This window comes from Bacillus cereus group sp. BfR-BA-01355 (assembly GCF_022663675.1).
Lineage (GTDB): Bacteria > Bacillota > Bacilli > Bacillales > Bacillaceae_G > Bacillus_A > Bacillus_A thuringiensis_S.
In genome coordinates, this window is record NZ_JAKUFY010000020.1 from 1 (window position 1) to 57,671 (window position 57,671).

Genomic DNA, 57,671 nt, shown 5'->3' on the forward strand with positions numbered 1-57,671 from the left:
TTCCTCTTGTTCATTATCCAAGTTTCGCTGACAACTTGCACAATTTAACTGTTCCTCCTCGCAAGATTGCCCACAATTTATACATTTCAAAACAATCCCTCTTCCCATCCATACGTCATTTCAAAATACCTTCGTGTTTTAATAACCACTCTTTCCTCCATAAACCACCAGCATATCCAACAAGCTTTCCACTCTTTCCTATTACACGGTGACATGGAACAATTATTGAAATTGGATTCCGACTATTTGCCCCTCCTATTGCCCGTACAGCTTTTGTATTTCCAACTTTCTCTGCAATATCTAAATATGAAGCACTTACGCCGTATGGAATAGTATAAAGTGCATCCCATACATTTTTTTGAAATGCTGTTCCCTCCGCAGACAGCGGGACCGTAAACTCTTTTCTTTTCCCTTTAAAATATTCATCTAACTCATTTATACATTGTTCTATCATTTCATTTTTATTTTCTTCTTGTCGTTCATCAACAAATATAACAGACGTAATTCCTTCTTGATTCGCTGTAATTTCAAGCAAACCTACTTCGCTTTCATAATAAGCCTGGTACATATGCCATCCTCCAATTCAGTTCATATTAGTCATTGTAACACGAATATACAAAATTTTTCGTATAAGCGTTTTATTAGAGAAACAAAAAAGAGAATGATACAATGTAAGAAAATTCAATCTAGGAGGCTATTGGATGAATTCCGAACTTTTTTCAACTTATACAATTAAGGACGTTACATTAAAAAACCGGATTGTTATGTCACCTATGTGCATGTATTCATCGGAAAACGGGGATGGCCAAGTAACGAATTTCCATCTCATTCATTATGGAACAAGAGCTGCCGGTCAAGTTGGTTTAGTTATGATTGAAGCAACAGCCGTGTTACCTGAAGGTCGAATTTCAAATAAAGACTTAGGCATTTGGGATGACAACCTAATTGAAGGCTTACATAAAACGACTACTTTTATACATGATAACGGTGCAAAAGCTGCCATTCAACTCGCTCACGCCGGAAGAAAAGCTGAATTAGATATGAATGCTTTCGCTCCTTCTGCAATTCCTTTTAATGATACGATGAAAATACCAGTAGAAATGAATATACAGCAAATCAAAGAGACTATATTAGCTTTTCAGAGGGCCGCGTTACGTTCAAAACAAGCCGGATTTGATGTTATCGAACTACATGGCGCTCACGGTTACCTTATCAATGAATTCCTATCACCACTTACTAATAAACGAACGGATGAATACGGCGGCTCACCTGAAAACCGCTATCGCTTCTTACGCGAAATCATCGACTCTGTAAATAAAGTTTGGGACGGACCAATATTCGTTCGTATTTCAGCAAATGATTATCATCCTGACGGGTTAACAGTTCAAGATTATGTTCAGTATACAAAATGGATGAAAGAACAAGGAGTAGATTTAATTGATTGTAGCTCTGGGGCTGTTGTCCCTGCACGCATCGATGTTTATCCTGGGTATCAAGTACAATATGCTAAACATATTAAAGAGCATGCTAACATTGCAACTGGTGCAGTTGGATTGATTACGACTGGATCTCAAGCAGAGCAAATTTTAAATGATAACGAAGCAGATTTAATTTTCATCGGACGTGAGTTACTTCGCAACCCGTACTTCCCGAGAATAGCAGCCAATGAACTTGGCTTTGAATTGCAAGAACCTCACCAATATAAGCGAGCACCAGGAAAAATTCATACGAATAAATAAAACCGAGAAGTCATTCTTCTCGGTTTTATTTATTCTATCGTTGGAATTTCATTTGAATTATAAGTATGGATACCCGATTCTTCGCGCAGCGCGGTTATATACATCCCTTTCGCCACATCTTTAGCTGAAATTGGTTTATACTTTTTGAAAGCCCCTTTAAAAATAAAAGGAATAATACGAGATAACTTTTCAGCCATTCGTTCACCGAAACGAAATTCTTGTCGATTTCCTACTAATAATGATGGTCTAAAAATGTGAATACCACCGATCACTAACTTTTGCAATTCTTCTTCCATTCTTCCTTTCACTTGTGAATAAAAGAAAAATGATTTAGGATTCGCTCCCATAGAAGACACAACAAGGAAATTTTGTACCCCTTGTTTTTCAGCTAAACAAGCAGCTCGTAACGTATATTCATAATCTACTTTTTTAAAATTTGCTTTTGTTTTTGCTTTTTTTATTGTTGTTCCTAAGCAACTAAAAACATCATCCACAGCAAAGAACTCTTTATATTCCTCTAATACCGAAAAATCAACTTGTTTCTGCTGTAACTTTTCATGTTGCCATTGCATTGGATCTCTTACAAAAATAGTAACCGAATCATAGTAATCTGATTCAAGTAATAGACGCGTTATCTCTTGTCCAACTAAACCACTTGCACCAAGTATTAACGCTGTTCGCTTATTCATATATGCATATACCTCTTATTTTACTTTTCTCTCCTTCAGTAAAATACAACCTTTAGGAGTTTCCTGATCTTATTTTACCACAAGTAAAACACTATGCGTACGCATAGTGTTTTACTTACTCTTTTTTCTCATCTCTCTCTTGTAATTTCGTTATTGTTGTAGCGTCCCCTAAATTACTTATTAATCTTCTTAAAAAAATTAATACAAAAGATAATGGCAATACTACCGCTAATATTAATAAAATAGCTTCCATTAAGTAACCCAAACGCTCACCCCCCTCTTTAACCTCCTTTTCAATATATGAAAACAGCGTTGTCACATATGCATGCATTTGCAAAAATAATACACTTATATTTGACAACTTTATAACAAAAACAAATCGGAATGATTATTATTTATTGCAACTTTATTAAAGATGTATTATACTAAGTTCGCAAACTAAAACGTAATTATTCCGTTTTGTATTAAAATGATATTTTTCTTCTATAATCGGGGAAAATATATCCGTAAAAAAGAAAAGAGGAGAACTTCATGCCTAAAAGATTGACTATATTTTCATTCTTACTTATTTTTACCTTAATTTTCGCTGGCTGCTCAAATAAAAAAGAAAGTAATGCCAAGAAAGATGGAAAGCTAACAGTTTATACAACGATTTTCCCACTTGCTGATTTCGCAAAGAAAATCGGTGGCGACTATGTAAATGTTGAAGCAATTTACCCACCTGGTGCAGATTCACATACATTTGAACCAAGTCAAAAACAAACAGTACAAGTTGCAAAAGCTAATTTATTCGTTTATAACGGCGCTGAATTAGAACCATTTGCTGAAAAAATGGAAAAAACATTACAAAAAGAAAATGTTAAAATTGTAAATGCATCTAAAGGTATTGAGCTTCGTGCTTCTACTGAAGAAGAGCATCATGATCATGGAGATGGCCATAAAGAAGATGAACATCATCACGATAAAGACCCGCATGTTTGGTTAGATCCTACTCTAGCAATGAAACAGGCGGAAAAGATTAAAAATGCACTTGTAGAATTACAACCTGAACATAAACAAGAATTCGAAAAAAACTTCGCCGCACTTCAAACTAAATTTACTGATTTAGACGATCAATTTAAGGCAGCTGTAGCGAACGCAAAAACGAAAGAAATTTTAGTTTCTCATGCTGCCTATGGTTACTGGGAACAACGATACGGCCTAAAACAAATTCCTATCGCTGGAATTTCAGCTTCTGATGAACCATCTCAAAAGCAGCTTGCTGACATTACAAAAACAGTAAAAGAACATAGTCTAAAATATATTTTATTCGAAACGTTCTCTACTCCAAAAGTAGCATCCGTAATTCAAAAAGAAACTGGTACAAAAGTTTTACGCTTAAATCACTTAGCTACTATTTCTGAAGATGATGCGAAAAATAATAAAGATTACTTCACTTTAATGGAAGAAAACGTAAACACATTGAAAGAAGCAACAAACTAATCCATTATATTTTCTAGGCAGCTGAATCTGGTATTCAGCTGCCTTTTTATGTATTTATCCTTGACTTGACCAAAATAACAAGTAAAATTATCCATATTAGCTTTAAAGCTATATTAATTTAGAAGGTGAGTTGGAATTATGAATCTTCACATTTGTGAAGTAACAGCAAAAAATTGGCGTTCAGTAGTTGCTTTAAACGTCACAAAAGATCAGCAACAATTTATTGAAAGTAACGCGTTTTCTTTAGCAGAATCATTATATGAAGGAAACGGAACGTCAGTAGGTTTATATGATGGAGAAACACTTGTAGGATACGCAATGTATGGATGGTATTCAGAAAAACATAAAAGCGTATGGCTCGATCGCTTTATGATTGACCAACAATATCAAGGAAAAGGATACGCAAAACGTTTCCTTAGCTTACTCATTCAATTCTTACAAGAAAAATTCGAATGTAAAATAATTTACTTAAGTTTACATCCAGACAACAAACTTGCAATGGGACTATATGAATCATTTGGTTTCCGCTTAAATGGTGATATTGATGATGAAGGTCCAGTTGTAGGTGTTGTAATGGAGTTACTAATAGACGAAAATACAAGCCTGTGAAAACAGGCTTTTTATTATACATTTATCAATTTTTAATTTCTTTCCCTTATTTAATTCTGTTTTGCAATCTAATAGAATGCTCATAAAAATAAGCCTGCAATTTACGCAGACTTATTTCACACACTCTTCAAAATGTTCTTGGAACCACTCTTTATTAATATCTCTTCCGATAAAAACTACTTCACTTACTCGCTCTTCGCCCTCTTGCCACTCTCTATCGTACGAAGCGGCAAATAAAGTATGTACACCTTGGAAAACGATACGTTTATCTACTCCATCTATCGATAAAATTCCTTTGTAACGATATAAATATTCCCCTAGCTCTTGAACGACAGCTGACATCCACTCATTAAGCTTTTGTAAATCTAGCGGACGTTCTTCACGTAATACAAATGATTTCACACCTTCTAAGTGGTTATGTTCTTTATGAGGGTAAATTTGCAACGTATCTTTCGTTTTAAACGTTTGAATTTGTAATAAAGATGGTATATCTACCTCACAGTTAGTCGCCTCGATTAACTTTGCAGTCGGATTAATTCCTTGAATTTCATGCAAGAGATTTTCTTTCTCACTCTCTTCAATTAAGTCTAATTTATTTACTAAAACGACATCAGCAAACGCAATTTGCTCTTTTGCTTCTAATCCTTTTTCAAAATGTTTATGTATATGATAACTATCTACCACCGTTACAACACCATTAATTTGGTATGCAGATTGAATGACTGGATCTAAAAAGAATGTTTGAATAATCGGCCCTGGATTTGCAAGGCCAGTCGTTTCAATTACTAAACCATCAAAATCCATTTTCCCTTCTGCTTTTACGTCCAGTAACTGTTTTAAAGCAACAAGTAAATCTTCACGTACAGTACAACATAGACAACCGTTTGTCATTTCCATAATTTCTTCTTCCACATTCATAATCAACTGATTATCAATGCCAATTTGTCCTATTTCATTTACAATCACCGCTAATTTCTTACCGTGATTTTCTGATAAAATACGATTTAATAAAGTCGTTTTCCCTGATCCAAGAAAACCAGTTAATATTGTTACTGGAATCATTCCTTACATCTCCTTATAGCTATATGTTTCTACATTATAGCATATAGAGAAAATCATTTTTTTAGCAAAACATATTTATTGTATGTACGCCCCCCAAACTATATAATAATACGTAGTAAGAAAGCCTTTTCAAAATAATAATCATTCATCAAGGGGGTACTTATAATGGAACGAGTTCAAATGAATGAAACGCTAGAATTCTCTCGTATTATTCAAGGATTTTGGCGTTTAGCAGAATGGAATATGACGAAACAAGAATTACTTTCTTTCATTGAAGATTGTATGGATATGGGAATTACTACTTTTGATCACGCTGACATTTACGGCGGATATACGTGTGAAGGATTGTTTGGAGAAGCTTTACAATTAAAGCCTTCCTTACGAGAAAACATGCAAATTATTACAAAGTGTGGAATCGCTCCCCCATCACCAAAATTTCCAGAGCGATATGTTGCTCACTACAATACTAGTGCAGAGCACATTATTCAAAGTGCAGAAGCATCACTAAAAAATTCACATACAGATTATATTGACGTATTACTTATTCATCGTCCCGACCCTTTTATGGATCCAAATGAAGTGGCAAAGGCATTTTCACAATTAAAACAAGAAGGAAAAGTTCGTCACTTCGGTGTATCTAACTTCTTACCTTCACAATTTAATATGTTAAGTTCTTACTTAGATTTCCCGCTTATTACGAACCAAATTGAAGTTTCTGCATTGCAGCTTGAGCACTTTGAAAAAGGGACAATTGATTTATGCCAAGAAAAACGAATCAATCCAATGATTTGGTCACCTCTTGCTGGTGGGGAAATCTTTACTGGTCAATCAGAACGCGCCGTACGTGTACGTGAAACTGTGCAAAAAGTTGCTACTGAGCTAGGTGTTACTAGTATCGATACGGTTATGTATGCTTGGTTACTTGCGCATCCAGCTAACATGATGCCAATCGTTGGATCTGGTAAATTAGATCGTGTAAAAACGGCCGCTCTTGCTACAAAAGTTAACTTAGACCGTCAACAATGGTTTACAATTTTCGAAAGCTCTAATGGACATCCTGTACCATAATGCATAAAAAGAAGAGCTGTTTTCTTACAGCTCTTCTTTTTCATATGTATTTCTAGTCATAGCAAATACACACATATCCCTTAATCCGTTTCCATCTACCGCAACGCTCGCACTTTCTAACGTACCTTCTAACTTAAAGCCTAATTTCTCAGGTATCGCTCTACTCTTCTTATTGAAAGAATCACAACGAATTTCTACACGGTTTGCTTTCAATTCAGAAAAAGCGTAATCCGTTATACCTTTCGCAGCCTCTACCATATAGCCTTTTCCACTAAACCTTGTATCAATCCAATATCCGATTTCAAATTGAGGTATATCCCAATTAATACGATGTAATCCGGCTGAAGCAATAAATTCACCTGTTTCTTTCGAAAATACTAGTAATCTTAAATCTTCACGTTGCAAAAATTGAATATGTGATTTTCTAATACTTTCTTCTATTTCTTCCTCTGTTTGCTCTTTTTGTGCAAAAGCCATCCAAGGTTTTAGTTCTTGTATTGAAGCTTGAATTGCATCATATACAACTTTACCATCTCCTGGTTTCGGCATTCGAATAAAAAGCCTGTCAGTATAAAATTCAGAAGGAAAATCGAATAATAACGGATTCACTGTAAACACTCCCTATAATTCTTTTATATATAATAATATCCATCTCAATTTATATAGTAAAGAATTTTCTGAATTAAACACATTTTACTCATTCACTTCCATCGCTACAAAAATTCCAGATTCAATCGCACCTTGAATCCATCCGTGATATAGCGTTGTATGATCTCCAGCGAAGAATATTCTCCCCTCTGGTTTGACAATCGCTGGTTGTAGCTCAGATTCTTGACCTGCTTGAAAAAGCGCAAATCCTCCAAGCGCATACGGATCCAATGTCCAGCTTTTTGATATTCCAGATATGAACTCATCATACACTTGACCTCCTAATATTGTTGCTAAGTTGTGTAAGGCGTAATAAATACGATCGCCTTTTGATAAACCATCCCATAACAATGCATCGTAAGACCATGTATAGCTACCTAACATCATAGCAGGTCCTTTTTCTCCAATTCCATGACTTGGATAATAGGCATAACGAATTGGCAAATCTGTTATAATTCTGCCACCTAATTGCCCTTGTTCTTCCCAAAATCTGCTTTTAAATTGAATTCCTATTTTCGTCGCAGGCATGTAATGCAATTCACGAATTGCTTTCCATTTTTCATGAGATATAGAATCAAACGGATCTACTTCTACAAAACGCATTGTCGAAAACGGGATAGTAACAATAACTAAATCTCCTGTAATACTACAATATTCAAAAGTTTCCTCGTTCCGATAGAAAGCTGTCACACCATTATCGTGTTGATGTAACTTCATTAATTTTTGATTATATATAATATTTTCTTCTAATTGCGGTAAAAATGACTTTGGTAATCTATCATTCCCGCCCATAATTTCACAAAATCCGCTCTCCTCTTGCATAATGTATAGAAATCGTAAAGTCTCTACAAACGACCGCTCTAAAAAACCTTCTAAATCTAATAGAACACCGATCATCTCAATTGTTACTGGCGAAAAGTAAGTATTATACTGATAAGGATGATACTTTAAAAATTGTCCTGTGGAATATCTCCCAAAATCCTTCACTACAACATCCCAATTTTTCTCTGGATTTCTTTTAATAAAATTTATTATCGGCTGTACTGCTAATAACAATAGTTCTTCAGACGTTTTTCCCACTTCGTTCATTTCCACAGGATACCTTAAAATACTCGGATCCTTTTCATATTGTTTCAACGTCGTTTTCCGTCCATTTACATAAATAATATCCGTCTCATTCCTATTAATAAAAGGACTCACCTGTAGCCCAAATTTTCTTATATATGCCATCGTTAACCTATGTGTATACGGAATTCTCATTGCTCCCACATCTAAATATAATCCGGTATCTTCCATTCTAACTGTCTCTATACGGCCACCTACCCGGTTGTTTGCTTCAAAAATTTTCACATCATGTCCTGCAGCCTTTAATAAAGATGCTGAAACTAATCCAGCCATACCAGCTCCCACTACAATAATTTGTTTTGGACTTATCGTCTTCTTCAATCCTTTATCTATAACTTTTAACGCTTCATCCATTTCAGTGTTACACATTATATCTTTCTGCACAATTCCACCCCTTATTTCATCAAATGGACGTTAGTGGTTTAGTGCATTTTATTCATAGATCTCCATAAACATAACACCATTGCAATTTGAATATTCACTAAAAATACATAAGAGACAGATTTCATATTTCTTTATGCTTCGTATAATATAGCAACTGCAAAGAAGGAGTGGTTAAAAATGAAACATACTTATGACTACCATGCTACAAAAAAACATTTAGAATTAAAGAAACAAAACTTATGTAAAAAACTTAGCAATATGACACTATCTGCAAAAGAACGTGAACAGCTAAAACGTGAAATTGACAACTATGAATATATTTTAAATCTAGTCGAAATGAATCATTATGAACGCGGATTTTCTCATTAAAAGCGGAAATAAGATTATCCGCTTTTCATTTTGAGCATTTCACTACGCATTTTTCATAAGTAAATATATAATAGGATGTACATTAAGATTGAGAGGTATATTCTATGATCAAGTTAAGTGTATTAGACCAATCACCTATTTCAGATGGTAGCACAGCAGCCCAAGCTTTTTCACATACAGTTACGCTTGCACAAGAAGTTGAAAAACTCGGATTCACACGTTTTTGGGTATCCGAACATCATAATTCCGTAGGCTTAGCTGGTTCAAGTCCAGAAATACTTATTTCTCATATTGCCGCAAAAACGGACCATATTAGAGTCGGTTCAGGTGGTGTTATGTTACCGCATTATAGCCCATATAAAGTCGCTGAGAATTTCCGTGTTTTAGAAGCACTGTATCCAAATCGTATCGATCTCGGTGTTGGTAGAGCCCCTGGTGGTATGCCAATAGCAACTCGCGCACTTCAAGAAGGGAAAATGGTCTCACTTGATCAATATCCAGAACAAATTGCAGACGTTGCAATGTACATACATGATCAAGTACCAGAAAACCATCACTATGCAAACTTAAAAGCCACTCCAGTTATCCCAACATCTCCTGAAATGTGGATGCTCGGTTCTAGTGGAGAGAGCGCTAAAATTGCTGCAAACAACGGAGCTTCTTTCGCATTTGCACAATTTATTAATGGCTTTGGAGGCCCTGAAGTTATGAGGGCTTACCAAGAACAATATCAGCCCTCATTTTTAGGAGATAAACCAAAGTCAATCGTTGCTATTTTTGTTATTTGCGGAGAAACAAATGAAGAAGCAGAAAAAATTGCTTCTAGTTTAGATTTATCAATCTTATTATTAGAGCAAGGAAAACCAACTACTGGTACACCTTCTATTGAAACTGCTCAAAATTATTCATACAGCGCTTATGATTTATTCCGTATAAAAGAAAATCGTCAACGTATGATTGTTGGTGATCCGTCTTCTGTAAAAGAAAAAATAATAAACTTAAGCAAAGCATACAATACTGACGAATTTATGATTGTCACGATTACTCATCAATTCGAACATAAATTAAAGTCTTATCGCTTACTAGCAAATGCTTTTAATTTATAATTCTAAAAAGAGATGCATTACATATGATGCATCTCTTTTTCTTACTACTTATTGTTTTCATTTCCTATATATTCAATAGCTTCTTTTAATAGCTCATCAAAGTTAATAGGATAATTATGATCTAAGTCAGGCACAACTTTATACTTATGTTCTATATTCTTATCTCTTAATAGTTGTACAAATTGCTGCACGGATTCGAAACAATCTTCATCTTGATCCCCGCATACTATATATCCTTTTATATGTTTATCCTGCAGCACACTCAACAACTCATCCCATTCTTCAATCTTGGGAAGCCAGGGTGCCATAAAAACAAAACCATCTACATCTATATCTTTTTGTAAAATCGTATATAAAGCTACTCTTGCCCCTGCAGAAAAACCACCAATTATTACATTTTCTACTGTATGATTTTCTATAAACTTATTGTAATGCTCTTTTAATTCCCCTTTCCCTCTCTCTAGATCATCCCAAACAAATCCATCTGAAAACTGAATTTGTGAAGACTGTGGTAAAGCTAACGTGTAATCTTGTGTCAAAACTGATTTCCAATATGGCTCTACTATTTGAATATTTTCTTGGTCACCATGTAATGTAAGTAGTAGATTTCCCTCTTTCTTGCTGTATATATATTTCACGTCTGGTCTTTCCGTTTTATGTGCTAATCCTTCTCTTTCTTTACATAATTGAACCATTGTATGAAATTCTTCAAATTTATGTAGTGATTTTAAATCATCGTCCGAAATTAAATACTCATTTCCATACCAGAATCCCTTTTCTATAATGGCCTCTCTCATTAAATGTAATGCTTCTTTTTCAAGTCCCGATGCACTTGCGAGCGCATACTTAAAATTATATATTTGCGCCTCATTCCCTATTACACCTGTAGCATTTTCCATTATATAATTGTACGCTTCAAAACTTCCTTTATTTGCATAACAACGTAACGTTTCATTTAATAATTGAATGTAAGTCATACTATTTTTCATGTACCAATTCCCCCGAAACCTTTTATAATATTTTTTTGCGAATCTTTATACCACTTTGTATAACCTACGCTAACAATATCTTATTCTCAGAATGATGCTTAATAGTTACTCTTCCCTGTCCAATGCATTTAGTATAAATGAAAATAGACTGAAAAATCAATATTTTAACAAACAAAAAAAGACAACAATATATGTATTGTTGTTTTCATTACATCTACCCGCTCTTTTGTTTTTTTCTATCTGGTTTACTTGAAACTAAATAATGTTTTTCTGAAATATATAAGTCTCTTTTTAAGCTACGATTTAAGTAAGGTCCTAGTTTCATTCCGCATATGAGGCGATCTTCGCTACCTTCAACAATTGGGAACATTTCTTTTTCTGTTACGTATTGATCTACTGCTTTTTGTACGACATCAATTTCTTTCACTAGGTTTAAATTTTCTGCTGTATGTTCAAATACCTCAAGCGTTTCCTTCGTTATGAGAAAATCATTTGTTGGAAATGCAGGTAAATACGGTTTTAACAAATCATAATTCACTGTATAATCGTCATTTACTAATACTGTATAAACAATATTAGCATTCGTTTCTAAAAACTGAGCCATCGCTTGTTCTAATTCATCTTTCGTAATTTCCCGCTCTTCTTTTCCAGTTCTGAAAAAGCGAAACATCGCATCGCCTCCTTTTTACTATATTATAGCATAAAAGAAAACTGAAAAATCATAAAAAAACCCATTGAAATAATTTTTCAATGGGTTTCTATATATTTATCGTTATTTTAAGAATGCACTTAGCATCCATACATGTTGTTCTAATGTTGTATGAATTGCTAACAACATGTCAGCTGATGTTTCATCGCCAGCTTCGCCCGCAACTTCCATACCTTCTTTTAATTCTTGAATAAGTGCAGAATAATCATTCACTAATGTTTGCACCATTTCTTCTGCAGATTCTTTGCTTGTCCCTTCGCTGACACTAGATGTTGCGAGATATTCTTTCATTGTCGCTAATGGTTTACCTTCTAAAGCTAAAATACGTTCTGCTAACTCATCAATATACGTTCCAGCTTCATTATAAAACTCTTCAAATTTCTCATGTAATGTAAAGAAGTGTGGCCCTGTCACATACCAGTGATAATTATGTAGTTTCACATATAACACATTCCAGTTTGCTACCTGCTTGTTTAATACTTCAACAACATTTGTTTTCGTACTCATACAACCCACTCCTCTTATCATTTTGTAATGTTTATCTTTTAATAACCTAATTACATTTTACCATACATTCCCTTTCCTTTCGAACAATCGGCTTATATGTAACAAAGTTTTAACACCTTTAATACTTCCCTAATATCATTTAATTCATGTATTTTTTCAAACACTTCATACGTCTAATTGTCCAAGCTCATACATATGCATAATAGTACATCAAGCTCATCATAGTAGAAAGAGGGATAACATGGACAATCAACAATGGCAAGTAGCAAAGAAAGTAGCTGCTACTTATATCGGAACTGTCGTTGGAGCTGGATTTGCTACTGGACGAGAAATTGTTGAATTTTTCACAGTGAATGGATTATATGGGACAATTGGCATATGTGTAAGTGGATTTTTTTTTATTTGGCTCGGCACAAAGATGATGTTACTTTCATCGCAAATTGGGGCATTTTCAGCGCAAGAATTTAACAAATATTTATTTGGGGATGTATTTGGGAATGTTGTAAACACATTATTATTACTCGTTTTATTCGGCGTAACGAGCGTTATGTTATCAGGGGCTGGTGCAGTATTTGAAGAGCAACTTCGCTTACCAAGACAACTCGGTATTCTCATTACAGTTATCGCTTGTCTCATTATAAGTAGCCGCGGATTACAAGGTGTTTTTGAAGTAAATACACTTGTCGTACCTATTATGATGATTTTTATTATCGGACTTGCTATTACAACCTTTTTTCACGGTACACCTTCCATTAATAACACTATTCCTGCAGAGAGTTGGAATATGAAATGGATTACTAGCCCTATTACATATGTCGCCTTAAATCTTTCTCTCGCCCAAAGTGTTCTCGTCCCATTAGCCAGTGAAGTTAAGGATCGAAAAGCCATTTTTTGGGGTGGGATTTTAGGGGGTGCTGGACTTTCTTTAATTTTATTATGCAGCCATTTAGCAATCTTATCAGTCGATCAATTTTATCAATATAACATCCCAATGGCTGAAGTCATAAGAAGATTTAATGCAACTTTTCACTTCTTCTTCGTTCTCATTATTTTCGGTGAAGTTTTCACAACTTTAGTTGGTAATGTGTTCGGAATGACAAAACAGATGCAATCTATTACTGGGTGGAAAAATAACAATATTATTTTCTTTATTTTACTAATTAGTTATTGCTTTAGTTACATCGGTTACAGTGACTTACTTCACATTCTATATCCTATCATCGGATGGGTAAGTATTGTTATACTTCCAATCATTGCATTTAAACAACTTCAAAAAACATAAAAAAGCATCCATGTTATTGGATGCTTTTTTATGTTCATTCACAATCATCACATACTTCCCAGTACGGCCCCATTTCTAATGCTAAATATGGCTTTAATTGCAACCGAATCATTCGACTAGGCATGCGCTCTAAAACAAATTGAATACCCTCTTCATCTTCGTCTAATTCAACTTTTGAAATCGCAATTCTTTGCATAGTCGTAATGGGAATTCCATCTTTATATAAAGTGATTTTCACCTCATCGTATTCATTAAAATACAATTCGACACTCATTTGATTTTTCAGAATTTCATCAACAATTTTATATGTATCATTTTGTTCTTGGATTATATATTTCCATCCGCCTCTATCTTCTTTCGGAGCTGTTTGAAATAATGTCTCCAAATCCTCGTATAGCATAAGATAACCCCTCTCTTACTAAAAACGATGAGTATTTTATATACCCTTTATCTCTATCACTATCCATAGCTATTGTACCATATATCACCGTTCTTACCGTATTCATTTGCTTCATACATACTTATAAAACAACTAATTCTATCTCCATTATTATGTATATTACCTCATTACTCCATACTCTCTTACAAGTTCAAATAACATCAGACTTTAATCAATGCAAATATTCTCTACTGTCCGCTTTTATTAGCTTACAGCATTCACACTTTTACATATAGTAAGACTAACACAAATAAAAAAGGAGAGTGACTTATACCACTCCCCTTAAAAGAACTTCCCTATAGCTGCTAAAACTAATACGATTATTAAAATTGCGAATAATAATGAGACAATGAAACTAAAAATAGGTAACGCTTTCTTTTCATTCTTCTTAAATAGTAACTTTAAACTAAGAAAAATATTTACTGGTACAAGTATAAAATAAAAATATTTAACAATTTGCACCGAGCTATTCGAAAGTGTTTTTAATATAAACACTTCAATTAGAAAAACAATAAAAAATGAAATACTTAGCCAAAATGAAACGTAACTAAGCCAAGAATGTCTTTTTGTCCCCCAGTACACTCCCATAATACTCTCCTTTTATTTGTATTCTATAGGTTAACAATTATACACAAAGCTAACAAATACCTCTATTTTTCGACAAATATTATGCAAAATACCATTTTAAACGTCATAAGAGGACTCTACATCCCACATTTAAATTTACATAATAAAACAGACTCTCCCAATACATACTTCTATTTTAGGGACAGCCTGTTCTCTGTTAAACTTTAAATCTGTCAATTAGTCCTTGTAACTCTTCAGCCATTTGAGATAACGTGCCCGCTGCGGATCCAATTTCCTCCATCGAAGCTAGCTGTTCTTCAGCTGAAGCCGCAACATTTTGTGTGCTTGTTGCATTATTTTGTGCTGTCATTGCAATTTGTCCTACCGAAATAGATACTTCATTTGCCCCTTTTGACATTCCATTAGCCGTTTCAACCATCGTCTTAATTTGATTAGCTATTTCATTTGTAGATTGTAAAATTTCAGCAAAGTTTTGCTTCGTTTCATTTGCGATAACAAGTCCAGATTGAACTTCCTCATTTACATGATTCATAGATTTGACTGTCTTACCCATATCATCTTGTATTTCACATATTAATTTACTAATTTCACTAGAAGATACGCTAGACTGCTCTGCCAATTTACGTACTTCATCTGCAACAATCGCAAAACCTCTTCCATGCTCACCGGCTCTTGCAGCTTCAATCGCCGCATTTAGAGCTAGAAGGTTTGTTTGATCTGCAATATTTTGAATTACTTCTAAAATATCACCAATTTGTTTTGATTTATTATTTAGTAATTGTATAACTGCATCTGATTGTGACACAGATTCTGCAATAGACTGCATCTGGTTTACTGTTCTTCCTACTAGTTTCCCACCATCTTCTGCTTTTTCACGAGTATGTGCGGAAGCCGTATTAATAGATGATGAACTATTTGCTACATGCTGAATTCCTTCCGTTACATCAAATAGCAACATAGCACCATTTTCTACGCTTGTTGTTTGCGTCGTTGCCCCACTTGATATTTCATCCATTGCGATTGTGATTTGCTCAGTCGCTTCACTTGCTTGCCTTACACTTGCAGTTAGCTCTTCTGATGCCGCTGCAACATGCCCAGCTGAATCGTTAATTCTTCCGATTAACGTCCGTAACGAATTCGTCATCTCATTAAAGCCTTTAGCAAGTTGGCCGATTTCATCATTAGAATGAATTTCAATTGTTTGCGTTAAATCCCCTTCACTTATTTCTTTAGAGGTAACAACTAATCTCTTTAAAGGCTTCGTAATTGAAAGTGTTACAAAATAAATAAGTGCTCCACCTATTACTAATGAGATAAGCATAACAATTAACATATTATAAAATACAGGTTGAGCAGCTTCAATTACTTCACTTGAGTACATAGTCCCACCAATTTTCCAACCTGTTTTTACATTTGTAGCAAATACCATATTCTTTTCATTACCGCCATAAGAATATGAAAAAGCACCGTGATTATCTTCATAAATTTTCTTTGCCCAAGAATCAGCCGCTTTTTCTCCTGATTTTTCTTGTGGATGAGCAATTATTTTTTGCTTTCCATCTAAAATGAAGGCATATCCTTTTTTACCAATATTAATTAACTTTGATGTTTTTAATAAATTATCTAAACTTAAATCTAGCGCAACAACCCCATTTTTATCTTCTGTTTGTTTTGCGATTGTTACGACAATATGTCCATTTCCTTTTGCCTTATACGGCTCAGTAACAACAATACCACCTTGTTTTGCCACTGCATCTTTATACCAAGGTCGTGCTGTTGGATCATAATCTGCTGCCATTTGTATATTTGGTTCTTGCACAAATTTTTTATCATTTCCGGCAACATATACTTGTTCAACATCTTTATTTAAATTTATATATTGAGATAATATTTTTCTTAATTCATCCTGATTATCTCCTTGATACATATTCCCCTGAATCACCCGTGCAAAATTATTCACATCATTAAATTTTGCATCAATCATTTGATTGATTAAATTATCCAGTATTTTTATATTGTCGTTGGCACTACTCTTAATTTGTGATTCAAAATTCTTTTTGGCTGTTTGATAAGACATGCCTCCGATAATAGACACAGCCGCAATTAAAATTACAAAGAATGAAATTAATAGCTTTTTTGCTACTTTCATATCACGAAACAAATTTAATAGTTTACCCATTATGAACCTCCTAATTTTCAAATTTAAAAGTTAAATTGAGTTAATTATTAATATTTCCCAATCCCTAATTATTATTTTCATAACCTATTATGATGAATACTTTGTAAAGTTTAAACAATTAATTTCTCTTTGTCTATATATATAAATAATATTATTATAAAATTTACAAATAGAAAAAACCAAAGGGCACCCTTTGGTTTTTACATTTTTTTATGTTGTTTAGAAAGCTTTTTCCACTTATCACGCTCTGCTCTGGCAAGGATTGCATCTTGTTTTCTCATAAAATACGCCAGTTCTCTTTGTAATTTTTTATAGCTTTTCAAACGATCTATCGTAATAAGTCCGTTATCAATTGCACTATGCACCGCGCATCCTGGTTCATTCTCATGCTTACAATCACGAAAACGGCATGTTGTCGCGAGTTTTTCAATATCAGAGAATGTTGTTTGAATCGCTTCGCTTCCTTCCCAAAGTTGCAATTCCCTCATGCCGGGAGTATCAATAACTAAACTACCACTCGGTAATCGGAACAATTCACGATGAGTTGTCGTATGTCTTCCTTTACTATCTTCCTCACGAATATCTCCCGTTTTTGCTACTTCAATTCCTATAAGTGCATTTAACAAAGTGGATTTCCCAACACCGGATGATCCGACTAAAGCAATTGTTTTCCCTGAAGAAACAAATTGCTGCAACGATTCAATACCAGTATGCTCTAAACTATCAACGACGAAGATTGGAACACCAATTGCCACAGCTTCCGTTTCAACAATTTTCTGTTCCATGTCCTCACATAAACTACTCTTTGTTAAAACAATTACAGGCATTGCACCGCTTTCATACGCTAAAAGTAAATAACGTTCCATTCTTCTTACATTAAAATCATGGTTAAGTGCATTCACTAAAAATAGATAATCTACATTCGCTGCTATTACTTGTTCTTCCGTTCGAGTACCAGCCTCTTGTCTAGAAAAAGAGCTTCTTCTCGGAAAAATACTATGAATGATAGCTTTCTTTTCATTCTCTATTTTCTTTATATACACCCAATCACCAACAGCTGGATAATCTCCCTTCGTTACTGCTTCATGCCGAAACTTCCCAGACAGTTCTGCCATATATTCACCATCGTTACAAATAATGCGATATATATGCTTATGCTCAAGTAAAATACGACCTACTTCAAATTTCTCTACAGCTTGTTCCTCAAAAAAAGAATCCCAGCCATACGATTCTAAAATATTTTGATTCAAATTGATATCCTCCCTAGTTTTAGCTAAGTGGAAGGATAGTGCGCTCACTTATATCGTTTCGCCCTTTCCATCCACCTTTGTATTTGGTTTATTATTCATATAAGTTATTTTCGCCATAACACATCACCCCGTTCTTATTTTAATTACTCTCATTATATGGAATTCTCCTATAAAAAGCTACATCATTTAACGTAATTTTCAAATAACTTGTTTTTGAGCATTCTAATTTGTCCTCGGTGACTAATTTCATCTTCTAGCACATGAAACCAAAGATAGTGCTGGTTATATACTACACCGTTAGGCCACTTTCTTTCTGACATGAGCCACTTATCACCTTGTTCACTTAAATACTTCAGAGATTCTTCTCGAACACTTTGTAGAAGTTGTACATAATACTGTATTTCATGACCACGGATCGCTCTATCCGCTTCCCCTAAATACAGTGCATCTTCCCATATTTCTAATTCTTCTTTTGTAAAGTCACGATCTTGAAATGAAATAAGCTGATGAACTTTTTCAATAGCTGCTATATGTTTTAATAAGGCACCAATTGAATTCCCGCTACTCTGCATAATTAAATCTAATTGCTCAACTGATAAATTTCTTACTTCGCCTAATGTTACAGCTCTCGTATGCTCAAGCATGCTTACTAATTCCCCTATTTTTTTTGTATAACCATCTACACTTCTTATTCGATAATCTATATTCATATCACGCACCCCTTTCTGCATTCATATTATTGTAAAAATGATTCATATAATAGACTGAAATATATCTGAATTTTCCGTTATAATTAAATTGAATACAAAATATACCCAAACAAACTTTCTCAATATGCTTATATGAAATATTAAAAGGAATCAATATAAAATAATCGAATCTTATTCACTAAAAGGAGTGGATTCGATGGAAATGTATCATTGGCTAACCGCTGTTCTCGTTGGTGGCATTACTGGCTTCGTTTCCCATCTAATCAATAACCAAGGTAAGTTATTGCTTCCACGCCGTTTGAAAACATTTTTTCATTTTGGATTTTTAACTGATATTTTTACGGGTAGCCTAGCCGCACTTCTCGGACTCGTTTTATTCGATGTCACCGCAATAAAAGAAATTATAAAAGTATCCATTGTAACTGCTATTTCCGGTCAAACTTTCTTACTACATCAAGCTCTTGGTGGCGAACAGGCTAAAAATACGCAAATTGGGAAAGCTGATGAGAAGATTCAAGAAATTGACAAATTATTGCGACGTTAGTGTATACTTTCTTTTAAAATTATTGTTATAATGAGAAATAAATATTTTCTATTGCGTCGTTTGTCAGGAGAAAGGGTGTTTCGTATGACAAAAAAGAAAATAGAAGATTTCTTAACAAACTCCGAAAAAGAGGAACTGCTAGAAAACTATAAATGTTTACGAGAAGCCCGCACAAAAAGCGAAGCTAACTATTTTGGTGAAGCAGTGAACCATCTATTAAATAAAGCAAAACAACGAATTATTAAAGATGCAGGTATACATGATGAAAATGCAGCAACTGTTCAATCAAAAAGAAAAGCACTGTTTTAGTTACATTAGCTAAAACAGTGCTTTTTGTTACAATATTTTTCACATTACTTTCACATCTATTTCACAAATATAAGTACTTCTATATGTTAAACTAGGTATATCCTTTTCCGAGGAGCTATATGCCGATATATAAATCCCTATCACCATAGGGATTTTTTATTTTTCCATAATTTTATTACAATTCTTTTTCAATAATATAGCTGAACAACGAATTATTAAAGATGCAGGTATACATAATGAAAATGCAGCAACTATGCAATCAAAAAGAAAAGTACCTTTTAGACTTAACCAAAAAAGTGCTTTTTGATTTACTAAAACTTTATGATGCAATTCCTTTTTCATTATCTTTATTAATGTTTTCACTTTTTCTAAACAGAAATAAAGCTAAAACATATAATAACGCAGTAAAGCTACCTACTAATATAAAATTATGAGATGTTGCAAATAACATTCCTGCTATTGCCGCACCAATCATTTGGCCAATATACATCGAGGCATTTGCAAGAGCAGCACCTGTTCCTCTTGCTATAGTAGACATGTTTTGTAAGTGTCCCATCATTAATACAAACAAAATTCCTGTCACAAAAAATAAAACAAAGAAAAATAATTCAACAAATATAATACTCTTTAAATAAGGGAGTATTACATATAACACTGCTGTAAATACAATTCCACCATAGAAAGAAAAATTGTAACCAATTTTATTTACGAGTCTAGGGCCCAAAATATTACCAGCTAAATTTCCTAATCCTAGTACAAGCATAGCCGTACCTACTTCATGAACCTGTAACCCAAATTGAACGAAAAGCCATACACCAAAGAATGAAAATGCAGCAAAATTTCCGGTTTGAAAAATAAAGTAGGCAAAATAGGAAAGTGAAACCTTTGAATCTGTAAGTAATTGTTTATAACGCTTTAAGATAGATTTTTTATTTCCACTTATATAAACCGGTTGTATTTCTGGTAATACAACATAAATAAGAATGACAAGTAGTGCTGATAATATACCAATGAAGTAGAATGGCATCGTATAATGTATCGTTGCTAAATAAGCTCCCATTGGCAGCCCTAAAATTTGAGAGATTGATAACCCTGCTGTTGCAACCCCAATTGCTTTCACAATTTGCTTTTTCTCTATAAGGAGCGGAATGGATGCCCACACTTGTGGAGATACAAAAGCTGCACTTACACCTGCTAAAAATCTAAATGTTAGCATCCATAAAAAACTCGGTGCAATTCCACACAAAAACGTACTTATTGCAAAAAAACTCATACCTAGTACCATCACTTTTTTTCTGTTTAATCCATCTGATATAGGACCAGCAATAAGCGCAAATCCAGCATACCCTAAAGCATACGAACTCACCATCCATCCTGACAACTCGGTTGAAACATGATACACCTGTTGTAATGTCGGCAACAGTGGTGAAATTAAGAAAGTATCTGTACCGATCATAAACATTATCGTGAAAAATACAGCTAGTACTCTATTCATTTAGACCTTCTCCTTATATAAACAGAGGGTACTATCCCTCTGTTTCACTAATCTTCTAAAATAGATTGGATTTCTTTCATGACTCTTTTATTCAATGAAACGTCTACCGCTTTCACACTTTCTCTTATTTGCTCTGCCCGCTTTCCACCAGGTATAACTGTATCAATTCCTTCTTTATTTAATAACCATGCTAACGCTAAATGAGACACTTCAATATCATTTTCTTTAGCTAGCCCTTTTAACTTTTCCACTTTCTTAAAATTACTCTTATATGTATTTTCTTCAAATAGATTTACATTTTGGCGCCAATCGACTTCGTTCAATTTAAAATCTTCTGTATATTTTCCGCCTAATATTCCAAAAGCAAGAGGCCCATATGGAATAAATGAAATACCCGCTTCTATACAATACGGCAACAGTTCTTCCTCAGCCGTACGTTCTAACATATTGTACGGAGATTGTACAACATCTATATGACCATGTTGGTTCGCTTCTTTTAATTGTTCTATGTTTACGTTCGATATTCCAATTGAACGAATTTTCCCTTCTTCTTTTAAACGAGTAAGCTCTCCGATTGAATCTATGTAACTTGTTTCAGAATTTGTAAAATGCAAATAATATAAATCAATATAATCAGTCTGTAACCTTCTTAAGCTATTCTCCACAGCATTTCTTAAATAACTTGGTTCATTGTTAATATAAGTTTCTCCATTTAATAACGGTTGAATTCCACCTTTTGTAGCAAGTATAAGCTTATGGCGTTTTCCCTTTAATACTTCTCCTACCATTTCCTCAGATCTACCGACACCATATGAATCTGCTGTATCAAAAAATGTAATCCCTTGCTGAATAGCTTCTTCTACTAATTGCTTTCCTTCTTCTTCATTCACATCAGCATATAAATTATGTCCCCCTACTGCATTTGTACCTAAACCCAACTTTGAAATATTTAATCCTGCCTTTTGCAATTTTGTATACTTCATTTCTTCTCCCCCTATATTTCTATTGTTCGAATATATTCGAACAATAGAAATATACCACTTTATATGTTATAGTGCAAATATCTCAACTTATACAAGCAGGTGAAATATGCGTACACTCTATCATCCAAATCGAGAAGAAATTCAATTTTCTTCTGTCTTATATGCACTTAGCGATCAAATTCGTTTACAAATTGTAAATATGTTACTAGAGAAAAACGAACAATCTTGTGGAGCTTTAAACATTCCTATTGCGAAATCAACTTTATCTCACCATTTCAAAGTTTTACGTGAGTCAGGTGTTATGTACACGCGCCTTGAAGGAACACAACGTTTCATTTCAATTCGTGAAGAAGATTTAAATGCTAGATTCCCAGGTTTGTTACAAGTTGTATTACATGCGACAGAGCCATATTAAAAAACATCTCATATGAATATGAGATGTTTTTTAATATGGCTATTCTTTTAATAAATCTATTAATCCATTTCCTTCAGATGTACGTTCGTACCCTAAAGGTACAGTTCTTTTAATGAGTTGTGCATATATTTCCGGCTCCGATAACTTTCGACCATATTCTTTCTCACACTGTTTAATGAGCAAGGCGAGCGCTCCAGCAACATGCGGCGTCGCCATGGAAGTTCCACTTAACACAGCATATTTCCCATCTGGATACGTAGATAATATTTCATCACCTGGCGCTACTAGATCAATTTCTTGATTTGAATTACTAAAACATGTAATCTTCCGCTCTAAATTAACAGCACCAACTTCAATTACCTCAGAATAAGCACCTGGGAAATCTAATTCCTCTGTTTCATCATCGCAATCTCCATTATTTCCAGCAGCACATACAACGAGAACATCCTGATTTACCGCATTTTGAATTGCTTCATGTAATTCTGGAACATCTTGCGGACCACCAAGTGACATTGAAATAATTCTCACTTTCTCTTGATTCGGCCCTCTCCAATTTACAGCATAATGAATTGCCTCAATAATTTGCTCATAACTTCCAGAACCATCTCCCGCTAAAACTTTTAATACTAACATTTTAGCAAGTGGTGCAACTCCCAATACACCGACACCATTTTCAGTCGCAGCAATCGTGCCCGCTACATGAGTACCATGTCCGTTATTATCAAGATACACATTTGGATCAGCTTCATAATCTTTTGTGAAATTTCTTCCGCCGATAATACGATCCTTTAAATCTATATGATTGGTATCACACCCTGTATCTAATACGGCAACGACTACATCTTGCCCCTTCACACTCTTTTCCCATACTTGTGGAGCGTGAATCAGTTGTACACCTGGTGGAATTTCATTTACTTGCTCTACCACCTTATTTACGGTAAACGGAATCAATTGTATACCTTTTTGCTTATTCACTGTACTACTCATCGTAATCCCTCCTGAAAATGTATTATTTTCATTTCAGACCACTTTTGAATACTTGTAAATGTAACATTCGTTTTATTCTTTTTGTTTTCCTTCTTTTCAAATATTTCTCAACATCATTAACTAACTCTATACTACTTTTTTATTTCCCCTATGATTTGTAGGAAGTAACAGCCCGTGTCGTTCAACTAATAACCAAAATAAGAGGACCAATTAATGGTCCTCTTACAGTCTTTTAAAAAAATGATATGTAATTTGAAAAATAATATAAATTAAGACTAAACCTCACTCTTGTTTAAAAACTTTTCTATTTCTTTTACTAAATATTCCGCTCCCTCTATCCCAACAGTAATATTTCCATTTGCTAATGATATGTTCTGTTCTGAAACATCACCTGTGATTTGGCAAGCATTGTAAGGTTGATATTTTTGCAAAATGATTTTATCTGCTTCTACAAAAATTTCAAGCGGTGATTTGATTTGTATTCCCAATACATCGCGTAATTCTTTAGGGATAACAATTCGTCCTAATTCGTCTACTTTTCGAATAACTCCTGTTGCTTTCATAGTTCTCCCCCCTTACTCTCTATTAATTTTTCCACCTCGCTTTTTCCATTTTATCACTTTTTGACAATACTTGCCTCTTTTTAGAAAATTTTGTACTCGAGTTAAAAAAACACATTTAATGCATACGTAATCTCTCTTTCAATTGTTTTACATAACGGGATCTTATAAGTAAGAAGTATACAACTTGAATACCTATGAAAATACTTAATACAACTGTATTTTCTTTAAACAATGAGTACTCAAACATTTGCCCTAACGCCGTTAAGGCTACTGCCCCATGTAATGTTGCAACACCAATTGGAACGAAGAATAAAAGCGCCAATCGAATTGTAACTACCTTCGATAATTCCCCACTCGTCAATCCAACTTTTCGAATCATTTCGAACAAGCGAACATCATCCTCCAAATCGGAGAATAAACGGAAGTAAAGGAAACTTCCTGCGCAAACGAAAAATACTATACCAATAAAGAAACCTACAAATAAAATCGGTCCTGCAATTTGTAAACTTTGGTTTTGTTCGTACTCTTCCGCACTAAACGTTGAATGTTCTTGATGCGGTTTAATTTGATGCGTAAGCTCTTTACCAATTTCAATCTCATCTTTCATTCTTTCAGTTTTATACATATAATCTTTTGTCTCTATAAATCCATCTTGTAATGAATCATATTGATTATTAGAGATTACATAAACATTTCCTCTTAATATTTTCCCCAATGAAGATGAAGTAACTTTTTTCACCTTTAAATGTTCATTCATATTGGGTAAAGTAATTTCTTTTCTTTCTTTCATCGCCGGCCCTGGTATATTAGCTGACAAAAATACAACCTCTTTATTTGCTACAGTATTAAATGGTTCTCCTGTTAACTTTGCATATTCCTTATAGTCTGATTCTTTTATAAAAGTGGCGCTTCTTAACGACTGTTCCTCCGTTTTCTTTGTCGAAATATTAGTTTTTGAAGCTGCTATATTATGTTTCTTTAATCCTTTGTCAATCATTTGTATATGTTGTGATTCGTTACTATTCCCTTGCTTAGAATGGTAATGAAACGCAATTGGTCTCTCCATTATCCCTTTCGTCATGGATGCGAAGCCAACTAATGTCCCTATTGCTGAAAATGCTACAGTAGAAATAATGGTTACAATAAAGAACATTCTTGCGTTATCTCTCATGCGATACGCTAAATCTGATAACGTAATAATATTAGTCTGTGTCCAATAGAAACGTTTACTTTTTTTACATAATCGAATAATAAAGACACTCAGCTGCTTGTACAACAAATACGTCCCAATAGTAACTACCGTTGTAACAGGAATCATCATAATAAATACCATTGCGCCATGCGATAGAAGAGCTCCTATATAGCCAGCACTAAGCAACACTACTGCTAATATTAAAGAAATGATTGATGCTTTCGGTTCCGGTTTTGCCTCTGCTGATCCTCTAAACAACTTCATAATTTTATTTTTACGAATCATTCCTGCACTAAACAATGATATGATCATAAATAATATGAAAAACATAATACTCGTTACAACAATTGCTTTCATCGGTATGTAATAGGATAAGGAGATATCTAGTTTTAATATCATCGGGGCGGCAAATATTAATACCCCTGAAAATAACATACCTGAAAGAATACCAAAAATAATTGCCCCTATTCCAATCATAATATTTTCAAAAAAGATAAGACGCTTTAATTGATATTTCGTCATACCTAGCATCATTAAAATTCCTAGCTCACGCTTTCTCGTTTTTAAAAACATTCCCATCGAATATAAAATAAAGAAGAATGTAAATAAGTAAATAATAGACTGTGCAAAAGACATACTTACGAATACGTACTGCCCCAATTCTCCTGCACTTAATGCCGGATGAAACGCAAAAAATGAATACACAAAAAAGGCCATAATTGCAAATGCACTACTTAAAAAATAGGCTGAGTATGTCCGTCTATTTCGCGTTACATTCCGATATGCGAGTTCTCTAATGTTCATATTACTTCTCCGCCCTTCTTTCTACTAACTATGTTTTTATATTAGTAAAGTACGGAAATACCTTCCATCGATTCAAATGACAAAAACCTTACATTTTTGAAAGGTTTAAAAAAATTGATTATGCGTAGTACTTTATTTATAATGACTACATTCATATTCATACACACATCCTATTGTATATTCGTTAGTTTTGCGAAATAATAAAGGATAGAAGTATGTACCAATATAATACATAATTTTTTTTACCGCTTTAATATGAATAGGAGGAAAATATAATGACATTACAAGAACAGATTATGAAAGCATTACATGTTCAGCCTGTAATTGATCCAAAAGTTGAAATTCGTAAACGAGTTGATTTCTTAAAAGATTATGTAAAAAAAACAGGTGCAAAAGGATTTGTACTTGGGATTAGCGGCGGCCAAGACTCTACATTAGCAGGACGCTTAGCACAACTTGCAGTTGAAGAAATTCGTAACGAAGGTGGTAACGCAACGTTTATCGCTGTACGTCTTCCTTATAAAGTACAAAAGGATGAAGATGACGCACAATTAGCGTTACAATTTATTCAAGCTGATCAATCAACTGCATTTGATATCGCTTCAACCGTTGATGCTTTTTCAAATCAATACGAGAACTTATTAGGTGAATCATTAACTGATTTCAATAAAGGTAACGTGAAAGCTCGTATCCGTATGGTTACACAATATGCAATTGGTGGACAAAAAGGGCTACTTGTTATCGGAACAGATCACGCTGCAGAAGCTGTAACAGGGTTCTTTACAAAATTCGGAGATGGTGGTGCAGATTTATTACCATTAACGGGATTAACGAAGCGCCAGGGACGTGCATTATTACAAGAGTTAGGTACAGACGAGCGACTGTACTTAAAAATGCCAACAGCTGATTTATTAGATGAAAAACCGGGTCAAGCTGATGAAACAGAGTTAGGTATTACTTATGATCAATTAGATGATTATTTAGAAGGTAAAGCAGTTCCAGCTGACGTTGCAGAGAAAATTGAAAAACGTTACACAGTAAGTGAGCATAAAAGACAAGTACCAGCGTCAATGTTTGATGATTGGTGGAAATAGAACATAAAAAAGAAGCTAATCTTTTAGCTTCTTTTTATATGTTAGCGATATACCCCTACTCTTTTCTCCAATAAATCTTGCAAGCAATCTTCATGTTGTTTACAAAATAACGGTGGCATGTCGTCTAACGGGAAAAACTTCAAATCTAACGTTTCATCACCATCTACTTTTTTGTCGCCTCCAACTATTGAGCATGAAAAACACATCACAATTGACTGTGCCTTATCTCCATTTGGATATGATTGAAAATATTTTGTATACACTCCAATAAGCTCATTTATTTCTACATCATACCCGGTTTCTTCTTTTATTTCTCGAATCGCAGTTTCCGCAGCCGATTCTCCTATCTCCATTGCGCCACCTGGAAATCCCCAAGCGTTAAAGTCTCCTCTTTTTTGCAATAATACTTCTCCCTCTTTATTAAATACACAACCACCGGCAAAATTTAAGAAAACATAATCATGCCCTACTTTTTCACGTAATTCTTTTATATAGTTGGCCATTCTCTTTCCCCTTTTCATACTTCTATCGCTATTTCTTATCTTTTTCAAGCAACTCAATAATTCGATCTAGCTTCTGGTTCATATTAATTACATTGTGTTTCTTTGCAGCGCTTCTTTGTAATACTCTTCTAATAAACAAAGTAAATGATATGAAAAACAAAACGATAAGTCTGATTACTAAACAAGTATATATCAATGTAAATATATTACTTTCGAACAAGTTCATTCAGCATTCACATCTTCTCCTTTTTATTTTATCACATAATTAACAATTTTTTAAATTAAAAAACAAATATAAAAAGAGCATCTTTTACAGATGCTCTTTCTCATTACTTAATACGTAAATGTAATTGTCGCTAATGAATAACCGGCCATTGCACTATATGGTGCTACTTGATAAGACACACGCTTTGCACCTTTTGGCCAATTTATTTCATTTAATACTTTCTTTATATCTTGCATCGCTCCATCCATGGACTGCTTATATCGTACTTCTACTTTTTCTGGTTTGGCTGCAAACTGTTGCTGTAACTTTTTCTTAAATTCATTATAATTTTCTGCTCCGTATTCCGCAGATAAGTATTGTAAATTTGTTTCTTTTAACATTTGCTCATATACGACAGTTTTTGAGCTACCAGCTTTTATTTTATTTGTTAATTCACCAAAATAACTTGTAGTTGCTGCTGGATATTTACTACGATCCCAGTCGTGATCTTTACTTAACTGTTCGTCAGACATATTAAAATATGAGTAAGTTACACGCCCTGCTTTATCTGGTACTGGATCATCAAATGTAGTATCTAGGTGATACCATTTGTTTTCAATGTTTACTAAATTCCACGCGTGAGCTTGTCCGTTTCCTGTGCCTGTTACAATATGATTTTGAATACCTGCCTCTTTTAACAACTCATACGTTAATAGTGTATATCCTTGGCAAACGGCAGAACGATTCGCTAATGCTTCATATGCCGTATACGCTTGATAAGACGTATCATAAGACACATGCTTAACAACGTAATCGTGAATAGCTTTTACTTTCTCATGCTCATCCATCCCTGGTTTTACAATTGATCCAACAATTGCTTTCGCCTGAGCTTTTACATATTGAGTTTGTTCTTTTGATTCACGGTATTTTACTTGCAGTGTAAACGTATAGTCCCCTGGCATTCCTTTAATAGAATATCTAGTAGACGCTACATTATATTTTACATACTCATCAGCATCTACAATTTTATTAAACTCACCATACAATTGATCCATAATATTTCTAGCATTTCTATCTTTTGTTTTATATGTGATTGTAATATTTTCTTCTCGATTATCAATCTGTTTTTTTAATTCTTTTCTGAAATCATCTAATAACTTTACATCTGATTGTGCTGTCACTGTAGTCGGATTTGTAGCTGCATAAGATACAGATGACGCTTGTAAGCCTCCCATTACTATAGTTGAACAAAGTGCGGCAGCTGTCACATACTTACTTGTCTTTCCCATCTTGTCACTCCTTATATTCTATAACTATACGAAAAAGTATCGTATAGTTTCAGAGTATACAATACTTTTTCGTATAGGTCATATGAGATTATGCATATTAACTAATTCACATAAAAAGGTTGTTCTTTTAAAAAGAACAACCTTTTTTCATTAGCAAGTTTGTAATACGCAGCATGTATTTTCAAAACGTCGATTTTTCAAATCTTCATTACTAATGCAGAAATATAGCATTCCTAGTTCTCCCCAAACCATATTACAATTTTTATGATCTGAATCAATTTGGAATAAAAGAGTCATTTGCTGCGGGTCTACTCCCATATATTCTCCTGTCTCATATAACACTTCTTCTTGTACAGAGAATGGCTCACCAAACATTTGATGGTTATCGTAGTTATCCGGAATTAGCTCTTCAAGTAATTGCAAGAAATGATCTGAATCAGCCTCATCTTCAATGAAAAGTTCTGGTAATTTGTATGTCAGTTCAAAAGTAATTGCACACTGGTTATATTTCGCTTGTATTTGATTTTCTCTTCGTAATTGCTCTACAGGAATATCATAATAAAGTACATGCCCAGCTTCTGTTAGGTTCACATTTTCTTCAAAATAATTTTCAATGCAAAAGAAATACAGCATCCCCGTTTTAGGAAGATTGTGATCCATACCAACATTTTGTAAATCACTTAAGTTAAATTGCGCGATAAATTGTAGTGGATTTCCTTTATGCTTTGGATATTCAAATAAAGCTGGTAAATCTGGAAATCCCCCCATTTTCGAACTACCTATCGCAACAGTTTCCTGCTGCTTTGGCACAACTTTTATACAAGGAAATATAGTATTAATAAGTTCCTCTTTCAAGTGTGTTAGTTCATATTTATCAATTAATACTTCAATTTTTTTATTCATAAATTCTCCTTACATTTACATACTTATTTGTATCTTAGTACAAAGATTATACTTCATTCTTTACAAAATCAACAAGCCTCCAAAAAACGGGCTTATCCTTCGTACGCGAACAAGTTTAAATAAGCATACTATACATTGTTCCTACAAACACGATAATTCTTTAGTTCTTCCAGTACATTTTCCCCTCGTTCATTTTTAAATATAAGGAGGAATTCCACATGGGTTACGGATATAGTTGCTGTGGTTACGGATACGGTGGTGGCGGCGGTTGTGGTTACGGAGGTTTCGCTTTATTAATCGTTTTATTTATCCTTCTAATCATCATCGGAGCTAGTTGTTGGGGCGGCTTTGTAGGCTGCTAATAAACTTAAAAACTATTGCAAAAAAAGCACGTACAATACGTGCTTTTTTTGCCATTTCCAAATCTTTTATTCGAAAGGAAGTATGTTTAATGAAGATTGATGGTGTTTTTGAAGGAGGCGGTGTGCGCGGTATTGCGCATGTTGGGGCAATTTGCGCGTTAGCCGAAAAAGGTTATGAATGGGAACGTGTAGCTGGTACATCGGCTGGTTCGATTATTGCAGCGCTCCTAGCGGCAGGATATTCTTGTTCAGAGTTAAAAACGATTATAACTGATATTGATTATAATAAATTTATGAAAAGAACTTTTATTGATAGAATTCCTTTTATCGGTAAGGGACTAAGTGCATGGACTACTCTAGGTATATACTCTAATGTATTTATAGAAGAATGGATTGAAGAATTACTTCGAAAAAAAGGTGTTCATTTATTTACTGATTTACCAGATCTAAACAAACTCAAAATCATCGCCTCTGATATTAGTAATGGTAAAATGGTTGTCTTTCCTGACGACTTACCAAACTACGGATTTTTAAATTATCGCTTCTCTATTGCTAAAGCGGTAAGAATGAGTAGTACAATCCCCTTCTTCTTTGAACCCGTAAAATGGAGAACTCCAAAATGGAAGCAGCCTTGTTATATGGTTGATGGAGGAATTCTAAGTAATTATCCAATTTGGATCTTCGATTCACCTACCGCTCCTCGCTGGCCGACTTTCGGATTTCATTTTGTAAAGGATGAAATTCAAGCTGACCCTGCTCGCTATAACGAGCCTATTTCCATGTTCAAAGGACTATTTAAAACAATGATGCAAGCCCATGATTTACGTCATTTAGATAAGGAATCAAAAGCAAGAACCATTACAATTCCAACAGGAACGATTACAAGTACTAATTTTGAACTGACAAAGGAAGAAAAAGAATGGCTTTACAATTCTGGTTATAACTCTGCTAATAAATTTTTACAAGCTTGGAACTTTAGGCAATATATTGATGAATATAGAAAAGGGAATCAAGACCGAAAGACAAATCGATTTTTCCGTCAACTTGACTCATAATATTATTACTTTGCATATAAATACGAGAACGTTTAACAACCTAATAGTAAATAAGCCTAGTAATTACACTGTAAAACTAAGGGAATATAAATAATAATTTAGCCTTTAATTTCGATATCCCAAATAGAATGTTCCACATTATATAAATATTGGTACATCACTAACTATTAGTGGTGTATCTTTTTTTATTTATAAGACCCCTAAATGACCTCGATTTTCACCACGACAAGGAAAAAAAGTTATTTATTTACAACGATTGTATAGGTGTTGTAAAATCAGAACATATATTTGAAGAGGGAGGATATTAATGAAAGAGTACACAGTCAAAGAAGTTGCTAGTCTTCTAGGGAAGCACGAAGAAACAGTAAAACGATGGATTCGTGCTGGTAAATTGTCTAACTCATATAGAAACAGTGATAAAGAAGGTTGGAGAATCCTAGAAAGTGACTTATCAAGTCTCAACAAAATTATTGTTCCTGTCGGAACAACAGAGCAAAACCCCTACGAGCAAGTAAAATCTGATTTTGATGATACAGGACTGATTAAGCTTGCTTATGAAGCTGTTACCCTAGCTTCACCTACTGATGACATAATATCCATCCTTAATGTTGTAGGAATTAAACGAACACTAGAAATACTCCTTATCATGCAACAATCTCCTACAAAAGTGAAAAACCCAAATGGATTCATAAAAAAAGCCATTCGAGAAAATTGGAGTCCTGATTCTATTCTTGTGACAATACCACGAAAACAAGGCAAACATTTATACGACCTCACTCAACAAGATTACAATCCAATACATAATAATGAGAGCAAAACATATAAGCAACAAGTCCATCTTTACAATTGGTTAGAAGATTAACTTTTAAAAGTGCAAAGAAGGTGACTGTTTATGACAACTAAATACTGGTATAGTTACTGCCCCGATGGTGTTAAAAGTCGGTATGGATTACTTGTGTTTGATCATAATAATCAGCCGTTTTTACCGTTAACAAATTTTTACCATGACTGCATTGGGAAAATAGACAAAAGCTCTGCTCTATCATATTTACAATGCTTACTCCCTTTTTTTAGTTGGCTCGATACTTATGGTAACTACCAAGGAAATCATGTTCAATGGGACGAGCATCCTGAAGCTATAAAAGTGGTTGTTGAAGACTACCTTAAGAATGAAATGAATTGTAAAGTCAGTGAAAAGAATTCTTTTTGTTTTGTAAAACGTACAAGCAAAAGTCCTAACACAGTCAACCTATTTCTAACTGCTTTAAGGAGGTTTTATAAGTCTCTTACAAGGTTAAAGCAATATAACTATCCCAATCCAATGATAGATCCTAATGCTATTTTAGATGAGTACAAAACTCAAACCGAAGGTGTGAGAAAGAATAAACCACGTATGCCATCTGAAGCAGGAACGGAAGAACCTGTTCCTCACCGAAGATTAACAGATTCATATTTTAAACTTATTAATGAAGAATGGCATCCAGAAATCATTGATGATCCTTATCTTCCGCATCAAGTTTATCAAGCAGGAAAGAAAGTTAACTGGTCATTAAGGGAAATGGTGATTGCTCGTATAATTTTCGAGTCAGGGGCAAGAGTTTCAGAAGTAATTGAGTTAACCATTGGAGACTATCGTTCGCGAAAATCTTCCCAGGAGGCTAATACGTTTAGTAAAGGAAGTCATGGTCGGAGGGTGAAGTTCATTCACTTTGGTAAAGATACCGTTAAAATGCTCATGGACTATATAGATACGGAGCGCAAGCAAGTAGATTCCTTACAACGAGGTTTTAATATGTTACCAAGCACAGAATCGATATTTCTTACGAAATCAGGAAATCCATATAACTATGATGCATGGTTATACCACTGGAACAATGCGATGGACAAAAGTTACATGAAGTTAAATCCTCATAAAGCAAGGCATTGGTTTGTTACTACAAGAATGCGCGAGATCCTTAATACATCTAAAGATAAAGCGGGAGTTGAAAAAAGAAAAAAGGAACTCATTAATTATATAAAGTGGTCTCCTAAAAGCAATACGATTGAGATATACGAGCATCACTTTGATGAAGAAAACCATCGTAAAGAACATGACAAAATGCTAGAGAACATGGATAAACGAGGGCAAGAGTACATTAAACAGAAGAAGAACAGACGAAAGAAAAAACCAACACTAACAGTGCTGGAAACTACTGATGAAATTGAAATTCCGGAAGATTTACGAGACTTATTTGATTGATTGGAGTGATTCATCTGACAGTATTAACGGTTGTACCCAATTCCCCTTTTTATCAGCAACTAAAAGACAAAGTTGACGAGAAGCTCCTCCACTTACAAGATTCACGAGGAACATTTTTGTTAGATAATTTACATGAAATAAATTTAAACTATTTTGTTAGTCATGTGTTAGATAAACCTTGGAATAATCACCTTTTATTGATGGTAATGATGGTTAGTGTTGATAATAATAAAGATGTACAAACAATACTCAATTTATCAAAGGTAATTCATCCAAGGATGAAAGATTTCTTCAATGCTTTTTCTTTGAAAGATATGACGGGATTTGATGTGGAGGTACATCTATATCAATACCTAAAAGGAGATGTTTTTCCAGAGCATTCAAATAATATGAGAGTACAGATATTAAGGAATTATAGGTGGGGAGTTAGTATAACAAAGAAATGGTTAACGACCAAAAAAGACGTTGAAGAACAGGTCTATTTTGAACAATTTTTGTTGCCTATGCCATCTTTTAATTCAAGAGATTTTTCGTTTAGTAAATTAGCTATTTCTGAGCGACATAACAACCGAAAAAATGAAACAGATGCTGTTGTTCCGTTGATCTCTGAGATTCGAGCAGAAGGAAACTTCCGTATGAATCAAATCAAAAGAATGAGAGATAACTTTTTGGCAGCTTGTGAAACGGTTAAAAAGACTGGTGTAGATTTACCCTTAGAGTTTTCTTGGGATGAACCTAAACGAATTGGAGAGCGTTTTTATTTTCACTTATGGGACAAGACTTCGTTTGTGTTGCATCACCGAGAGCAGTTCCCTGAAAGCTCTATAAAGGCAGCTGAAAAGTGTTCTGGTTCATATTCAACTGAGAAAAATTATTACTTCGTAGAGTTTATCAAAGCAGAACGCATTGAAGATGACGACGTGGCAGAGGGCCCTTGGTTCATTGAACTTTTTGAAAAAGGTGTTGTTGGGAAATGGTTTCAAGGGGCTACTGATGAAGAAATACAAAAAAAGCGTCAGGTATTGTATTCGTGGGGATATGGAGAAGAAGATTTAGCTTCAAACCCTGATCCTTTTAATTCAAAACATGGAGGGATACTCACCTCTAGTACATTTGTTTCTCGTAACAAAGATAAAGTGGAAGGAGCTTTGTTCGATGTAGAACCAATATATGCCGCAACAACTTTCGGTTTGTTAGCGTTAGATATTTTTACCACAACAGGTGCCAGAATCAATGAATTATTACAACTTAACAATGATAAAGGTTGTCTCAAGGCAGTGAAGTTTAAAAATAAAACGCAATACTCTTTTTATGCTGTCCCAAAAGGACGGGATGAAGTAGAACAATTTTATATTAGCGAACAAACTGTAAGACTAATTAAAGAAGTTCAGATGATGTTAAAAGAGCATTATAAAGGTGAAGAAATTCAAAAGGTTATGTATAGGAATAATCGCAAGCACTTGTTTCCTAACCCTAAAAAATATTTTTTTCAATATAATCATAAAGCCTTTGACAATACTGGAGTTTCGGTATGTGTTCGTTTTTTAGTTCACGGGTTAAGATTTGAAACACAGGAAGGGAAACCTGTCGTTGTAAAGTCGCACTTATTACGCCACGCATTTGCCACTGAAGCCGTTCAAAGGCAAAACATATCAGTTAATGTTATAGCAAAGATTTTACACCAAAAAGACGTTAAAGTAACAGAGTATTATTCAGAGCCTACGCCAAGTCAAATAGCTCAATCTGTTAGCGACTTACATGATGTAGTTTCTGATTATGTTGACATAGATGAAGTCTATCTTAGAAGTTCTGAGAAGCTCCAAAAGGAACTAGATGAATATCAAGAAAAAGTAGGAGTATTCAATAACGTTTTGGGTGGAACTTGTGTTACAGATATGGTTTGCCCTATCAAGATGGCATGTTTAGGCTGCCAAGCAAAAATTCCAGATCCAGAAAAAAGGCATGAGTTAGTAGAGGTAATTGATTTATCAAAGGATATGGAAAAACGTTACGCTGATCTTGGGTTAACGGTAGAGGTGAAAAAAGCAAGAGCAATGAGGAGACATGCACGTAATGAGCTAAAAGAAATTGAGTCAATTGAACGGTACAGGGAGGAACAAAATTATGAGTCAAAAATTCAATTCAATAAGTGAACGTCCTTGGCTGAAAAATAATCACCTAGCTAGTAGTCAACGTGTAGTTGAATTGGGACGAAAAGTGATTGACCTTCTAGTTAAAGCGGATCGCCCTGTCACCTTCAGTTCTATATCGGAAGAGTCAAAAAAAATCGATACTAAAGGAAAAGGTATTCATGAAAATACCATTCGTACAAACAAGGAGTTGTATGACTATTATAAACAACACAGTACAACGTATAAACGAAAGCAGAACTCTAACAGAACTAGTTCAGCAAACTTTTCCAGTATCGAAGATACTGACTACCGAAAGTTAATTCATAAAAGAGACCCGGAATATCAAAAAAAGAAATACATGAAGTTAACCAAAGGAGAACTTATACAAAAACTAATCTATGCAGAACAGTATATTGTTGAAAATAATAAAAATTGGGTAACTAACCATTTCGAAAAATTTAAGTAGAAATTCCCTTTCTTCATTTTTACGAGAGACTTTTTTTCTAAAAACCCAGTGTAAGCTCTATAAAGATTTGCATACCAAATAAACCCTATCGGGTTTCATTTTTTGAATTAGGCCGCTTGATCATCAGAAATTGTATAATTGTAAACGACACCTAATATATCAAAGACTGTTTTCTTCTCATACCGATGAGATTTTCGCCCATTTTGCTGTAGGAGGTTGAACAGGCGAATGAGAATCTTTGATAGTTCTTGGATGTCTTTCTGTATGGCTTGATAAATAAGAAAAAATAATCTTTAATCATATATATGGCCTTATATTCACTCAGCTCTCGTTTCTTTTTCATAAGAAGTAATTGACGCATTTGAAACATAGTAGAAGAACAGAGTAGAATGGCGATCAGTTGCCCATACAAATGGCATTCTAATCTTTCTCGTTTTATCTTTTTACAATGGTGAATATGAAAGAATGATTTCCATGTTTTAAATAAAATCTTGATTTGCCAACGTAAAGAGTACCAATCATGTACTTGTCCCATCGGGACAATATCTGTAGAGGTGTTTTTCAGCTAATTTTTGTTTTAATTGATAATACTGTTGGAGTGTATCAGGATGGTTTTTTAGATAATCTCTAAATAAGATATTACTGTTCCATTCTTCACTCCCTAGTTCATAAACGTGCAAATGATGTGTTCCCGCTCTCCATAACCCCTTTCTAAAAAATCTTCTGTTTGGAAACTCTTTATGAAACACATATTCATATGCAATCTTTTTTAAAGGTTCAATAAACTCATCTACTTCTTTTAAATTATGAACTCCAATCATAATATCTAATATTGGTTTAGCTCCTAATCCTTCAACAGATGTACTTCCAATATGTTCAATTGTAATAGCTTTATCTCCCATTATACCTTTTAGAAGCCTTTGTTCTTCTTTAAATTGTAGTGCCCAATCTGGTGTATACTCCTCAATAGCAACTGGTCTTTCCATATTCCTAATCCCCCTTATGTATTTTGCGCTTGAACATAATATCAAATTTATATGAGCAAAGCTACTTCAAATCAATAGAATTTTCATTATGGGGGGATTTTGATTTTTTAGGTTGATGGGCATGGGGTAGCGTCAGGAAAATGCGGATTTACAACGTTAAGGAAATTCCCGTATTAAAAAGCCTAATTTCTCAACATTTATATTGAGAAATTAGGCTTTTTTCGTTGCTCCGTTAAAGCGCCCTATTTTGGAAGATCAAGATAATAATTACTGCCAATAGATAATTGAACTAATGCTCCCGATTATGGAGCAAATCACTATCAAATCCTTCCTTTTTGTTCATTATATATACTCCAAATAAAATAATGATCATGGCACTCCAATCACTTATCAAAATGATTTCGTTTGCTAATAGTGCGCCGATTAATAAGGATATTACAGGTGGTATATAAGTTACTGTGGAGGCTATTATTGCCCCTAAATTATTGACGAGAACATAATAAAGAATGTAAGCTAGCCCTGTTCCTAGAACTCCTAGTCCCACTAATACACCAATCAACGCAACTGAGTCTGATTGAATATTCTCTATACTTTGTAAATCCCCAAAGAGACCAAGTATAATGATTGCAATGGCCACCTGGTAACTCGTTAAAGCTGCGGGAGAAATATTGATTTTTGTTAAATATTTTTTTGCATATACAAAAGAGGCACCAACACTGAGAGACCCAATTAACATATATATGACACCTTTAACGTCAAGAGCTGTATCTCCGTTTTCCCATGGTCTCGCAATAAGTAACACACCAATTAATCCTACAATAACTCCGACTACTCTTTTAACAGTTACCTTTTCTTCTTTTAAAACAAAGAAGGTCATGATTGTAGAAAAAATCGGTATGGACCCACTTAAAGCCCCAGCTATTCCAGAATTCAACAATGCTGTACCTTTCGCAAAACAATAATAGTAAATGATAGTTGCGAGGATAGACATAATTAGAAAGTGGTGTATATATTTTATATGACTTAACTTTATTTGACGTTTAATAAGTGCATAAAGAAATACAGGAATAAAACCAGCTAAAACTCTTAGAAACACAATTTGTAAAGGATCAATATGAACGGCGGCCCATTTCATAAAAAGAAAATTAGTGCCCCAAATAACCCCGAGTGTTAGATAAGCTATATAATAAACGTTGAATTTCATTTGTGTCTTTAGCACTTTTTACTCCCCTTTCACACTTCCCTTTTTGCTTCTTTTTTTGTATAAGAGGAAGACGATAAGAAGTTTAAGGTTTCATGTAATTGATCAGCTGCATAAAAAGCTTCCTGGTCTTTGTATATATCTCCAGGTTTATTTCCTTTCCCAATAATATATCCTTCAAAAGGTAGACCAACAAAGTCAAAGATGTAGTTGAATTGCTGAATTAATGGTAATCCTTTTATAAAAGGAGAATCTCCCCCAACTGCAACTACATAGGCCTTTTTCTTAGACATGATTTTTCGAAAGTCTTTATATTGAGGCTCTCTCATCGTTTGGGACCATCGATCAATAAAGTTCTTCATTGTTCCTGTCATACTGTACCAATAAATCGGTGTCGAAAATATGAGAATATCGTGGTGCACCATTCGATATATTAGGGAGTTATAATCATCACCAACATCTTGAAAGCCGTCTTCAGTGTGGCGCATATCATCTATTGGTTTAATATTGTAATCCCTTAAGTAAATGGAATCTACTTCGAGATCCTTAATAGAACGTTTAGTTAACGTCTCTGTATTTCCATTTGGGCGAGTACCTCCGTAAATAACTGCAATACTCATAATTATTCCACTCCTTTTTTTGACTGTTTATAATTTATAGCTTAAACTACACATATAAATCAGTAAAACAGATTATTTCGTTTGGTTAAATCGATATTTCCGATTTAGGAGGGAGACGAATATGGATATTAAACAACTCATCACTTTTAAGACGGCTACCGAAACTCTTAATTTCACCAAAACAGCTAGTATATTAAACTTTGCTCAATCTAGTGTGACAGCCCAAATTAAAGCATTAGAAGAAGAGCTAGAAAAACCTTTATTTGAACGCTTAGGTAAACGCCTAACATTAACCGAGGCAGGAAAAGAATTTAAAATCTATGCGGAAAAAATCATTAAACTAAATGAAGAAGCAAAAATGGCCATCAGTGGAAATAAAGAACCTTCTGGCACCCTTATCATCGGAGCACAAGAAAGTCAATGTACTTATAGGTTACCTACCATATTAAAAGAATTTAAAGATCGATACCCTAATGTAAAGTTAATATTTAAACCAGCTCATTCCGACGAGTTAGCTAGAAAGCAACTAATGAATGGTATGCTTGATATTGCCTTCATTATGGATATAACGAAACCTGAAGAAGCTTTAACGATAAAACCTTTGATACAAGAAGATATCAAGATGGTGGCTGCTCCAAACCATCCATTAGCTTCGAAGTCAGAGGTTTATCTTAAAGATATTGAGCATGAAACACTGCTATTAACCGAAAGTGGTTGCTCCTACCGTACTCTTTTAGAAAAGTCTTGTCACTCAGCAAAAGTCTACCCAGTAAATAAGTTTGAATTTGGTAGTATCGAAGCCATAAAGCAATGTGTGATTGCAGGATTAGGAATTGCTGCATTACCTACAATGGTTGTTGAAAAAGATATTAAAATGGGGAGAATGGTGGAATTAAAATGGGATAATAATATTCCTCCTATTTTCACCCATATCGCTTGGCATAAGGATAAATGGATGACTCCTCCATTGGAAGATTTTATTGAATTAACTCAAAGAACTTTCAACAGACACAAGATTTAAACATAAAAAATCGCTAAGAGTTTGTTAAACCTAGCAATTTTTTCATGTTAACCAGAATAATCACTTACTGGAAAAAAGAAGCATCAAAAATAATAAAACTCTAAGGCTATCCCTTGCCTTAGAGTTTTATTCTATCTTATTCAATTATCGGGTGCTTAGTTTAAATACACTTTTTACAAACTCTATCTAATTTTATCATAAACTTCCTTAATCATTCCTTACTCCATTATATGGCCCTTAATGGAATAAGGAACGATTTGTTTCTCTTCCGACAGCTTTCTATATATGGGGAAATTAGGTCTTAGCTACAGCCTTACGCGAAATGGGAAGAATAGAAAAAACGATCTTTATTCTTAATTACATATCGGATGAAACTTTAAGAAGAAAAATACAAAGAGGATTGAATAAAGGAGAAGCGATGAATGGACTGGCAAGAGCTATTTTCTTCGGAAAACAAGGAGAGCTTAGGGAACGAACCATACAGCATCAATTGCAAAGAGCCAGTGCTTTAAACATAATTATCAATGCTATCAGTATCTGGAATACCCTACATCTAACAAAAGCAGTTGAATATCAAAAAGAGACAGGTAGTTTTAATGAAGACTTATTGCACCATATGTCACCTTTAGGCTGGGAACATATTAATTTACTAGGAGAATATCATTTTAATTCGGAGAAAGTGCTCTCATTAGATTCTTTAAGACCACTACAACTTTCTTAACGTTGTTAAAAATGGGGGAATCGACTTGGAAAAGGGCTTAGCGTTGTAAATCCGCATTTTCCTGACACTACCCCATGCCCATCAAGCTAATATTTTGAAATACCCCCAAAATAAATATTTTATCCCTTCATAGTTGTCCATGGGAATTCAGCTCATTTTTTTCGTTTTGGGGTAACTCGTTCTTGTTAGCTTGATGGCGATGTGGTGCTACCCCAATATGACCTACAACATGTTGTAGTAAAATCCCCTATTGTTGTAGTAGTAAATGAGGTCATATGTGGTACTAAAAAAGGATAGATAAAGCCGATTATATCTGCGTTATCTATCCTTTTCTCTTACTCCATATAATGTGGAACATTTTATGAGAAATCAGTAACTGAAAGTCCGATAACGCCTTTCGGTGTTTTTAACAAAATTCTTATATTACTAGGCTTATTTACTTCCTATATAATCTCGTACATTGTTTAAGGATACGTTAACCCTTCGGCTTCTTCTGCAGTAATAACTATGTAACGATTTCCCGTTCTTAATCCTAACAGTTCTGCTTTTTCAATCGCCTCTTGCTTCGTCTCCGCATAAGCAGCTAAGTATTTATGTCCACCAATCATTTGGCAAATTACATATTGTTTCATGACTTTCTCCTCTTACTTTTTCATTAGTTGTGCAAGTTTTTTTATACCTATTTCAATTTCTTCTAACGTTGCATATGAATATGATAGGCGCAAAAATTGATTTGCACTTCTATCATACAAAGTACCTGGGTTTAATAAAACCTTTTCTCGCAGAGCTTTATCAAATAAACTACGATATGAAATGGGTACTTTTATATGTACCCATATATAAAACCCACCTGTTGGTTCATGCCAAGTTGCTATTTCACGAAGATATTTATCTAACATTAGTAACATAAAATCTCTTCGTTTTTTCAATTCACTTCTTACAAATCGTAAATGCTCATCATATAGACCATTTGTAAACCACTCTGCTGCAATTTGCTGGGATATAGAGCTTGAACCATAATCTGTTTGCATTTTTATGTCTGACAATCTTTGAATTACTGGCTCGGGTCCAACAATCCATCCAATTCTTAAACCTGGACTAATTACTTTGGACATGCTTCCAATATGTAATACGATTCCATTTTTATCATAGGCTTTTAAAGGTTTTGAACAAGGTGCATCAAACCATAAGTCTTGATACACTGCGTCCTCTATAATAGGTAATCCAATTTCATTACATACTTCCATTATTTCTTTTCGCCTCTTAGTATCCATACTAAAATTCGTCGGATTATGAAAAGACGGAATTGTATATAAAATAGAGGCATTAAATTGCTTCTTATATTTCTCAATAAATGATGGATGTAAGCCACTCTCATCCATTGGGATTCCAATTAAACGTATTCCTGCTGATTGAAAAACATTAAGTGAATATAAATAGGATGGTTTCTCTAATAAGATTGATGCCCCTTTCGAAAGAAGCCCCATAGAAATAAGTTGCAGCGCTTGAATTGCTCCCGAAACAATTAATATAGAGTCAGGAGATACATATACACCATGCCCCTTTAAGTATTCGGAAATCTTTTCCCTTAAATAAAGATTTCCTTTCGGCTCTTCATACCCAAGCGTCACATTTGACTTTAAAAGCTTATTCATAATTTCTTTCATCTTTGTCTCAGGTAAGAGACTCGGCTCGAGCTCACCTGTTCCTAACCGAATTACATGTGGATAAAATTCAGCTTGATTAATCTCTTGAATAGCTGGGAGATTCGGATAATGAACTCCTGTTTCTACATAAGACTGCCAATTAGGCGGGGGTGCGTAAGTTGAAGCATTCTCATTATTATTTACAATAATTGTTCCTTTCCTGCCATTCCCTTCAATATATCCCTTCGCAACTAGTTCATCGAAAGCCATTACAATTGTGCTTCGATTCACACCAAATGTATGGGCCAAATCTCTTTGTGAAGGTAATTTTGTTCCAACGGTCCATTCTCCATTAACGATCCTTTCTTTTATATACGTTTCTATTTGTTTATACAGCGGCGTCGCTAGAGACATATTCGGTTTCCAAACGAATCTTTCCATCATATCACCTTATATTCTTTTTGGTTGGTAACCTCCCCAACCATATGGATGGATACAAATTTTCATTTCTTCTATACAATATACACTATCATAATGAATTAAAATAGGAGGTAATATGATGAGTGAAGCAATTATTCATGGTATCATTCTTGCATTTGGACTTATCATTCCATTAGGTGTACAAAATGTTTTTGTCTTTAACCAAGGTGCGAGCCAACCAAACATTTGGAGGGCAGCCCCTGTAGTATTAACTGCCTCTATATGTGATACGTTACTCATATTGATTGCGGTGCAAGGTGTCTCCCTTGTACTCCTTACTTTTTCTTGGCTAACTAACTCGTTATATATAATTGGATTTTTCTTTCTCCTATATATGGGCTTTGTTATTTGGAGAAGTAACCCTTCCAACGATGTAAAACAAGAAAAAAGTATGCCCTTAAAAAAGCAAATCCTTTTCGCAGCATCAGTCTCATTATTAAATCCACATGCAATTTTAGACACAATCGGTGTAATTGGAACAAATTCTATTCAATACATAGGAAGTGAAAAATGGGCTTTCACACTTGCAACTATTATCGTTTCTTGGATTTGGTTTATAAGCTTAGCTTTAGCGGGGAAATTTCTAAAAAGACTAGACTCAACCGGAAAGGCAATCTTATTATTAAATAAATTTTCTGGTCTCATCATATGGGGTGTCGCGCTTTATATGTTAAAACAAGTTATTTATTCTTAATGAACGTAAGAGAATTGCATGTTACTGAAAACATCATGCAATTCTCTTATAAATTATGAAGTAGGTTCCGGTTTCTGTTTTACCGTCTTTTCATCTTTTGCTGGTTTAATCCAAATGATTGCTATAACAGCACCAATGGCAGCAAAAATACTTGTCAAATAAAACACTTCATGGTCCGCCCCTTTCATAAAAAAAGAATATAAAGGTGGTCCAGCTGCTACACCGATAAATCGCATTGAACTATAAAATGACGTAACCGTTCCCCTTTGCTCCTTTTCAATTCCTTGTGTAATGAGGGCATCTAAACATGGGAGTGCCATACCAATTCCTATCCCCATAATAACAAGACAAAGAAGTAGTAAATAAATCCCTTTTATAAATAAAGGAATGATGACTGATGCAGCTGCCATTAAAAAACCAATATAAATACACTTCTTCATAACATTTTGATTATCTCCAATTTTTTTACCGGCCATATATGAACTAAGTGACAGTACAAGTAACGGGATAGCAAGCACACACCCTTTCCATATACCATGAATGTCATACTTTGATTCCAGTATAGTCGACAAATAAAAGAGAATTCCGAATAAAATAAGCATAATAATTGCACCTAATGCAAAAATGGCAATTAACCATCTTCCCTTTTCTCGAAACGTAGAGATAATAGATTGAATAAACTCTTTTAGTGGTGGTACTTCCCCTTCTTGTTTTTTTGCCTTTACTAATACCAGCAATAAAACAATTGATACGACACATAAAACTGGAATCGCCCAAAATGGTAAGAACCATACAATGGCAGCAAGAGCAGATCCTAAAATAGGGCTCAGCACTTTTCCAAATGTATTGGATGTCTCAATGATTCCCAAACCTGTACTAACTTGTTTTTCATCTTTGTATAAATCACCAACACACGGTATAACAACCGGCATTGCACCAGCAGCACCAATACCTTGAATCGCTCTACCCATTAGTATCCAAATGTAGGGATTATCAACTTTCCAAGATACCCAACCAGTTATCGCTCCTCCTATAGCCGCAATCAGCAAACTCGGAACCATTACCATCTTTCGTCCCCATCTATCTGATAAATAACCAGCAATCGGTATAAGTAAAATGGCTACGATAGAGTAAATTGTAATAATCATGGATACTTGAAACGATGAAATATGTAATTTCTTTTCAATTGTCGGCAAGATTGGAATAAGCATTGAATTCCCTAATGTCATGACAAGTGGAACTGATGCAAGCGCAATTAAACAACAGTTTTCTTTTTTTAACATGTTGATTTCGGAACCTTTCATCATATATTTCTTACCATATAATAGCCCTGCTGGAACATAATTTTCATTCCACCAGGGCTATTACATCTTTAATACTTCCCATTCACAACAAAAGAAATTGGGTAAAATATAGTATTACTTCTATTCTTTGAATTCTGTTCGCTATATATCCATACCAATTAATTGAAAAAAAAAGAAAGGAAGAATCCTTCCTTTCTCCTATAACCTTCTACATTTAGCGAGTATATCCGCCACCAAGCTGTTGTTCTGCCATCGCTACTAGGCGTTTTGTGATTTCACCGCCTACAGAACCGTTTGCACGTGAAGAAGTATCAGCTCCCAGTTGTACACCGAACTCTTGTGCAATTTCATACTTCATTTGATCTAAAGCCGCTTGTGCTCCATGTGATGCTAATTGATTAGAATTACGATTTCTAGCCATTACCAATCACCTCCTTATTTATATATAAATTGTGTAAAATTCAAATTAAAATACATGGAAATTTTTGGTTATTATTTCACGATAAAAAAAGAGCCTCTAAACGAGACTCTCACATCATTTCACATTATGAAGTTACTACTTCTAAATTTCTATTTATTAATACTTTCATTTCTTCTTTTAATATCTCCTTTGAGTTATGTCCAAACCATTCTAAGGAAGCAAAAAGATTCGTATCCCTCACTTCCTGAATAATCTCATCATAATTTACAATACCTTCAAATAACGGAACCATACCAATACGACTTCCTGCTGCAGCATATACATTATTAGGTTCAAACACAGGCAAATAATTCGCTGAAGATATATTCTTAAAATGGTAATGTAATGTCCACGGCTTTAATTGATGGAAACTGTCTATTGGATCTGCGCCAGACTCCCATATATGAAGAAAATCAAGATTTATTTTTAAATTCGGATGATTTACTTCTTCTAATAGTTCTATAGTAGCAGGCAATGTGTCCGTTAGTGTATTGGGATGTGTTTCTAACAGCACATACATATTGTGCTGAGCAAACACATCACAAATCTTATGTATTCGCTTCACATACTCTTTTCTCTCTTGTTCCGAGAAGTCCTCGCTCCCTTTTTGCCCAGCAAACGTGCGAATTTTATTCGTATTAAACCAATTAGCTAGTACTACAAGTTGTTCACTTTTCTCTATCGTTTTTTCAAAATCTGCTGATAATGATATATCTAAGTAATCACTTATCATCGTAATTTCTAAGTTTTTATCCTTTAGAAAATTCAATTCTCGTTCTGTCGTTTCACGTTCTTGCATGTACAAATTTTGTGCATGCGTCCCCCATAATTCAATTCCTTCAAAACCGTTTTCATATGCAAATTGAACAATATCAGTAAATGAAATTAATTGATGACGAAATGAAATGGTACATAGCGAATATTTCATAGCATTAAACTCCCCTATCTTAAATTCAGTTAGCTTATTAAAGAGTTACGACAGACTGATTTGTTTTCATACCTTTCCATGATAGAAACTGTCTCTCTAATTCCTTCTTAATTTGCAGTTCAATTGCATTCATTTCATCCAGTTTTTCAATAATCGATACTAGCATACCTTTATTATTCGTCATTGCCATTTTAATTGCACGATACTGTACATTTGTAAATCCTTGTACAATATCCTCTACCCGATCACACCAATAATCAAATTCTTGCTCCGAATATTGCAACGTTTCACGGAAGTATGCAAAGGCATGCTCATAACTATATTTACGAATTGCAAGTACTGGTATTTGTTTTACTGCTGCTACAAGTCCAGAAAGCGTATACCCTTCTTCCTCATTTGCCATTTTTACAATTACATTTTTTAGTTCCATAGTCAGTTCATTGTCGTTCTTTTTGAATGTTTCTGTGAAATAACTAGCTACTGTTTCTTGCGTTGGCTCCCCAATTCTTTCTATATCAATGAAATACCCTCCACCAAATGGGTTATCTTGAACAGAGTGAAGTACTTTTTCTCTTTCCATATTCCCTTCCCAACGAAAATCAGGATCTAGCATGAACCACTCTTCTTCTTTCTCTGTTTTTGATATCATTAAATAATGCGGAAACGGTTTTTGATGAAATTTATTTTCCCTCTCTGGCAATAAAGACATATCAACCATTACAATGATATAACGATTTTCCGGCTTGTTTTCTACTAATTCTAAAAACATTTCTACATTGCTATCTTTATCTTTTGCATGATCATACCATTCGTTTACTTTAATACCGTACAATTTTTCAAACCAAAGTAAATAATGATCATGGTTAATGTTTTCAGAGTGATATGAAATAATTCCGCCTTCTGTTATATCAAAATCTCCATCCCATAGTCCAAAATAAAATGGACGAAAATCAATGTCGCTACGCCTTTTTATAATTTCACAAAAACAACTCACTAAACAGTGCACTTTAATTGAAGTCATACTCTCATCCACTTTCCTAAAGGTTAGTTATTCACATTTACTTCCTGTAACGGCTGTAACTCCTCCATAAAATCAAGCAAAGATCCTACAGTAAGAAATGCTTTTGGATCTACCTCATCCTCTGGAACGCATAGCTTTAAATCCATTTCTATGTATACAATAAGCTGTAACATCATTACCGAATCTATATATAAATCTTGATTTAAGCGCATCGTTTCTTCTAAATGCGTTACATTTTTCAGTTCCATTTTTTCTATCATAATTTTTAACACGGCATTCTTTAACGCTTCCCGTCTCATGTTGTAACCTCTCCCATCTCTAGTAACTTTCTACTTACTTTTCCCGTTTTATTTTTAGGAATTTCATTTACACTTTCAATTTCATGCGGAACTTTATAAGAAGGTAAGTGCTGAATACACCATTCTCTTATTTGCACTGGATCAACATGAGAGATCACTTTCGCTTTAACTATTTCGCCCATCACAGGATGTTTCCCTCGATATACAATTGCCTCTTGAACACCTTCCAATCGAAGCATTGTTTCTTCTACCTCTATAGGAAAGACTTTTAATCCTGAAACGTTAATTACATCATCCATACGCCCCATAAAATGAATGCCACGCTCAGATTTATACCCTAAATCTTTCGTGAAAATTTCCTTATCGTTCATTTTCACGACGATTTCTTCCGGTGCATTTTCATCTGAACCTATGCTTATACTCGCATGAGGTAGAGGGTTCCCTAAATCTAAATGGCTTGTCATATCATGACATATACTAATACAACCTGCTTCAGAACAACCATATTGCTGCATCATAAATGTTGTCATTTCTTTTAGTTTATAAAATAGTGCTTCTGGCAAAGGCGATCCGGATGTCATAATTTTATGAAACCGAAACGTTCCTAATGGAAAACTCCCCATAATGTGTAACATAAGTGGCACTGCATATATGATATGTTTTTCTGTATTACGAACTATATTTAATGCGAATTTAGGATTTTTGTTCGTAATGATTACAGGCTTGCTCCCCCTCTTAATTGCTGATAACGTACCACATATTAGTCCGTATGAATGTGAAACAGGAGCCATAACGATTGGCACTTCATCTACTCCACAGTTTAAAGCTTCATTATAAGCGGTAATTTCCGTATCAACTTCTGTCCATGCTCTACGAATCAATTTCGGTTCCCCTGTAGTTCCAGAACTATATTGCAATAAAGAAGGCTCTTCTAGTAAAAAGTTCCCTACTTCTAATTTTGTAAAATCCCCATATTCTCCATATAAAATTCCTACACAATTTGCACGCTTTGCCATTTCAATAGCTGTTTCTTTTGGCGTATCTTCATGTATAAGTAATACTGATGATTTCTTTTCTTTTAAGAAAAACACAAGCGTAATAATATCGAATGGATCTTTCAGACAAAGTGCAAATCTATTTCCTTCTGCTTTTTGAAATTGTTCCATTTCCGCATAAACTTGTAATCTCAATTCAAAATCACTTTTGCTATACTCTTGTTTATTAACGATTAGCATAATTTCCCCCTGTAACAACTGATTTTTGTTTCATAAGTTGTCTTACTCTATACAATGGATTTGGAACTTCATGAACAAGCGATTCCACATCCATATATAATCGACGTTTCGTTAATTGTTCAGCATAGAATGTAGGTGCATATAATTGAATATTTTCAAATCTACCTTTCAAATGTGGATATATTCTTAAATGATTTTCAATTTCTTCAACAACCATTATCCAAAAACGTTCTTCTTTCAATCCATATTCATCCGCAAGTACGAACGCTAATTCTCCTAAATTAAACAGGAAAAGTGCATCTAATACCATCTCTTGCAAACATTCGATGCGATCCATTTCAAAGAAATCATTCATTTTTCCATTCGCATATGTTCTATGCATTTTAGTAAAGTCGGGACATTTATCAACTTCTTTCAAATATGGACGATAAAACTCAAGCCCTTCATGAAAATCCTTTAACGCAATACGAACAGGCACCCCTTCTTTATGGACTAGAATCATATTTTGTCCATGTGATTCCAGTGCGATGCCATGCTCTACAACAAGATGTATAACTGGTATCATCGCTTTTTGAATAAGTAATTGTAGCCAATCCTTCATTCCATATTTGTTCAACCATGCATCAATAATTGGTGTACCATCTTTCTCTTTAGCGTATAAACCATTAAAAGGAATTGCGTCCTCTTGTGCATCTAAATACTTGTGAACGCTTTCGCGCCAAATACATCCTAATGAACCATATATAGCTTTCTTATTCGTGTCATACGTTACACTGGAAAACTCCTTTAACAAGATTAAACGTGCTTCATCGCTTAAATAGGCGTCATTACTTACAACATCACTTAACCAATTTGATATTGCTGGTGCACTCACAACAGAATACGGTTTCAACGTACGGAGTGTTGAAGTGTTGAGTAAATTCATCGATAATTTAACGTACGGTTTCTTTGGATTCGTAATATTTCTTACCGTTCTCATTGACTGTTGTGCGCAATACTCATCCTCTGATGTTCCTAAATAAATAATAAATTTACCCTGTATATGATCCGCATAATTTGAAATGATGAAATTCTCCCACTGCCAAGGATGAACAGGTATAAACACGTACTGTTTTGGATTACATCCCCGATTACAAATTCGCTCCATAAACTCTTCTAATTTACGCTCACCAATCTCCTCTATTAAAATTTCGTCATAAATTCCTTCATTCTCATACCCTACACTGGAGTATTTTTTATGCGCTGCAATCCATATGAGTTTTATTGGCTGCATAAATTCATATCCATATTGAAAATTGTCACGATATTGAAATCCAATACGAGCTTTATAACTAGGGTGATATGGATGGCCGTCTATTAAATGGCTTTCAAACTCATCGTAAGATTTTTGATTGTATTCTTTCTTATTATTTCTTTCATATTGTGCAATCGTGTCTTTAAATATTGTTTGTTCTAATTCGTGCATAAAAGAATCTAATTTGGCTTGTTCTACACTAGCAACTCGAAAAACTTCTTCTAGAAATTGCGAGACAGATTGTATTTCTTGCTGTTCATCTTGGACTCTTACTATTAATGAGTCTAAAGAAATACGTCCAAATGTCATCCGTTCCCTGCCATAGCATTTGTACGTGACACTTTTGTCTTCTTCATCAAGTCCTTGTATTATAAAAAGAATTTGTTCTTCTTTTTCTATGCGAACCGGTGTAATAATCCCCTCATAAATTAACGATTCTACTAATTGACGTAGCACTCTTCTTCGTACTGAAATGTAATCTTCTGATTCGAGCGCCTTCAATACTTTCGTATGATACATGTCCACTCTCATAAAACCCTCCACCTTATGACAAAATACCATTATTTGTATTACGTGAAATTTTAACGCTATTTATGAACGAACAGCCACTTCTCTAACGAGCGGATTATGTACTTGCACATAAATTGCTTGCTCTAATGGATTACTTAACTCATCGACATCGAAAAATCTCGTTAGTAAATTTGCTTTACACGCTAACTTATCTTCGTCCAATAATTCTCTTAAAAATGTTGAAGGTTCCCGGTTATACGGAAGGAATGATTCAAGTACAGACCTTAATTCCGAGAGAAGAATTTCCTCCTTAATTAATCCTGCTGTGCCAAAACCATTAATGAGGCCAAACATATGATTGAAAATTAAGTAGTAACGAAATCTCTCATCCACAATATAGTCGTCATATAAATTTCCAGTACGTTCTCCAATACCAGCTAATTCATTATTAAGCATCTCTTTCATTGAATTACAGAAATAAAATCCTTGATTATCACGGAAATAATATTTGACCGGATAACCATCTTTTAGCTGAACAACGCTATTTTGCTGATGAGCTTCTAATGCAACACCATACTGTAAATACATCCATACCATTGGCTTTAAAGAAATATTCATATATCTTCTAAACCACTCTAAGCTTACTTCTTCACAGCTTTTACTTTCTAAATCTGCTAGGCGATGAATAATATTCGATAACCGCGTACGCTCCCCAGGTATAGCATCTTGAACTAGCCCAGCAATTAATGTTGCGTCGTTTGCATGTTCACTATAAAAAGGGTTCTCGCGAATAATCACTTCAAATCCAGATTCTTGTGTTCCATAATTTAATGTAATATAGGCTGGATCACAAATAAAATCAAAGCCTGGAAATCTTTCTCGTACTTCACCAATAGCCGTATTTAACATTTCCTTCCCTTCAAGACCACTCTCAAGTTCTTTCAGTTTATTAATACGCATTGAATTCGTTACTTTCACCGGAAATGAAAACTTAAGCATATACTTCGAATCGGGATGATACAGCGTCCTTAGTGATGATGTTGCCATAAAATACTTACCTACAGGTCCAATATACTCAAGCAATTCTTGAACTATCCAATCCTGTACGTAAGCTTGATGCAAGAGCCATTCTGCCTGAAGCGGATGAATTGGAATTAATGCATATTGATCTTCCTTACAGTACTTCGCTATAAATTCCTTACTAACCATCTCATCATTACTTAATTCTTCTTTTATAATCGTTGTTGTAGAAGCTGATAATAATGATTTTTCATTTACTATACTTTTATGTGCCCGAAAATAATGAAGCTGACATTCTCCTTTTAATTCTGGAGAATACATTTCACTTTTCCAATCCAATATCCCCTGTCTACTCTTTGGTGTAGGATGAGTTAAATGCCCAAATAATAAAGACTGCTCCGCTTCTATAAAAGTTGTATGGAAACCGTATAATGCGGATGTATCTTCTATTCTCTCTTTTATAAATCCCTCAATATTTTGACAACTACGAATGACTCGAAGCATAAGTTCCGCAGGATTCGTTCCTTCTCCGTAGTTGATAGACATCTCTTTTATTAAAAATGTAATAACTGTAACGTAATCTGCTTTAATAACAGAATTACTATCTCCAATTTGATAATAAAATTTTTCTCCAAACAAATGGCGATCTGTTGATGATTTATATATAACTTCTCCATACAAAGTAACGTTCTGTGCCGATAGCCGACAACATAAATATGTGGGGACTGTATCTCTATTCAACGTATTACTGAAGATACTCTTCATTCTTTCATCCTCTGTAATCCATTCTCCACTCCCTGTTTCTCTTAAATAACAGTTTAAAAAGCTTTGTAATGTTGCATGTTCTGCGATTTGTTTCGCATGCTGCATGTTGGTCCTCCTCTTTATATTAAAGCTATCGAAATTTTATATAATAAACGATAATTGAATGTCGTTATCAATTATGATTCTAATTGATAATGATATTCAATTCAAGAGTATATTTCAGAATTTTTTTATCAAATAAAATTTTTCTTTTTTTCTTTCTTTTCTTTAATCTAGTTAAAAGTACACTAGAAAAATTCTTGTTTTCAAACTAATTACCTACTATTTTTAATCCATTTTTTGATGGATTAATAAAAAGGTACACCAAATGAGGTATACCTTTCTCTACGATACGTTTACATAATATTATTATTTGCATCAATCTATATAGCTGTTTGTTTTTGTAACAAATTCAAATCTCTCCAACAATACGCTGTTTCTTCTACCTTTACTCTCTCTAAAAATTTCGTATCAATTTTTTCAGGGTTGAATTTTTCATAAAACTTTTTAGAAGGATTATTCGTAACAACCCAAACTAAAAGAGATTGCATATCATTCTTTACACATTCTGATAGTAACGCTTGAAATAACTTTTGGCCTATTTTCAATCCTTGATACTGTTGTAAAAGATAGATTGCATATAATTCCCCATCACAATTATATGCACCGCTTCTTTCAACTCCCCCATCAATAAATCCGACTATCGTTCCATTTAACGTCTCTGCTACAAATCTATATTGGCATGTATCTTCTTGTTGAAAAATGTTTTCCCATTGTTTTTCTCGTTGCTCATATGTTATATTTTCTAAAAATTCGTCAGCAAATATACCTTTATACGTTGTTTTCCAGCTATCAACATGCACCTTTGCTATACCTCGTATATCATCTTTTATAGCTCTTCTAATATGTATTTCCATCATTTCTCCCCCTTGTTATTCATCATTATATCAATTTATTTCCTTAAAAATCCAAATAAAAAAAGAGCGAATGCACTTCACTCTTTTTTATCATAATTATCTACTTTCCACTTCCACTGAAACAACACGATCAATCTCTTTCAGGGAGCTATATAACTCTGTTGTATATAAATCTTCTGGAGCTAAAATAACCATTTCCAATTGCTGAAATGCTCCACTATCTATATCTTTAATTTTCACTCGTTTCACATGCATACCTAAATTTTTAATTTGCTTAAATATACCATCTAACTCATGATGCTCTTTTACAGTAATTTTTATAGATAAATCCTTTTGTCGTAATGAATACGGACCTGCAATTTTCACAAGTTGTGGAAGTACGTTAATTGCTAAAATAATTAAAATCATAGCAACCGTCGCTTGTAAATAAAAGCCTGCCCCAATTGCTATACCTAAAGCTGAAGCAGCCCACACCATAGAAGCTGTCGTTAATCCAGAAATAACATCATTACTTCTTCGTAAAATAACACCTGCCCCAAGAAAACCAATCCCACTCACAATTTGAGCAGCTAGACGCATTGGATCCATATTTGTATGCCCTGGAACAGAATATACATGTACGGCTTCAATTGAAACCATCGTAATTAAACAACTTGCTACAGAAATAACCATACTTGTTTTCACACCAAGCGGTTTATTCTTTAGCTGCCTATCTATCCCGATGAATAATCCTAAAAAGAGTGCTAAACCTAATTTGAGTAAAAATTCATATGACATATTTCCATTCTCCTTACTTTACAATATTTCCCTTGGAATAATTCACTATAACTCTTTTATGATATCAATTCCAGTCTTTTCTATTCATTCAACATAAAAAACCGAAAAAACATTTGTAACGATGTTTCTCCGGCTTTTTATTATGCTTAAGATTCTTCTTTATTTCTGACCTTTAATCTTAATCTCTGCATCTTTGTAGAATGCTAATTTACTGTCATTATACTCTTTTGTAAATTTGTTAAACTGCTCTTTCGATTTTTGTGCTTCCACATTTAATTCATTAACAGTTTTAACTTTTTCACCGATTTCTTTTAATTTCGTTTCTTTTACTTTTAATTTTTCATACAGTTCTTTTTCAGTCGCTAACACTTTCGTGTAATTTTCATTCATCTTTTTGAATGCATCATAACGATTTTTATACGACTCTTCTACTGCTTTTGCTTGTTTTTGTAACTTCTTATCTTCAATTTTCTCTATATTACTTTGAACAGATTTCGTTTCCTTCTGTGCTTTTTCTAGCATTTCTTTTTCACTTTTCAATACTTTTTCACGGTCATCTACATTTGCAGTAGCTTGCTCTATTTTCTTCACAACTGCTTCATTATGATCTTTACCTTCTTGCAAAATTTGAGCATATAATTCTTGCCCTTGTTTCTCTAACTGCTCTAATTTTTTTGCTTCATCCACTAAAGATTTTTCTTGTGTTGCTGCTGTTTCAAAAGCTGTATATAGATTTTCTTCTGGCTTTTCACCGAAACAACCTGTTAAAAGCCCTACTGATAATGCTCCAACTACTGCTACTTTTCCATACTTCAACGTTCATTCCTCCATTACATACGGTTATCATGCCAGAAGTTCACTGGAAAGTGACTCTCTTCATGATAAGCTTCAAACTCATAACCCTTTTCTTTTAGCCCCTTTAAAATTGCTGGCACAGCAGCAACTGATTGCGGGTGAATATCATGCATTAAAATTACTTCTTGTGGTTTTGTTGCGTTTGTTAAGACATTTTGAGCAATTTGTGCTGCAGCTGCATCAACTGGCATTTTATTGTATTTCCAATCTAATGAATCAATTGTCCAATCCCATACTTTAAATCCGCCTTCTACCACTTTATTTCGAAGACCTTCATTCAATCCAGGCATCGAACCATATGGAGGACGTGTTAATTTAGGTGATTTCCCAATAATATTAGCGATTAAACCTTGATCTTCTTTCATTTCATTTACATACTCGCCATTTTTATATAACTTTGCGAAATTATGTGTCATACTATGCATGCCTACATAATGACCCTCAGCATTTTCACGTTTCACTAAATCAGGAAATTCTTTTACATTCGCTCCAATTAAAAAGAACGTCGCCTTCGCATCATGTTGTTTTAGCGTATTTAATAATTCAGCCGTATATTTCCCTGGCCCATCGTCAAATGTAAGATAAGCAACTTTTCTTTCTTTTCCATTAAAACGACTTGGTGCCGTTTTATTCATTTCAACTTTCGGCTGTTCACTTGCAAGCTGCACTACATTTTCTTGTTTCGCAACAGCTTTTGCTGGTGAAGTAATTGATTGGAACATGTAATACCCAATAGCTACTGCGGCAATCGCTATTAAAACGACTACTATTTGTTTAATTTTTAAAGCTTTTTCCATTCTATCGAATTCCTCTCCCTATTAATCTTATATATAAATCGCCCAATATAATTATACATCTATTTATTTTTATTTCACCATGTAAACAGATTTTTTTGTATTATACTGGGAGTTTTATCAAAAGTATTGTTCCATGTGCTTATAAGACTCAACGTATCTCCATGAAGATCCACCATTTTTTGACGATAGCTAAACCATACTTTCACCTATTACATAATTATTAATCTGGCAAAATAGCTGGTCAATATATGATAAATGATCTTTCGCAATTACTATCTCTTCATCTTTCACCTTAATCGCTTCAATGTGTATGAATATGTAATTGCATTTTGAACAGTCTTTCTTTAACCTGTTTCAATTTCCACCAATTCAATTGTTCTATAAATAGTGATAAATTGAATTTCCTTTCCTTCAACTTTAGGAGCTAATTTCCAAATAGTCCCCTCTAGTATATCGTATAATTACACCTTTTGTTTATATAAATTAAAATGATTTTAGTATAATTTTTCTAGAACAAAAAAACGTTATTAAAAAGTTGCTAATCCACTTCAAAAAAAAGATTGGCAAAAGCCAATCTTTTTTTATTATTCGTTTCGAACTGATTTTGGCGTTACACCTAAATGATCATTTAATTTTTTTGAAATATCTTTTATATTTTTTTCATTTGGAATGTAATAATAAATACCACCGATACGTTTATCTGTACCTTCTATTTGCATTTTTTCCATTTCCAAATTAGTTCCTGCCATATTTTTTGTAATGGCAAGCATATCGTCAAATGTTAAGTTCGTTTTCATGTTTTTATCAACCGCATCTAGTAAAGAGCCCATTTTGCTAATTGATTGAACAGACATCGCTTTTTTGGCAATTGCTTCTATTACAAGTTGCTGTCTCTGTCCACGCATTGCGTCACTATCAATTTTACGCGTTCTTGCAAGTGCAAGTGCTTGTTCTCCATTTAAATGTTGGTAACCTTTTTCTAAATGGATCATACCAGCTTGGTCTTTACTATCTTGTTCAGTGAAAGTAACTGGTACATCAATATCAATACCACCAATTGAATCGACAATTTGTACGAATGATTCAAAGTTAAACTTCACATAATAATCAACAGGGACATTTAAAAATCTTTCCACTGTATCGCGTGTGCTTTCTACGCCACCAAATACGTGAGCATGAGTAATTTTATCTAATTTTTTTCTAGTTGGAATATAAACACGTGAATCACGTGGAATACTTACTAGCTTAACAGACTTATCATCTTTATTAATTGTTGCTAATAAAAGTGCATCTGTTCGAACTGCTTCGCCATATTGGCTTTTTCTCATTTCACTTCCATCTACACCCATGATTAATATTGAAATATTATCCTTTAAAGGTTCAACTTCTTTATCACGCTTTGATGACTTTTCAATTTTTGCATATGCATCATTTACAACTGCTTTTGCTTTATTATATATAAACGAACCATATCCTACTCCTCCAAAAATAAGTAGGAAAAATGGAATTAATATGAACCATTTTATTGACTTTCTTTTAGAACGCTTTTTATTACTTCTCGTATTTTGTTCTAATTCAGAGCTCATACCCATTCGCCTCTCTTTCTC

Annotated in this window: 60 protein-coding genes and 3 pseudogenes; 20 read left to right on the forward strand and 43 right to left on the reverse strand. The window is 34.1% G+C overall.

Annotation, left to right across the window (positions count from 1 at the left end):
* Together MR167_RS09095 and MR167_RS09100 are read right to left on the reverse strand one after the other, a co-directional pair.
* Positions 1–108, reverse strand: a pseudogene (locus MR167_RS09095) (DUF2628 domain-containing protein); the annotation flags it as partial.
* Between the two features lie 7 nt (positions 109–115).
* The gene (locus MR167_RS09100) at positions 116–568 is read right to left on the reverse strand and encodes a methylated-DNA--[protein]-cysteine S-methyltransferase (RefSeq protein ID WP_000283913.1); all 453 of its coding nucleotides are present in this window, start codon (positions 566–568) and stop codon (positions 116–118) included.
* Positions 569–701: 133 nt separating this feature from the next.
* Between MR167_RS09100 and namA the strand changes: the two genes are divergently transcribed.
* Entirely contained in the window at positions 702–1,739 is a 1,038-nt protein-coding gene (gene namA, locus MR167_RS09105) for an NADPH dehydrogenase NamA (protein WP_242314413.1), read from the forward strand.
* Positions 1,740–1,768: 29 nt separating this feature from the next.
* Here the strand turns inward: namA and MR167_RS09110 are convergent, their stop codons facing one another.
* Positions 1,769–2,428 carry an oxidoreductase gene (locus MR167_RS09110; RefSeq protein ID WP_001042731.1) on the reverse strand — a complete coding sequence of 220 codons (660 nt, stop codon included), beginning with the start codon at positions 2,426–2,428 and terminating at the stop codon, positions 1,769–1,771.
* Between the two features lie 115 nt (positions 2,429–2,543).
* A complete protein-coding gene (locus tag MR167_RS09115; RefSeq protein WP_000540932.1) occupies positions 2,544–2,693 on the reverse strand; it encodes a hypothetical protein in 150 nt (49 codons plus the stop codon).
* A gap of 266 nt (positions 2,694–2,959) precedes the next feature.
* Between MR167_RS09115 and MR167_RS09120 the strand changes: the two genes are divergently transcribed.
* Both MR167_RS09120 and MR167_RS09125 read left to right on the forward strand, forming a co-directional pair.
* The gene (locus MR167_RS09120) at positions 2,960–3,910 is read left to right on the forward strand and encodes a metal ABC transporter substrate-binding protein (protein ID WP_001126157.1); all 951 of its coding nucleotides are present in this window, start codon (positions 2,960–2,962) and stop codon (positions 3,908–3,910) included.
* A gap of 138 nt (positions 3,911–4,048) precedes the next feature.
* Positions 4,049–4,519: a GNAT family N-acetyltransferase gene (locus MR167_RS09125; protein ID WP_242314415.1), complete on the forward strand. Its 471-nt coding sequence runs from the start codon at positions 4,049–4,051 to the stop codon at positions 4,517–4,519.
* Positions 4,520–4,630: 111 nt separating this feature from the next.
* Here MR167_RS09125 and MR167_RS09130 read toward each other — a convergent pair whose 3' ends face one another.
* Positions 4,631–5,581, reverse strand: coding sequence for a CobW family GTP-binding protein (locus MR167_RS09130; RefSeq protein ID WP_000613426.1), 951 nt, complete (start codon positions 5,579–5,581; stop codon positions 4,631–4,633).
* 165 nt (positions 5,582–5,746) lie between these two features.
* Between MR167_RS09130 and MR167_RS09135 the strand changes: the two genes are divergently transcribed.
* Complete coding sequence (locus MR167_RS09135) at positions 5,747–6,649, forward strand: aldo/keto reductase (protein ID WP_242314417.1); 903 nt, start codon at positions 5,747–5,749, stop codon at positions 6,647–6,649.
* A gap of 24 nt (positions 6,650–6,673) precedes the next feature.
* Here MR167_RS09135 and MR167_RS09140 read toward each other — a convergent pair whose 3' ends face one another.
* Positions 6,674–7,258 carry a GNAT family N-acetyltransferase gene (locus MR167_RS09140; RefSeq protein WP_001068738.1) on the reverse strand — a complete coding sequence of 195 codons (585 nt, stop codon included), beginning with the start codon at positions 7,256–7,258 and terminating at the stop codon, positions 6,674–6,676.
* 84 nt (positions 7,259–7,342) lie between these two features.
* On the reverse strand, positions 7,343–8,806 hold the full coding sequence (locus tag MR167_RS09145; RefSeq protein WP_242314418.1) for a flavin monoamine oxidase family protein: 1,464 nt from the start codon (positions 8,804–8,806) through the stop codon (positions 7,343–7,345).
* 177 nt (positions 8,807–8,983) lie between these two features.
* Between MR167_RS09145 and MR167_RS09150 the strand changes: the two genes are divergently transcribed.
* A complete protein-coding gene (locus MR167_RS09150; protein ID WP_000683363.1) occupies positions 8,984–9,175 on the forward strand; it encodes a DUF3896 domain-containing protein in 192 nt (63 codons plus the stop codon).
* 104 nt (positions 9,176–9,279) lie between these two features.
* Complete coding sequence (locus tag MR167_RS09155) at positions 9,280–10,281, forward strand: LLM class flavin-dependent oxidoreductase (RefSeq protein ID WP_000594035.1); 1,002 nt, start codon at positions 9,280–9,282, stop codon at positions 10,279–10,281.
* Positions 10,282–10,325: 44 nt separating this feature from the next.
* Here the strand turns inward: MR167_RS09155 and MR167_RS09160 are convergent, their stop codons facing one another.
* The 3 genes from MR167_RS09160 to MR167_RS09170 form a co-directional block, all read right to left on the reverse strand.
* Positions 10,326–11,270, reverse strand: a complete 945-nt coding sequence (locus MR167_RS09160) for an alpha/beta hydrolase (protein WP_000798311.1) — start codon at positions 11,268–11,270, stop codon at positions 10,326–10,328.
* Positions 11,271–11,484: 214 nt separating this feature from the next.
* On the reverse strand, positions 11,485–11,940 hold the full coding sequence (locus tag MR167_RS09165) for a DUF3939 domain-containing protein (protein ID WP_000488205.1): 456 nt from the start codon (positions 11,938–11,940) through the stop codon (positions 11,485–11,487).
* A gap of 102 nt (positions 11,941–12,042) precedes the next feature.
* Positions 12,043–12,486 carry a Dps family protein gene (locus tag MR167_RS09170; protein ID WP_000105199.1) on the reverse strand — a complete coding sequence of 148 codons (444 nt, stop codon included), beginning with the start codon at positions 12,484–12,486 and terminating at the stop codon, positions 12,043–12,045.
* A gap of 241 nt (positions 12,487–12,727) precedes the next feature.
* On the opposite strand from MR167_RS09170, the gene MR167_RS09175 reads away from it, so the two are divergent.
* Positions 12,728–13,768, forward strand: coding sequence for a YkvI family membrane protein (locus tag MR167_RS09175; protein ID WP_000370209.1), 1,041 nt, complete (start codon positions 12,728–12,730; stop codon positions 13,766–13,768).
* 34 nt (positions 13,769–13,802) lie between these two features.
* Here MR167_RS09175 and MR167_RS09180 read toward each other — a convergent pair whose 3' ends face one another.
* The 5 genes from MR167_RS09180 to MR167_RS09200 form a co-directional block, all read right to left on the reverse strand.
* Positions 13,803–14,168, reverse strand: a complete 366-nt coding sequence (locus MR167_RS09180; protein ID WP_000965064.1) for a DUF3979 family protein — start codon at positions 14,166–14,168, stop codon at positions 13,803–13,805.
* A 321-nt stretch (positions 14,169–14,489) separates the two neighbouring features.
* Positions 14,490–14,795, reverse strand: a complete 306-nt coding sequence (locus MR167_RS09185) for a hypothetical protein (RefSeq protein WP_000539571.1) — start codon at positions 14,793–14,795, stop codon at positions 14,490–14,492.
* A 196-nt stretch (positions 14,796–14,991) separates the two neighbouring features.
* Positions 14,992–16,974, reverse strand: a complete 1,983-nt coding sequence (locus tag MR167_RS09190; RefSeq protein ID WP_242314420.1) for a HAMP domain-containing methyl-accepting chemotaxis protein — start codon at positions 16,972–16,974, stop codon at positions 14,992–14,994.
* A gap of 200 nt (positions 16,975–17,174) precedes the next feature.
* Positions 17,175–18,224, reverse strand: a complete 1,050-nt coding sequence (gene rsgA / locus MR167_RS09195) for a ribosome small subunit-dependent GTPase A (RefSeq protein ID WP_001073084.1) — start codon at positions 18,222–18,224, stop codon at positions 17,175–17,177.
* 182 nt (positions 18,225–18,406) lie between these two features.
* The gene (locus tag MR167_RS09200; protein ID WP_016077838.1) at positions 18,407–18,934 is read right to left on the reverse strand and encodes a DinB family protein; all 528 of its coding nucleotides are present in this window, start codon (positions 18,932–18,934) and stop codon (positions 18,407–18,409) included.
* A gap of 196 nt (positions 18,935–19,130) precedes the next feature.
* On the opposite strand from MR167_RS09200, the gene MR167_RS09205 reads away from it, so the two are divergent.
* Complete coding sequence (locus MR167_RS09205; RefSeq protein WP_242314422.1) at positions 19,131–19,478, forward strand: DUF4257 domain-containing protein; 348 nt, start codon at positions 19,131–19,133, stop codon at positions 19,476–19,478.
* 84 nt (positions 19,479–19,562) lie between these two features.
* Positions 19,563–19,787, forward strand: coding sequence for a hypothetical protein (locus MR167_RS09210; RefSeq protein WP_000162602.1), 225 nt, complete (start codon positions 19,563–19,565; stop codon positions 19,785–19,787).
* Between the two features lie 319 nt (positions 19,788–20,106).
* Here the strand turns inward: MR167_RS09210 and MR167_RS09215 are convergent, their stop codons facing one another.
* Both MR167_RS09215 and MR167_RS09220 read right to left on the reverse strand, forming a co-directional pair.
* Entirely contained in the window at positions 20,107–21,282 is a 1,176-nt protein-coding gene (locus MR167_RS09215; RefSeq protein WP_001082500.1) for an MFS transporter, read from the reverse strand.
* Between the two features lie 47 nt (positions 21,283–21,329).
* On the reverse strand, positions 21,330–22,265 hold the full coding sequence (locus tag MR167_RS09220; protein ID WP_063675242.1) for an aldo/keto reductase: 936 nt from the start codon (positions 22,263–22,265) through the stop codon (positions 21,330–21,332).
* A gap of 106 nt (positions 22,266–22,371) precedes the next feature.
* Here MR167_RS09220 and MR167_RS09225 point away from each other — a divergent pair, with 106 nt between their 5' ends.
* Entirely contained in the window at positions 22,372–22,680 is a 309-nt protein-coding gene (locus tag MR167_RS09225; RefSeq protein ID WP_001259903.1) for an ArsR/SmtB family transcription factor, read from the forward strand.
* Between the two features lie 39 nt (positions 22,681–22,719).
* Here MR167_RS09225 and MR167_RS09230 read toward each other — a convergent pair whose 3' ends face one another.
* The 3 genes from MR167_RS09230 to MR167_RS09240 form a co-directional block, all read right to left on the reverse strand.
* On the reverse strand, positions 22,720–23,667 hold the full coding sequence (locus MR167_RS09230) for a serine protease (RefSeq protein WP_000099758.1): 948 nt from the start codon (positions 23,665–23,667) through the stop codon (positions 22,720–22,722).
* A 275-nt stretch (positions 23,668–23,942) separates the two neighbouring features.
* Complete coding sequence (locus MR167_RS09235) at positions 23,943–24,230, reverse strand: AbrB/MazE/SpoVT family DNA-binding domain-containing protein (RefSeq protein ID WP_000648324.1); 288 nt, start codon at positions 24,228–24,230, stop codon at positions 23,943–23,945.
* A gap of 115 nt (positions 24,231–24,345) precedes the next feature.
* The gene (locus tag MR167_RS09240) at positions 24,346–26,226 is read right to left on the reverse strand and encodes an ABC transporter permease (protein WP_242314424.1); all 1,881 of its coding nucleotides are present in this window, start codon (positions 26,224–26,226) and stop codon (positions 24,346–24,348) included.
* A gap of 275 nt (positions 26,227–26,501) precedes the next feature.
* Between MR167_RS09240 and nadE the strand changes: the two genes are divergently transcribed.
* Complete coding sequence (gene nadE / locus MR167_RS09245; protein ID WP_242314426.1) at positions 26,502–27,320, forward strand: ammonia-dependent NAD(+) synthetase; 819 nt, start codon at positions 26,502–26,504, stop codon at positions 27,318–27,320.
* A 41-nt stretch (positions 27,321–27,361) separates the two neighbouring features.
* On the opposite strand, the gene MR167_RS09250 is transcribed toward nadE, so the two are convergent.
* The 4 genes from MR167_RS09250 to MR167_RS09265 all read right to left on the reverse strand — a co-directional run bounded on the left by MR167_RS09250 (position 27,362) and on the right by MR167_RS09265 (position 30,220).
* Positions 27,362–27,823 (reverse strand): NUDIX hydrolase, encoded by a 462-nt coding sequence (locus MR167_RS09250; protein ID WP_000024996.1) that lies wholly within the window; start codon positions 27,821–27,823, stop codon positions 27,362–27,364.
* A 28-nt stretch (positions 27,824–27,851) separates the two neighbouring features.
* On the reverse strand, positions 27,852–28,049 hold the full coding sequence (locus MR167_RS09255; protein ID WP_242314428.1) for a DUF4083 domain-containing protein: 198 nt from the start codon (positions 28,047–28,049) through the stop codon (positions 27,852–27,854).
* 107 nt (positions 28,050–28,156) lie between these two features.
* Positions 28,157–29,317, reverse strand: a complete 1,161-nt coding sequence (locus tag MR167_RS09260; protein WP_000520849.1) for a transglutaminase domain-containing protein — start codon at positions 29,315–29,317, stop codon at positions 28,157–28,159.
* Between the two features lie 150 nt (positions 29,318–29,467).
* Positions 29,468–30,220 carry a YwqG family protein gene (locus MR167_RS09265; RefSeq protein ID WP_001034829.1) on the reverse strand — a complete coding sequence of 251 codons (753 nt, stop codon included), beginning with the start codon at positions 30,218–30,220 and terminating at the stop codon, positions 29,468–29,470.
* 218 nt (positions 30,221–30,438) lie between these two features.
* On the opposite strand from MR167_RS09265, the gene MR167_RS09270 reads away from it, so the two are divergent.
* The 6 genes from MR167_RS09270 (at position 30,439) to MR167_RS09295 (ending at position 36,474) form a co-directional block, all read left to right on the forward strand.
* Entirely contained in the window at positions 30,439–30,582 is a 144-nt protein-coding gene (locus tag MR167_RS09270; RefSeq protein ID WP_000540420.1) for a YjcZ family sporulation protein, read from the forward strand.
* An 89-nt stretch (positions 30,583–30,671) separates the two neighbouring features.
* Positions 30,672–31,637: a patatin-like phospholipase family protein gene (locus MR167_RS09275; protein ID WP_000686798.1), complete on the forward strand. Its 966-nt coding sequence runs from the start codon at positions 30,672–30,674 to the stop codon at positions 31,635–31,637.
* Positions 31,638–31,944: 307 nt separating this feature from the next.
* Positions 31,945–32,499, forward strand: a complete 555-nt coding sequence (locus MR167_RS09280; RefSeq protein ID WP_242314430.1) for a helix-turn-helix domain-containing protein — start codon at positions 31,945–31,947, stop codon at positions 32,497–32,499.
* 30 nt (positions 32,500–32,529) lie between these two features.
* Positions 32,530–33,876 (forward strand): site-specific integrase, encoded by a 1,347-nt coding sequence (locus tag MR167_RS09285; protein WP_242314432.1) that lies wholly within the window; start codon positions 32,530–32,532, stop codon positions 33,874–33,876.
* 5 nt (positions 33,877–33,881) lie between these two features.
* Positions 33,882–36,029, forward strand: coding sequence for a site-specific integrase (locus tag MR167_RS09290; protein ID WP_242314447.1), 2,148 nt, complete (start codon positions 33,882–33,884; stop codon positions 36,027–36,029).
* Entirely contained in the window at positions 36,001–36,474 is a 474-nt protein-coding gene (locus MR167_RS09295; RefSeq protein WP_242314434.1) for a hypothetical protein, read from the forward strand. The genes MR167_RS09290 and MR167_RS09295 overlap by 29 nt, the downstream gene beginning before the upstream one ends.
* 107 nt (positions 36,475–36,581) lie before the next feature.
* On the opposite strand, the pseudogene MR167_RS09300 reads toward MR167_RS09295, so the two are convergent.
* From MR167_RS09300 to MR167_RS09315, 4 genes and pseudogenes are all read right to left on the reverse strand, one after another.
* Positions 36,582–37,039: pseudogene (locus MR167_RS09300) on the reverse strand (transposase); the annotation flags it as partial.
* Positions 36,993–37,460, reverse strand: a complete 468-nt coding sequence (locus tag MR167_RS09305; RefSeq protein ID WP_242314435.1) for a GrpB family protein — start codon at positions 37,458–37,460, stop codon at positions 36,993–36,995. The gene MR167_RS09305 and the pseudogene MR167_RS09300, both read right to left, overlap by 47 nt.
* 289 nt (positions 37,461–37,749) lie before the next feature.
* Positions 37,750–38,679 (reverse strand): DMT family transporter, encoded by a 930-nt coding sequence (locus tag MR167_RS09310; RefSeq protein WP_000921229.1) that lies wholly within the window; start codon positions 38,677–38,679, stop codon positions 37,750–37,752.
* A gap of 14 nt (positions 38,680–38,693) precedes the next feature.
* Positions 38,694–39,281 carry a flavodoxin family protein gene (locus tag MR167_RS09315; RefSeq protein WP_242314437.1) on the reverse strand — a complete coding sequence of 196 codons (588 nt, stop codon included), beginning with the start codon at positions 39,279–39,281 and terminating at the stop codon, positions 38,694–38,696.
* A gap of 121 nt (positions 39,282–39,402) precedes the next feature.
* Here MR167_RS09315 and MR167_RS09320 point away from each other — a divergent pair, with 121 nt between their 5' ends.
* Both MR167_RS09320 and MR167_RS09325 read left to right on the forward strand, forming a co-directional pair.
* Complete coding sequence (locus MR167_RS09320) at positions 39,403–40,302, forward strand: LysR family transcriptional regulator (protein WP_000351941.1); 900 nt, start codon at positions 39,403–39,405, stop codon at positions 40,300–40,302.
* A gap of 301 nt (positions 40,303–40,603) precedes the next feature.
* Positions 40,604–41,023 (forward strand): annotated as a pseudogene (locus tag MR167_RS09325) (Tn3 family transposase); the annotation flags it as partial.
* Between the two features lie 464 nt (positions 41,024–41,487).
* Here the strand turns inward: MR167_RS09325 and MR167_RS09330 are convergent.
* Both MR167_RS09330 and MR167_RS09335 read right to left on the reverse strand, forming a co-directional pair.
* Positions 41,488–41,655, reverse strand: coding sequence for a DUF3933 family protein (locus MR167_RS09330; RefSeq protein ID WP_000816388.1), 168 nt, complete (start codon positions 41,653–41,655; stop codon positions 41,488–41,490).
* 12 nt (positions 41,656–41,667) lie between these two features.
* The gene (locus MR167_RS09335; RefSeq protein ID WP_242314439.1) at positions 41,668–43,110 is read right to left on the reverse strand and encodes an aminotransferase-like domain-containing protein; all 1,443 of its coding nucleotides are present in this window, start codon (positions 43,108–43,110) and stop codon (positions 41,668–41,670) included.
* Positions 43,111–43,228: 118 nt separating this feature from the next.
* On the opposite strand from MR167_RS09335, the gene MR167_RS09340 reads away from it, so the two are divergent.
* Positions 43,229–43,843 carry a LysE/ArgO family amino acid transporter gene (locus MR167_RS09340; protein WP_001287302.1) on the forward strand — a complete coding sequence of 205 codons (615 nt, stop codon included), beginning with the start codon at positions 43,229–43,231 and terminating at the stop codon, positions 43,841–43,843.
* 53 nt (positions 43,844–43,896) lie between these two features.
* On the opposite strand, the gene bcbE is transcribed toward MR167_RS09340, so the two are convergent.
* The 13 genes from bcbE to MR167_RS09405 all read right to left on the reverse strand — a co-directional run bounded on the left by bcbE (position 43,897) and on the right by MR167_RS09405 (position 57,650).
* Positions 43,897–45,126, reverse strand: a complete 1,230-nt coding sequence (gene bcbE, locus MR167_RS09345; protein ID WP_002083274.1) for a bacillibactin exporter BcbE — start codon at positions 45,124–45,126, stop codon at positions 43,897–43,899.
* A 235-nt stretch (positions 45,127–45,361) separates the two neighbouring features.
* Positions 45,362–45,568, reverse strand: a complete 207-nt coding sequence (locus MR167_RS09350) for an alpha/beta-type small acid-soluble spore protein (protein WP_000113545.1) — start codon at positions 45,566–45,568, stop codon at positions 45,362–45,364.
* A gap of 124 nt (positions 45,569–45,692) precedes the next feature.
* Entirely contained in the window at positions 45,693–46,535 is an 843-nt protein-coding gene (locus MR167_RS09355; protein ID WP_242314440.1) for a sugar phosphate isomerase/epimerase family protein, read from the reverse strand.
* Between the two features lie 37 nt (positions 46,536–46,572).
* The gene (locus MR167_RS09360; protein ID WP_000200700.1) at positions 46,573–47,556 is read right to left on the reverse strand and encodes a DUF6005 family protein; all 984 of its coding nucleotides are present in this window, start codon (positions 47,554–47,556) and stop codon (positions 46,573–46,575) included.
* A gap of 23 nt (positions 47,557–47,579) precedes the next feature.
* Positions 47,580–47,855: a petrobactin biosynthesis protein AsbD gene (asbD, locus tag MR167_RS09365; protein ID WP_001250559.1), complete on the reverse strand. Its 276-nt coding sequence runs from the start codon at positions 47,853–47,855 to the stop codon at positions 47,580–47,582.
* Positions 47,852–49,090, reverse strand: a complete 1,239-nt coding sequence (locus MR167_RS09370; RefSeq protein ID WP_000909565.1) for an AMP-binding protein — start codon at positions 49,088–49,090, stop codon at positions 47,852–47,854. Before MR167_RS09370 ends, asbD begins: the two co-directional genes overlap by 4 nt.
* Positions 49,077–50,915 (reverse strand): IucA/IucC family protein, encoded by a 1,839-nt coding sequence (locus tag MR167_RS09375; RefSeq protein ID WP_242314441.1) that lies wholly within the window; start codon positions 50,913–50,915, stop codon positions 49,077–49,079. Before MR167_RS09375 ends, MR167_RS09370 begins: the two co-directional genes overlap by 14 nt.
* Positions 50,916–50,975: 60 nt before the next feature.
* Positions 50,976–52,784, reverse strand: a complete 1,809-nt coding sequence (locus tag MR167_RS09380) for an IucA/IucC family protein (protein WP_242314442.1) — start codon at positions 52,782–52,784, stop codon at positions 50,976–50,978.
* Between the two features lie 317 nt (positions 52,785–53,101).
* Entirely contained in the window at positions 53,102–53,635 is a 534-nt protein-coding gene (locus MR167_RS09385; RefSeq protein ID WP_000402427.1) for a GNAT family N-acetyltransferase, read from the reverse strand.
* A 96-nt stretch (positions 53,636–53,731) separates the two neighbouring features.
* Positions 53,732–54,412, reverse strand: a complete 681-nt coding sequence (locus MR167_RS09390) for an MgtC/SapB family protein (RefSeq protein ID WP_000119503.1) — start codon at positions 54,410–54,412, stop codon at positions 53,732–53,734.
* Between the two features lie 159 nt (positions 54,413–54,571).
* Positions 54,572–55,228, reverse strand: coding sequence for a YkyA family protein (locus tag MR167_RS09395; protein ID WP_242314443.1), 657 nt, complete (start codon positions 55,226–55,228; stop codon positions 54,572–54,574).
* A 14-nt stretch (positions 55,229–55,242) separates the two neighbouring features.
* Positions 55,243–56,064 carry a peptidoglycan-N-acetylglucosamine deacetylase gene (locus MR167_RS09400; RefSeq protein WP_000409482.1) on the reverse strand — a complete coding sequence of 274 codons (822 nt, stop codon included), beginning with the start codon at positions 56,062–56,064 and terminating at the stop codon, positions 55,243–55,245.
* Positions 56,065–56,648: 584 nt separating this feature from the next.
* The gene (locus MR167_RS09405) at positions 56,649–57,650 is read right to left on the reverse strand and encodes an LCP family protein (protein WP_002083270.1); all 1,002 of its coding nucleotides are present in this window, start codon (positions 57,648–57,650) and stop codon (positions 56,649–56,651) included.
* Positions 57,651–57,671: the final 21 nt, after the last annotated feature.

Excerpts from the sequence above, each read along its gene's own strand:
- MR167_RS09100 (WP_000283913.1), bottom strand. The coding sequence starts at position 568 with ATGTACCAGGCTTATTATGAAAGCGAAGTAGGTTTGCTTGAAATTACA.
- namA (WP_242314413.1), top strand. The coding sequence starts at position 702 with ATGAATTCCGAACTTTTTTCAACTTATACAATTAAGGACGTTACATTA.
- MR167_RS09110 (WP_001042731.1), bottom strand. The coding sequence starts at position 2,428 with ATGAATAAGCGAACAGCGTTAATACTTGGTGCAAGTGGTTTAGTTGGA.
- MR167_RS09120 (WP_001126157.1), top strand. The coding sequence starts at position 2,960 with ATGCCTAAAAGATTGACTATATTTTCATTCTTACTTATTTTTACCTTA.
- MR167_RS09125 (WP_242314415.1), top strand. The coding sequence starts at position 4,049 with ATGAATCTTCACATTTGTGAAGTAACAGCAAAAAATTGGCGTTCAGTA.
- MR167_RS09130 (WP_000613426.1), bottom strand. The coding sequence starts at position 5,581 with ATGATTCCAGTAACAATATTAACTGGTTTTCTTGGATCAGGGAAAACG.
- MR167_RS09135 (WP_242314417.1), top strand. The coding sequence starts at position 5,747 with ATGGAACGAGTTCAAATGAATGAAACGCTAGAATTCTCTCGTATTATT.
- MR167_RS09150 (WP_000683363.1), top strand. The coding sequence starts at position 8,984 with ATGAAACATACTTATGACTACCATGCTACAAAAAAACATTTAGAATTA.
- MR167_RS09155 (WP_000594035.1), top strand. The coding sequence starts at position 9,280 with ATGATCAAGTTAAGTGTATTAGACCAATCACCTATTTCAGATGGTAGC.
- MR167_RS09160 (WP_000798311.1), bottom strand. The coding sequence starts at position 11,270 with ATGAAAAATAGTATGACTTACATTCAATTATTAAATGAAACGTTACGT.
- MR167_RS09165 (WP_000488205.1), bottom strand. The coding sequence starts at position 11,940 with ATGTTTCGCTTTTTCAGAACTGGAAAAGAAGAGCGGGAAATTACGAAA.
- MR167_RS09170 (WP_000105199.1), bottom strand. The coding sequence starts at position 12,486 with ATGAGTACGAAAACAAATGTTGTTGAAGTATTAAACAAGCAGGTAGCA.
- MR167_RS09175 (WP_000370209.1), top strand. The coding sequence starts at position 12,728 with ATGGACAATCAACAATGGCAAGTAGCAAAGAAAGTAGCTGCTACTTAT.
- MR167_RS09180 (WP_000965064.1), bottom strand. The coding sequence starts at position 14,168 with ATGCTATACGAGGATTTGGAGACATTATTTCAAACAGCTCCGAAAGAA.
- MR167_RS09185 (WP_000539571.1), bottom strand. The coding sequence starts at position 14,795 with ATGGGAGTGTACTGGGGGACAAAAAGACATTCTTGGCTTAGTTACGTT.
- MR167_RS09190 (WP_242314420.1), bottom strand. The coding sequence starts at position 16,974 with ATGGGTAAACTATTAAATTTGTTTCGTGATATGAAAGTAGCAAAAAAG.
- MR167_RS09200 (WP_016077838.1), bottom strand. The coding sequence starts at position 18,934 with ATGAATATAGATTATCGAATAAGAAGTGTAGATGGTTATACAAAAAAA.
- MR167_RS09205 (WP_242314422.1), top strand. The coding sequence starts at position 19,131 with ATGGAAATGTATCATTGGCTAACCGCTGTTCTCGTTGGTGGCATTACT.
- MR167_RS09210 (WP_000162602.1), top strand. The coding sequence starts at position 19,563 with ATGACAAAAAAGAAAATAGAAGATTTCTTAACAAACTCCGAAAAAGAG.
- MR167_RS09215 (WP_001082500.1), bottom strand. The coding sequence starts at position 21,282 with ATGAATAGAGTACTAGCTGTATTTTTCACGATAATGTTTATGATCGGT.
- MR167_RS09220 (WP_063675242.1), bottom strand. The coding sequence starts at position 22,265 with ATGAAGTATACAAAATTGCAAAAGGCAGGATTAAATATTTCAAAGTTG.
- MR167_RS09225 (WP_001259903.1), top strand. The coding sequence starts at position 22,372 with ATGCGTACACTCTATCATCCAAATCGAGAAGAAATTCAATTTTCTTCT.
- MR167_RS09230 (WP_000099758.1), bottom strand. The coding sequence starts at position 23,667 with ATGAGTAGTACAGTGAATAAGCAAAAAGGTATACAATTGATTCCGTTT.
- MR167_RS09235 (WP_000648324.1), bottom strand. The coding sequence starts at position 24,230 with ATGAAAGCAACAGGAGTTATTCGAAAAGTAGACGAATTAGGACGAATT.
- MR167_RS09240 (WP_242314424.1), bottom strand. The coding sequence starts at position 26,226 with ATGAACATTAGAGAACTCGCATATCGGAATGTAACGCGAAATAGACGG.
- nadE (WP_242314426.1), top strand. The coding sequence starts at position 26,502 with ATGACATTACAAGAACAGATTATGAAAGCATTACATGTTCAGCCTGTA.
- MR167_RS09250 (WP_000024996.1), bottom strand. The coding sequence starts at position 27,823 with ATGGCCAACTATATAAAAGAATTACGTGAAAAAGTAGGGCATGATTAT.
- MR167_RS09255 (WP_242314428.1), bottom strand. The coding sequence starts at position 28,049 with ATGAACTTGTTCGAAAGTAATATATTTACATTGATATATACTTGTTTA.
- MR167_RS09260 (WP_000520849.1), bottom strand. The coding sequence starts at position 29,317 with ATGGGAAAGACAAGTAAGTATGTGACAGCTGCCGCACTTTGTTCAACT.
- MR167_RS09265 (WP_001034829.1), bottom strand. The coding sequence starts at position 30,220 with ATGAATAAAAAAATTGAAGTATTAATTGATAAATATGAACTAACACAC.
- MR167_RS09270 (WP_000540420.1), top strand. The coding sequence starts at position 30,439 with ATGGGTTACGGATATAGTTGCTGTGGTTACGGATACGGTGGTGGCGGC.
- MR167_RS09275 (WP_000686798.1), top strand. The coding sequence starts at position 30,672 with ATGAAGATTGATGGTGTTTTTGAAGGAGGCGGTGTGCGCGGTATTGCG.
- MR167_RS09280 (WP_242314430.1), top strand. The coding sequence starts at position 31,945 with ATGAAAGAGTACACAGTCAAAGAAGTTGCTAGTCTTCTAGGGAAGCAC.
- MR167_RS09285 (WP_242314432.1), top strand. The coding sequence starts at position 32,530 with ATGACAACTAAATACTGGTATAGTTACTGCCCCGATGGTGTTAAAAGT.
- MR167_RS09295 (WP_242314434.1), top strand. The coding sequence starts at position 36,001 with ATGAGTCAAAAATTCAATTCAATAAGTGAACGTCCTTGGCTGAAAAAT.
- MR167_RS09305 (WP_242314435.1), bottom strand. The coding sequence starts at position 37,460 with ATGGAAAGACCAGTTGCTATTGAGGAGTATACACCAGATTGGGCACTA.
- MR167_RS09315 (WP_242314437.1), bottom strand. The coding sequence starts at position 39,281 with ATGAGTATTGCAGTTATTTACGGAGGTACTCGCCCAAATGGAAATACA.
- MR167_RS09320 (WP_000351941.1), top strand. The coding sequence starts at position 39,403 with ATGGATATTAAACAACTCATCACTTTTAAGACGGCTACCGAAACTCTT.
- MR167_RS09330 (WP_000816388.1), bottom strand. The coding sequence starts at position 41,655 with ATGAAACAATATGTAATTTGCCAAATGATTGGTGGACATAAATACTTA.
- MR167_RS09335 (WP_242314439.1), bottom strand. The coding sequence starts at position 43,110 with ATGGAAAGATTCGTTTGGAAACCGAATATGTCTCTAGCGACGCCGCTG.
- MR167_RS09340 (WP_001287302.1), top strand. The coding sequence starts at position 43,229 with ATGAGTGAAGCAATTATTCATGGTATCATTCTTGCATTTGGACTTATC.
- bcbE (WP_002083274.1), bottom strand. The coding sequence starts at position 45,126 with ATGTTAAAAAAAGAAAACTGTTGTTTAATTGCGCTTGCATCAGTTCCA.
- MR167_RS09350 (WP_000113545.1), bottom strand. The coding sequence starts at position 45,568 with ATGGCTAGAAATCGTAATTCTAATCAATTAGCATCACATGGAGCACAA.
- MR167_RS09355 (WP_242314440.1), bottom strand. The coding sequence starts at position 46,535 with ATGAAATATTCGCTATGTACCATTTCATTTCGTCATCAATTAATTTCA.
- MR167_RS09360 (WP_000200700.1), bottom strand. The coding sequence starts at position 47,556 with ATGACTTCAATTAAAGTGCACTGTTTAGTGAGTTGTTTTTGTGAAATT.
- asbD (WP_001250559.1), bottom strand. The coding sequence starts at position 47,855 with ATGAGACGGGAAGCGTTAAAGAATGCCGTGTTAAAAATTATGATAGAA.
- MR167_RS09370 (WP_000909565.1), bottom strand. The coding sequence starts at position 49,090 with ATGCTAATCGTTAATAAACAAGAGTATAGCAAAAGTGATTTTGAATTG.
- MR167_RS09375 (WP_242314441.1), bottom strand. The coding sequence starts at position 50,915 with ATGAGAGTGGACATGTATCATACGAAAGTATTGAAGGCGCTCGAATCA.
- MR167_RS09380 (WP_242314442.1), bottom strand. The coding sequence starts at position 52,784 with ATGCAGCATGCGAAACAAATCGCAGAACATGCAACATTACAAAGCTTT.
- MR167_RS09385 (WP_000402427.1), bottom strand. The coding sequence starts at position 53,635 with ATGGAAATACATATTAGAAGAGCTATAAAAGATGATATACGAGGTATA.
- MR167_RS09390 (WP_000119503.1), bottom strand. The coding sequence starts at position 54,412 with ATGTCATATGAATTTTTACTCAAATTAGGTTTAGCACTCTTTTTAGGA.
- MR167_RS09400 (WP_000409482.1), bottom strand. The coding sequence starts at position 56,064 with ATGGAAAAAGCTTTAAAAATTAAACAAATAGTAGTCGTTTTAATAGCG.
- MR167_RS09405 (WP_002083270.1), bottom strand. The coding sequence starts at position 57,650 with ATGAGCTCTGAATTAGAACAAAATACGAGAAGTAATAAAAAGCGTTCT.